The sequence below is a fragment of the Pseudohongiella nitratireducens genome (assembly GCF_001642735.1).
GTDB classification, from domain to species: Bacteria; Pseudomonadota; Gammaproteobacteria; order Pseudomonadales; family Pseudohongiellaceae; genus Pseudohongiella; species Pseudohongiella nitratireducens.
This window is the reverse complement of sequence record NZ_LWHM01000034.1, coordinates 128,823-185,819: the sequence shown is the minus strand read 5'-3', so window position 1 is coordinate 185,819 and position 56,997 is coordinate 128,823. Positions and strand designations below refer to the sequence as shown.

The window sequence follows — 56,997 nt, the reverse complement described above, 5'->3', positions numbered from 1 at the left end:
GGTTGCAGACATGTCAACGATACGCGCATCAAACTTTTCAACCGTCGTTTGCTCGCTATCTTTATTCTGGTGCTGGCGCTGTATTTTTGCCACCACATTCAAGGTGGCAGGCACAACTGCCCGGTAGGCATCACGTCTTTGCAGGTACATGAGCCGTTCGGGAAATGCGACCCGATAAGCGTCCTGTGCATGAGGGGTAGCCATCGTTTCCAGTACCACAAGGTCTCTGGCATGTACGCGGATACCGTTGATGGATGCTCTCAGGCTAAAGGGGCGGCCACTTGCAGCCCATTTGCGTGCTTGCTCATTAGCGAATTCATCCAGGTAAAATTCCCGGGCATGCAAGTCAATGTTAAGTACCATTGAACTGAATGGTGCACTGGACTGGTCGAACTGGATGTTGATGCTGGAGCGGTCGCTTTGCAGGATTCGCAGGACACTGAAGATATCGCCGGCAGAAGTGTAATAGCGGTCGTTACCAAATGTACTCATAGGTCTTGCGCTATGCCTGCCCCAGGTTGCGACGCTGGTTGGCAGTTAAGCGGCTGCCGTGGCGGTTATAGAGCTTTTCTGCGTTTTTATTGCCGCGCAGGATGTCGAGAGCACGTTGTGTGTTCACCTGGCTGCGATGGACGATTATGCGGTTGGTTTCGCTCAGTTCCCGGCAGGTGCTGAGGCGCTGCTTGATGCTGTCAAGCAGGTCATGCAGGCGGGCATCGCTTTCCCGGCCAATCAGAGCGCTTAACTGGGCGATACTGGTCTGGTCTTCAGGGACGCCAGCTTTCAGCAACAGCTGGCGACGCTTCTGATCGTTACCTTCAATATTGGTCAGTACAGACTGTTTTTGTTGCAGGATGCCGTCAAGATCGGAGAGGTTGCGCCCTTCCAGGCTGACTCGCTCTTGTTCAAGCAGGCCAGTGAGCTGATCCAGCAGCTCACGGTCACGCTCAAGTAGATTTTGCAGTTCCGATTGACTCATGGCTCGCTTATCAGGCTGATATTAATCGCCGAGTTGCTGCTCAAAGTTCAGCATTTTGTCGGCAAGTCGTGCCGAGTCAATCTGATAGTCGCCATTATCAATGCGGTTGCGAATGGCTTCAACTTTGCTCATGTCAACTTCGGGCAACGATTTTACCTGAGACTCCAGTGCTTGCAAGTCGGAGGCGCGATCACTAATGGATACCGCATCCTGGGTATTTGCTGAGGCTGCATCGGCGGACACATTAGCATTGTTGCCTTGCTGCTGTGTGTTGCGCGCCTGGCTGTCTGTCTGACTGACTGGCGAGCGGCTTTCTGGCAATGTACCAGAACCACCAATATTTGAGATGCTCATGTCTGGGCTTCCTGTCTCGTAGCAATCTGTATGCGATACAGATCTAAAATGAACTTACCCTGTGTAACGGCAGGGCTGGCAGAAACTTTAGCCGTTGTGCCTGAATTTTGACGCCAAAAAATAAATTCAGGGTCAGAATACCACATCTGCTTCCCCTGTGCCGGTCACAATGGCCCGAATGGTGCGATCTGTGCTGGTGTTTCTCACCGAAATCTGCTGTCCTTTGCGCCCATCCTGCATGGCAGTGGCGGTTTGTCGGATTGACACACCACCACGGGTTGCTGTCAGGACAACGGTCTCTCCTCGCTTCACCAGTACCGGTTTCTGGATCAGCGCATCTGTCACCGGTGTCCCGGGCGAGAGGCTGCGCTGCAGCTCCATGCCGATCAGGTCTTCAGGACTACTGTATACACGCCCGCGTAACTGACTGACGTTCTGTTCCTCCAGGGAAAGATCAGCTAATGTCAGCCGGGTACCCCGAGATAACGCTGCACTGGCAACAATTACTGGCTGGAAAATATCGACAGTCGCAGCAATGTGCCGGGTCCATGGTGCAGCTCCCTGACACGCTACGCGCACAGTGACGCGCCCGCCATTTGGGTTTTGGCTGCGTACTTGTGCTTCTAGTGGCGCCGGGCAGGCTGGAATCTGTAAGCGGGGGTCCAGGTTGGCAAGCTGGATTTCAACTCTGCCTTCGCTATTTTGCCACTGTTGTTGCAAGGCCGACATGGCAGCAAATTCCAGTGCCTGGCGGGCAGTGTCCGTCTGGGCGAATGTGCTGGTGTGCAACAGGATTGCCAGCAACGCCAACATTCTTCCCAGGCATACTAATAACCTGGAACTGCCAGTGCTGCGATTACTGCCATTGCTGTGGTTAGTGATAGTCGTACAGTGCATGTTGTCGTCAATATTCAGTCGTTGAAACTTCATGCCTGTGTAGTATGCAAGGAGTGCGCCAGTATGGTTCTGTCTGAAAAGTACAGAGCCATCCTGGCAAATCTTCTTAAGCCATTGTTGAGCGTAAAAAAGGCTCATGTAATAAAGGAACAGGCCGATAGTAATAAAGATATGAAAATGCGAGCGGCAAGCTGCAAAACCGGGCATCAGACAGAACTCAGCGAGAAATACAGGAGGCGCACATGGGCGGCGTGTTAGACAGTGTCAACCAAAGAACCCAGCTGGTAGGGCAAAACCGACTGGAGTTGCTGATGTTTCGACTGAATTCAGGCCAGCTTTATGGCATCAATGTCTTTAAAGTCAAAGAAGTATTGCCATGCCCGGCGCTGACCCTGCTTCCGCATAGCAGCAAAGTTGTGCGCGGAATTGCCCATGTTCGTGGTCGTACCATCTCTATCCTGGACCTGAGTGTGGCAACCGGTGGTCGACCGCTGCAGGACATCAGCAAAGGTTTCATTATTATTACCGAGTATAATAACTCAGTTCAGGGTTTTCTGGTTGGTGCAGTAGAGCGGATCGTTAACCTGAACTGGGAAGCGATCAGTTCGCCCCCCAAAGGTTCTGGTCGTGCGCATTATCTGACTGCAGTCACAGAAGTGGACAAGAAGCTGGTCGAAATCCTGGATGTGGAGCGGATTCTGGCTGAAGTTTCACCGCCTTCGGAAAACTTGAGTGAAGACCTTTATAACAAAGGGCAGGGCGCTGATCATCGGTTGAATACGGTTTTGATCGTTGATGACTCCAGTGTGGCCCGCGCACAAATCAGACGATGCTGCGAATCGATGGGCCTGGACACTGTCGTGTTAAACGATGGTCGTCAGGCGTATGAACACCTCAAGACACTGTTGGCTGAGGGGCATAACCCGGCTGACAGATATATTCTGCTGATCTCGGATATTGAGATGCCGGAAATGGATGGCTATACCCTGACGGCTTCAATCAAGAACGACCCGGATCTGGCAGGTTTGTATGTGATGCTGCATACCTCGCTCAGCGGTGTATTTAACCAGGCAATGGTGGATAAAGTCGGTGCGGATGACTTCCTGGCAAAATTCCATCCCGATGAACTGGCCAGACGCGTGCTGGCACAGCAGGAGCGGCAAGAAGTTGCTGCGTGAAGCTTTGCCGATGACGCCCGAACCTTTACAGTTCAGCAACGAAGATTTTCGTTTCTTCCAGCGCTTTCTGGATACCGCCTGTGGAATTGTCCTGGGTGACAACAAACAGTACCTGGTTGCCAATCGCCTGCGTCGGATTATGGAAGAACTCAATCTGTCGACCTTGCACGAACTGATCGTCAGAATCGAAGGGCATCAACCTGCCGGGTTGAAAGAGCGTGTTATTGATGCAATGACCACCAATGAAACCTTCTGGTTTCGGGATGCCTTGCCTTTTGATGCGCTAAAAGACGTGATCCTGCCGCAATTGCTGCTGGAAAGGCAGTCGCGTAGCCTGCGTATCTGGTCAGCTGCCTGTTCGTCCGGGCAGGAACCTTATTCCATCAGCATGATTATCGAAGAATTCCGGGCACGTCACCCGGGTGCCCTGGTGATGAACCCGGAAATCGTTGCCACGGATATCTCGACTGCCGTACTGGATAACGCCCGCATCGCAGAGTATGACGGGCTTAGCGTTAGCCGCGGGCTAAGCGACGGACGTCGGATGATGTTCTTTGACCCTTTGGATGGCGGGCGGTTTCGCTTAAAACGTGAGATCTCACAGCGAGTCAGGTTTCAGCGCTTGAACCTCAAGGACAATTACGGTGCCATGGGACAGTTCGACATCATCTTTTGTCGCAATGTTTTAATCTATTTTGCCGCTGAGCTGAAATGCGACATTCTCAAACGCATGCATGCCACACTTAAAGAAGGCGGGTACCTGATTCTTGGTGCCTCCGAGTCACTTCCGGCAGCCCTTGCCACGCATTACAAACTGGAGCGCATTAACACGCACACCAGTGTCTACCGACGACAGAGTTTGCCGCCCAACGGCAACTAATTCCCCTGCAAAACGTTGCCGCTGAGCGGCAAACATTCCTTAAGTTATTGAAAAATAATTGTTTTCAGTTCTGGCACGCTGATTGCTTTGTCTATGTCGAATTCAACGGCAACCTAGACAGGCAACATCATGAGCATTGGACTGAGTCAGGCAATCGGCATCCACGAGGACGCACTTTTACTGCGCACCCAACGTACCGCCATTCTTGCCAACAACATTGCTAACGCCAGCACACCCGGCTACAAGGCACGGGATATCGACTTTGCTGCAGCCCTGCAGAAAGCCAGCCAGCACAACAACCAGCCCAACGGCCTGCGTAAAACCCACGCCAGACATTTTGGCGGAATGGAAAGTGATGGCCTGGCTGAAGTGATGTACCGCCAGGCGATGCAAGCCTCTCTGGATGGCAATACTGTTGATGAACAGACAGAAAATGCGGCCTTCGCCCGCCACATGGTGGAGTACCAGGCCAGCTTCCAGTTTTTGAATGGCAAATTTACCGGGCTGAGAAAAGCCCTGAAAGGCGAGTAATCCTTATGAACTTGATGCAGGTATTTGATATTGCCGGCTCCGGCATGAGCGCACAATCGCTGCGTCTCAATACCACCGCCAGCAATATGGCCAACGCAAATAGTGCCTCCAGCAGTGTTGAGCAAACTTATCGTGCGCGTCACCCGGTGTTTGCGCAGCAACTCAGTGAGGCCATGGCGTTTGAGCCCTCAGTTGGCAAACAGGCCAGCGCTGGTGTTCGCGTTGCCGCCATCGTTGAGGACAGCCGTCCTCTGGAGGCGAGATACGAGCCAGGTAACCCCATGGCGAACGATGAGGGCTATGTTTACTACCCCAACGTAAACGTGGTTGAAGAGATGAGCAACATGATTGAGGCATCACGTGCCTTCGAAATGAACGTCAATATTATGCAATCTGCCCGAACCATGATGCAGCAGGTCATGACCCTGGGCCAGGGCTAACGTCACCATTAGCAGGAGAATCTGATGGAAACCGGCGCTACAAGCGGTTCTAACGCACTAAACAAAGTACTTGGTGAGTATGCGCAACCTGAGAAGTCAGCAGGCAGCGGACAAAAAGACCTGGGACGTAACGAGTTCCTGAGTCTGCTGATCGCGCAACTGGAAAACCAGGATCCCACCAATCCCCAGGATAACGGCGAGTTCGTCTCGCAACTGGCACAGTTTTCGGCACTGGAACAGTCGCAGAAAATGTCTGACAGTTTTCAACAGTTTTCCTCAGCCTTTCAGTCCACCCAGAATCTGCAGGCAACTTCCCTGGTGGGGCGTCCGGTACACGTGGAATCAGACACAACCTTTCTGGGCGATAGTGGTTCGATCAGTGTGTTGGCTGATTTTGATCAGGCGGTTCAGTCATCCACGTTGCGCGTCTATACCCCAGATGGTTCTCTGCTGGAAAGTTTTGAGCTGGGTGCGCAAGAGGCCGGGCGACAAGAGTTTTACTGGACGGGAACGGATGCCAATGATGAACGCTTTCCTTCCGGCGATTATACCTTTGAGGTAACTGCCAATACGCCTGAGGGTTCAACGCAAATGGCGACTTATCTCAGTGCCAATGTTAACAGTGTGACGATTGAGAACGGTGGTTCGCTGACATTGAATCTGGCCGGTGTGGGTTCTGTTCCAATGTCTGAAGTGATTCAAATTAACTGATCAGTTTGAAATAACCAGGTGAAAACCAGGAGAGTAAACAATGAGTTTTATTATTGGTTTGAGTGCATTGAATGCCGCACAACAGGAAATCAATGTCACAGGTAACAACATCGCTAACGCCGGCACCAATGGCTTTAAAGCGGCCAAGACAGTATTTGGTGACGTCTATGCCGCCTCGGTTCTTGGTGGCGGTGGTACACAGCAAGGTAGTGGTGTGTCGTTGCAGGAAATCAAACAAAGCTTTGTCCAGGGCAACATCAGTTTCACGGATAACACGCTGGACCTGGCGGTTAACGGCGAAGGTTTCTTTATTCTGTCTGGTGAAGATGGCATCAGCTACTCGCGTGCCGGCGCTTTTGGTACTGACCGGGATGGTTATGTGGTCAATAGTGATGGCGAGCGTCTGCAGGGTTTTGCTCCCTCAGAGTCAGGCCAGGCGACCGGTGGTGGTCCGCTGACGGACCTGCGTGTCACCACGGGTGAAATTCAACCTCGTCCGACCACTTCTGTTGAAACCATTGTTAACCTGGATGCGGCTACACAGCCATCATCCATTATTGGTACCACGTACATCACTAATGGCGGCCGTAGTGGAACGCCACAAACGATTGATGTGGGTGCCGGTCAAGAGCGGCTCAATGGTTATGAAGCTACTGCACTGCGCGTTGTCGGTGCTGATCGCCAGGTGCAGTTGCTGGACGTGCCGGCAAATGCCTCTGCCAATGCGGTGTCTCAGGTTTTTGCTGGCGCCAGTGGTGTGGCGGCGACAGGCAAGACTGTGGGCTACATTTCGAATTTAACAGTTGGTGACCCTGCTGCAGCACCTGGAGACCCAGCTAGATTCGCTATCAATGGTCGCGAATTTGAAATTGATCTCGGCCAGGCAGACTGGCGTGATACCTTGGTCTCGGACATTAACTCGACCTTGAGTAACCTCAGTGCCCGTGTCGAAGGCACGTCGATAGAGGTGACTCATACCACAGGTGCAGATCTTAATATAACCGGTGGTAGTAATGGTAATGCTTCAATTACATTGCAGGGTTCTGAGCGAGACCCTTCCACTGGTGAGTTTGTTGCTACAGCAGCTTCAAGTTCGGCTAATGTTTGGGATAATGAAGAGCTGGTACTGGGCGGTATGATTGAGTTCACCCTGGATGAGTTCGTGGAGCTGCGCAGCTCGGATGTCGATAGTGAAGGGGTAGCGGTAGAGCCGACTAATGCCAACACCATCTTTGGTGACATCAGTCAGCCTGATTCATTGGACGGTGTGCCGTTCGAGACCAACCAGTTTGATCCTACCAACCCGGAAACCTATTACCGCTCTACGGCAATTACCATCTATGACACGGTAGGTACGCAGCACTCGCTGGCGATGTACTACGTCAAAGAGCGTCCGGATGAAACCGGTGATACCAACATGTGGAGCGTTTACTTCCAGATTGATGGCCGGGATGTGGGTTATGACCCCAACTCAGAGGATGGTCTGCCTGTGCCGGCTCGTTATGATTTGCGTTTTGATGACACGGGTCGATATGACCCTAATCAACCCAAAATAGAAATTACTAACTGGTATCCCGTCGACGAAGGTGGACGCCGCATTGGTGCCGGTCCTGTGCCGGGCGATCCCAACCAGGCAGAGATCCTGACCAACTCTAACTTCAGCATCGATCTGTCGCAAATGACGGCTTTCGGTGGTGACTTCTCGGTACAGTCCAACAACCAGGATGGTTTCTCCAAAGGTCAATTGACCGGTCTGGAAGTGAATACGCGTGGTCTGGTATCCGCTCGCTTCTCTAACGGACAGTCTCGTGTTCTGGGTGAGGTGGCACTGGCCAACTTTGCCAACCCCAGCGGCCTGGCCAACCTGGGTGGTTCCAAGTTTGCTGAAACCAGTGAATCAGGTGCTGCTTCTGTATCGGGTGCGGGTACTGCAGGTCTGGGCGCCATTCAGTCTGGTGCACTGGAAGACTCTAACGTCGACCTGCCAACCGAACTGGTACAGCTGATTATTTCTCAGCGCAACTATCAGGCGGCGGCACAGATCATCTCGGCAACGGATGATGCGACACAAACCATTATCAACCTTTAATCACTGATATTGATTTGCCATTGACAGGGTATACGGGAGCGACACATGGATAAGGCATTGTACATCGGCATGACCGGAGCGACGCAGGCGATGAAAGCGCAGGCAATCGTTTCCAATAACCTTGCCAATGCCAGTACCACTGGTTTTCAGGCCGACCTGGCCCAGGCCAGAGCCATGTCTGTGTTTGGTCCCGGCATGCCCAGCCGTGCCTACAGCATGACTGAGAATCCGGGTACTGACTTCAGTCGGGGCAACCTGGAACAGACCGGTAACATGCTGGATATCGCGGTTCGCGGTGAAGGCATGATTGCGGTTCAGGCGGCGGATGGCAGTGAAGCCTACACTCGTGCCGGCAACCTGAAATTGTCTGTGTTTGGTGAACTGCAAACCGGCAATGGTTTGCCCGTGCTCGGCAATAATGGGCCCGTTGTGCTGCCGCCGCATGAGACGGTACACATCGGTGAGGATGGCACCTTGTCTGTTCAGGAGCTGGGCCAGGGGGCGGAAGTACTGGCCATGGTCGATCGCATCAAGCTGGTCGATGCTCAACCCGCTGAGCTGGTGAAAGGTACGGATGGTCTGTTGCGCCGCCGTGATGGGGGTGAAACCCCCGCCAATGCTGAAATTCAGGTGGTCAACGGTTACCTGGAAACCAGTAACGTCAATGTGGTCGATGCCATGGTCGACATGATCGCGCTGACTCGTGGCTATGAGATGAATGTACGCATGATGCAAACCGTTGATGAGAATTCAGCAGCATCGGCACGACTATTGCAATCACAGTAATGAATCGAGGCAGTTGACCCATCACGGGTGACTGACAGGAGCAAAGAACATGCACGCAGCACTGTATATTTCCAAGACCGGTCTGAGCGCCCAGGACACTCGCCTGGCAGCGATTTCCAACAACCTGGCCAACGTCGCAACTGCCGGTTTCAAGAAAGACCGTGTGGTCTTTGAAGACCTGCTGTATCAGATTCAGCGTCAGCCCGGTGCCAGCTCATCACAGTCAACCGAGCTGCCTTCAGGCATGCAAATTGGTACCGGTGTTCGAGTTAGCTCCAGCCAGAAGCTGTTCACTCAAGGCGCTCTGCAAACCACAGGTGAGGCACTGGATATCGGTGTTAATGGTCGCGGTTTTTTCGAGATCATGATGCCAGATGGCAGTTCAGCCTATACCCGTGACGGCCAGTTTCAGGTGAATGCCAACGGTGAAATCGTGACCGGTCAGGGCCACATACTGAATCCAGGGCTGACAGTGCCTGCTGATGCACAGACGATTACTGTGGGCCAGGACGGTGTCGTGACCGTGAAACTGCCAGGTCAGCCTGAGCCGGTGAACATTGGCAATATCAATCTGGTCGACTTTGTTAACCCCTCAGGCCTGCAGGCGATGGGTGGCAACCTCTACTCCGAAACGATTGCCAGTGGTAATCCGCAACAGTCCACACCTGGGCAAAATGGTATGGGTAGATTGGCCCAGGGCTCTGTGGAAAGTTCGAATGTCGAAGTGGTGGAAGAACTGGTTGACATGATTACGACTCAGCGTGCCTACGAGATGAACTCAAAGGCAATCTCGACAGCTGATCAGATGCTGCAGTTCGTGACGCAGAACCTCTAATCAACCTTGCAGAGAATAGTGAACACCCGGAGAAGCAAGATGCATAAAAGTTTACGAATACTTAGCCTGCTACTTATCAGCCTGATGGCATCCTGCGCTTATCAAATGCCGATGCCACCTGAGCCGGGTGATCCCCAGTACGCTCCGGTCTGGTCACAGCCCAGGGCACAGCAACAGGCAATCCCGGGTGCCATTTATCAGCCGGCGACTGCCAGTAATTTGTATCAGCGTCGCGCCCATCGTCTGGGTGATGTGCTGACCATTAACTTGAATGAGGCAACCACAGCAAGAAAATCATCCGGTACTTCCTACAGTAAAGAGAGCAATACCACAGTACCGAACATGAGCTTGTTTGAAACCGGACTTGATACGGCCAGCAGCCTGGGCAGTGGCTCTGAGTTCGGTGGCTCTGCCAACAGTGATCAGAGCAATCAGTTAATTGGCAATATCACTGTCACAGTTACCGATGTGCTGCCAAACAGTTTGCTGGAGGTGCGTGGTGAAAAGTGGTTGCAGTTGAACCGGGGTAACGAGTTTATTCGCATCAGTGGACTGGTTCGTCGGCAGGACATTTCACCGGACAATACCATCGCTTCTACGCGTATTGCGGATGTCCGTATTGCATACAGCGGCACAGGATCATTGGCTGATGTCAACGAACCCGGCTTGTTAAGCCGCTTCTTTGTTGGTCCTTGGTGGCCACTGTAAATAACAGGTGAGAATGATGAGAAATGTCAGATTCAAAAAAAGACAAAATCTGCTGTTAAGCCTGTTGATCGTCGTTGGCCAGTTTCTAGCGATGCCGCTCTCCCAGGCGGATCGCATCAAAGATATCGCAACGTTGCAGGGTGTGCAGGCTAACCAGTTGGTAGGTGTGGGTCTGGTTACAGGGCTTGATGGTACAGGTGACCAGACAACCCAGGCACCTTTTACTGCCGAGTCATTCCGCGCTTACCTGGATCAGTTTGGGATTCCCATTCCTCCAGGTTCGAATTTTCAGACGCGTAACATTGCTGTGGTTAGTGTACAGGCGGAATTGCCTGCGTTTGCCAAGCCCGGTCAGTCCATTGATGTCACTGTTTCCTCTTTGGCCAATGCGGCCAGCCTTAGAGGCGGTACATTGGAGCGTACTTTCCTGATGGGTGTGGATGGAGAGGTTTATGCCATTGCCCAGGGAAATCTGATCGTCGGTGGGCTGGGCGTTCAGGGTGCGGATGGTTCCAGTGTATCCATCAACGTGCCCAGTGTCGGACGTATTCCCGGTGGCGCCTCTACGGTCAAAGAAGTGGAAACCGCATTTAACCAGGGTGATTCCATCACGTTTAATCTCAAACGTGCTGACTTCACCACTGCGCGTCGTGTGTCCCGAGCCATCAATGACTTTATGGGGCAGGGTACAGCGACAGCACTGGATGCGGTTTCCGTTAAAGTCCGGGCTCCGCTGGATTCGCAGGCACGGGTTGCTTACGTGGCTGAGCTCGAAAATATCCAGGTGGATCAGGGCGAAGAAGCTGCCAGGGTAATCGTCAATTCGCGCACGGGTACGATTGTCATTGGTCAGCATGTGCGTGTGTCGCCGGCCGCTATTACGCACGGCAGCCTGAGTGTGACCATTTCAGAAGGGTTTGGCGTCAGTCAGCCCGGCCCGTTCTCTGACGGTGAAACCGCCGTCGTGCCACAGACTGATATCGATATAGAACAGGAAAGCAACCGCATGTTCCTGTTTGATACCGGTTCAACCTTGTCAGATATTGTGCAGGCGATAAATGCCGTTGGTGCTGCGCCGGGCGACCTGGCGGCAATCCTGGAGGCCCTGAAACAGTCCGGCGCACTGCGTGCCGATCTGATCGTTATTTAAGCCGCTTAGCGGGTGAGTTGAGATTTCATCATGACCATGTCTGTAAATGATGCCAGCGTTTTTACCGACCTGTCCGGATTGAACAATATCCGGCAGTTAGGTCGTGAAAATGAGGCGGCAGGCCTGAAACAGGTTGCTCAGCAGTTTGAGGCAATGTTTTTGAACATGATGCTTAAAAGCATGCGTGCCAGTGAAGATGTCCTGTTTGGTGATAACTATACAAACAGTAATGAGATGAAATTTCACCGGCAGAACTTCGATCAGCAACTGGGCCTGCACCTATCCGAAACGGGTGGTGTTGGTCTGGCCGACCAGTTATACCGGCAGTTAAGTCAGCGCTATGACATCAACGCATCAAGTGAAGGCGAAGTCGGTCGTCTTGATGCCGGAGACAATAATCAGGGTCAGGAATTTCCTCTGCCATCCTACCGGGTGCCAGTGCAAAGCCAAATGCCCAATCAGTCTCAGGCCCCGAACGCTGTTCAGCAACAGGCTCCTGTCATTAATAACGCAGCAGCCTTTGAGCAACCAGAAGATTTTGTCAGGGCACTTGAGCCTGCTGCCAGAAAAGTGGCTGGCGAACTGGGTGTGGACAGTAAAGTGCTGCTGGCGCAAGCGGCACTGGAGACTGGTTGGGGACAAAAAATGATTCGTAGTCGTGACGGCCATGAGTCTCATAACCTCTTCGGTATCAAGTCCAGCCCGAACTGGTCCGGCTCTCAGGTAGAAGTGTCCACGCTGGAGTATCGGGATGGCATGGTGCAGCGCGAGCGTGCGCAGTTCCGCGCCTATGGTTCCTTTGAAGACAGCTTCCGCGACTATGCCAACGTGCTTCGCAGCAATGGCCGTTACTCCGATGCGCTCAATGCCGGTGTCGACAGTGAGCTGTTTGCTGAGCGCCTGCAGGAAGCTGGCTATGCCACAGATCCTGCGTATGCCGAGAAGATTAAAGCAGTTATGCGTCACCCCGCCATTGAGGCGACGAATTCAGGGAGTGTCATTCGGTGAGTGACTTATTGAATACAGCAATTACCGGCATTCGTCTAAACCAGGCAGCAATGTCGGTAATCGGTAACAACATTGTTAACGCCAATACAGAAGGCTACAGTCGTCAGTCGATTCAGCAAAGTACCAACTCTGCGCTGAAGACATCGGCAGGATACCTCGGTACCGGTGTCAATATTGACCAGATTATCCGGCATACCGAAAAGTATCTGCAGGATCAGGTGATACGCGATATTGGCACACTGAGTGAGGCCGACACCTATTTGTCCCAGGTCTCTCAGATTAATAACCTGCTGGCGTCGGAACAAACCAATATTGCCAGTTATCTCAATAATTTCTTTGACGCCGTCAATGAATCAATCAATGACCCGGGCTCCATGCTGGGGCGCGAATTACTGTTAACGCAGGCCAAGCAGTTGACGTCCGGTTTTAAAGCCGTCGAGTCGCGACTGCAGGATCAGAATACAGCGGTCAATAAACAACTGGTTGGCGTTGCTGAAAACATCACCTCATTGGGCAAACAGATATCCGAACTTAATCAGTTGATTGGCGATGCCATGGGTAATGACGGCCGGGTTCAGCCCAATGACATGATGGACCAGCGCGACATGCTGGTGCGTCAGTTGGGTGAATACGTGCAGGTGAATACAGTTGATCGAGAAGATGGCGGGCTGGATGTATTTATTGGTCAGGGTCAGGCGCTGGTGGTCGGCAGTTCTTTGCAGTCTGTCAAAGCTGTGCCGGGTAGCACTGATGCAAGCCGTTACGACCTTGTGTTTGAATCCCGAGCCGGAACCCAGGTTGTCAACAAGCTGATGACTGGCGGGCAGGCGGGAGCACTGTTACGGTTCCGGGAAGAGGCACTGGAGCCTGCAGCATCATCGCTGGGGTTGCTGGCGACCGGTGTGGCGGCCAGTATTAATGAGCAGAATCGCCTGGGCATGGATCTTGAAGGAAGTTTGGGGGGTAATGTCTTTACTGACGTGAACAATGCCCAGGTGGCCCGTAACCGGGTTAAGGCGTCAATGGATAACCTGCCGCCGGCTGACAGAAACCTGAATGTCACCCTGGATGATCTGAGCCAGTTAAAAGCCAGCGACTATGAGTTGCGTTTTACTGGGCCGGGGCGGGAATATACCGTGACACGTCTCAGTGATAATGAGGTTGTGAGCCAGGGCATATTACCCACGAGCTATCCTCAGACAGCATCAATGGACGGCTTCTCGATAAACTTTGAAGGTGGTTCATTCCGTAGTGGTGATCGCTTTCTGTTACAGCCCACCCGCAATGGTGCCACTGACCTCAATGTGCAGATTAGCCGTGCGGAAGAATTTGCCTTTGCTTCCCCGGTCCGGGTCAGCGCCAGTCCAGCCAACCAGGGCGGGGCGCAGGTACTCAGCTCTTCCGTTCAGGATATCAGTACCGACCTGTTTGACAAGAAGGGCCAGCTCGATCCACCACTGATGGTTCGTTTTACATCAGCAACGACCTATGAAGTGCTGGATTACTCTGATCCGGCGAACCCTAAAGCGCTGACACCACCGATGTCGAACCTGCCTTTTGTCCCGGGTTCCAATAATGCCTTGTTTCCCAGTGATCCGGGTGGACAAACCATCGTAAGTCAGGGAACTGCGGTAGGGCAGATTGTAATGGGCAGCGCCAATAATGGTTATCCCGGCGAGCAGGTGAGTGTTCAGACCACCGACCCGGAAACCGGATTTATTCGTGAGCAGCGTCTGACTCTCGGTGCGGATGAATCTGCTGAAAGTATGGCCCGCCGCCTCAATAGTCTGAGCGGTGTCAATGCCACTGCCTACAACAGCATTATCATGAATGACTTTAGCGGAGCTGGGCTGGAGCTGTCTTTAAATGGTGTCAACCTGACGGACCCTGGTTTTGTCATGCCGGGAGAGGCGACAGCTGACCCTGTGCCTTCGCCGCTGACTGCGGATTTCCTGCGTGACCGGATCAACAACAGCCCTGACCTGAAGGTTCAGGGTATCTATGCGAAAAGCGACGGTACGAACCTGACCATCAATGCGACCAGCGGGGCTGATTTCAAGTTCCAGGTGGATGGTGATGGCAGTTTCCGGGCCGGTGACGCAGCCCAACTGGTAAATGCACCGGCACCGGGAGATCCAGCACTGGATATGACGGTAGGCGGGCGCGTAGATGTACAGCTGGCTGCTAACTCACAGATGCAAACCAACCAGGCCAATGGTGTGTTCGGGTCAACACCTTCGGGTGTCTCGAACTATCTGGGCATCCAGGTAACCATGTCCAGTGGCAGTGGCCCCGAAGGCCAGCCCAAGGCAGGCGACAGCTTTGTGATCGGCTATAACAATGACGCTACGGCGGATAACCGTAATGGCAGTGCCATGCTGGCGCTGGGTGATGCCAAGCTGTTCTCGGACGGTAATCAGAGCTTCCAGGACAGTTATGGTCAGCTAGCCGAAAGCGTTGGCATCCTGACCAGTCAGGCACGAATCAATCAGAATGCCGGTGAATCGATGCTGCGCCAGTCAATGGATGCCATGCAGTCGGTCAGTGGCGTAAACCTGGAAGAAGAGGCCGCCCGCCTGATTCAACTGGAACAACATTACAATGCCTCTGCGCGACTGATCACGCTGGCGCGTGATCTCTTCGATGTACTGATGCGGTTATAGATTAATTCAGGAGTATTCCCATGGCAGTACGCATGTCGACCAGTCAGCTCTTTAACCGCGGTCTGAATCCGATCCTGGATGCACAGACAGCGGTCAGTAAGACACAGCAGCAGATCGCCTCCAATAAACGGGTGCTGACACCGGCAGATGATCCGATAGCCGCTACCCGTATTTTGCAGCTGAATCAGGAGATGGCCAGTATTGAGAAATACAATAACAGTATTTCCGGCCTCTCCAGCCGTCTGCAACGCGAAGAAGTAGCGCTGGGTGGTATTAATGACCTGATTCAGAAAGCCCAGGAACTGGTCACGCAGTCAGGTAACGGGGCGCTTGCCGGTGATCAGCGAGGCTATATCGCCGTCGAACTGGAATCAGTGGTTGATGCCATGGCTCAGTACATGAATTCGAAAGATGCTGGCGGTGAGTATTTGTTCTCCGGGAATAAAGGCAGTACTCAACCTTTCGTTAAAGACAATGAAGGCAAGTATGTATACCAGGGTGACCAGGGACAACGTTTTGTACAAATCGGCCCGGTGACATCTGTGGCCGCCAACGACTCTGGTTATGACCTTTTCGTCAATATCAAAAGTGCAAGGCCCGGGGTGAATACCAGTGCAAATGATGCCAATACAGCACAGCCTCCGGCTAACATCAGCAAGGCCAGTATTCGCAATCAGGAACAGTTTGACAAATTCCACCCCGGGTCGGCGATTGTTGAATTTCGTCCTGCTAATGAAATCAACCCACCTGGATTAAATTACACCATTAAACAGGTAGAAGATGGTCGGGTGTTGGCACAGAACATTCCCTATGTTTCAGGCCGAGAGATCGAGGTCGCGGGTATGGCATTCCGCATAGACGGCCGACCGGCAGAAGGCGACAGCTTCACGCTGGGTTCCACCAACCAGAAGGGGTTGCTGGAAGGGTTGCAGGACTACGTGGAGACGCTAAAAGCCTCGCAGAACGGTTTGTCGGATGATGCGCTCAAAGCCGAAATGAACGTTGCCATGGAAAACCTCAATCGTGGTCAGGATCAGGTGTTGAAAACCACTGCGGCCATTGGTGCGCGATTAAACCAGACAGAAGCGGCGCAGGCCAGTAACGCGGATTTCGAACTATTGGTCAGTCAGTCGCTCTCAGAGCTGGCAGACCTTGATTATGCTGCGGCGATCAGCCAGCTGTCCGAAGAAAGCTTTGTGCTGGAAGCGGCACAAACCACTTTCACAAAGATTACTCGGTTGTCACTCTTTAATATGCTTTAAGGCATTCGTATCAGGCCCTGCTGGTTTGTTAGCACAAACCGGCAGTTTTCCTTTCTTTGCAGCGTAGCAGCGTGTGTTTATCATATATAAGTATGCTGTTGCAGAAACTCGGGTTAGTCACGCTTAAGTTGGCTCATTGCCAGATAGGAGCGGCCGCGCTGCTGTAGTTTTTTCAGATGCACAGATTCTTTCATCAAGGATGATTGATGTACCTGTACTTCATCCCTGATGGCTTGTTCCTGTTCCAACATCACTCTCACATCTTCGGCAATCCCTGCAGCCAACTCGGCTGGAATGTCGTTTTTAAAAAAACTTTCCAATGCGAGCTCTCTTTTTTTCTGCAGGGCGGCAACCTGATCCCAGGCTTTTTGTCGGGTCAGGTTGTGCAGTTGTTGTGACATCTGCTGTATTAATTGCCATTGCTGCTGTATTGAAGCGGCTGGCTCAGGCGCGGGTTTTTCAGGGTTTTTAGCGGATTCGCTCATAAGTTCAGGCTTTGGCCAGACCGGCCGATAACGTTTTTTCCGGAAATGTTGACGAATATCATACGGGATAGGCAAAAAAAACGCTAAAGAAAAAAAATTTCTGTCGAGCCCGGTAAATTATTGACTTTAGTGCCTAAAGCTTTGTTTTCACGTGTCGTTAATAGGGGTAACGCATAGCAGTGAGCGGTTTTAAACACAGCAATGCGGTCCGGTTTTTAAGAGTAAACCTTAGGAGTTAACAGCATGGCACAAGTCATCAATACCAACATTGCTTCACTTAACGCGCAGCGAAACCTCAACAGTTCGCAGGCTGGTACTAACCAGGCTCTGGAAAGGCTGTCCTCTGGTTTGCGCATCAACAGTGCTAAAGACGATGCTGCCGGTCTGGCAATTTCGACTCGTTTTACGTCACAGATCAAAGGTCTGAACGTTGCGGTTCGAAACGCTAACGACGGTATCTCTCTGGCAGAAACAGCCGAATCCAGCATGGGTTCCATGACTGACTCACTGCAACGTGTACGTGAGCTGGCAGTGCAGTCTGCTAACGGTTCATACGGTCCTGAGGACCGTGAACTAATCAACGCAGAAGCACAGGCCCTGATCGCAGAAGTCGGTCGTATTGCGGATTCAGCAAACTTCAACGGCGTAAAACTGCTGGACGGCTCTTACGAGTCTTCTTTCCAGATCGGCGCCAACGCGGGTGAAACCATCGACGTATCTATCGGTAACCTGCAGGCTGACTCATTGGGTGTGTCTACCAAGAACGGTGTCACTTCTACTGCCACTGACAGCGCCCTGCAAAACGGTGAGCTGACCATCAACGGTGTATCTGTTGGTGCAACACGTGCCTCTGATGATGCGTCTTCAACAGACGCAGCCAACACCAGTGCAATTGCAAAAGCAGAAGCCATTAACCGTGTATCTGATCAATCAGGTGTTACAGCCGTGGTTGACACCAATGTCGCTGCTGGCTCGTCAATGACAGCGTCTGCAACTTCAGGCTCAGTTACCATCAATGGTACCCAGATTGCTATCGACACCAGTGACGATGCCGCATCCAGCCGTGCGTCGGTAGTTGCTGCGATTAACGCTGAATCTGATTTGACGGGTGTTACTGCAGTTGATACAGGTGATGATGCTCTCGGTGTCACACTTGAAGCAGCTGACGGTCGTAATATCGAATTGAGTTTCACAACGCTTGATGAGGCGACAACTGGTCTGGCATCAGCAGGTACTTATACAGGTGGCGTGACACTGGTGGCTCAGTCTGGTGTGGACAGCATTGAAATTGGTGGCAGTGATGTTGCCAATGCCGGTTTCACCGCAGGTACTTATAAAGCTGGTGAGTCTGCCACTGCGTCTGAAACAGTGACTGCGACGGATACAGCCGGCGCTACTGCAGCCACACTGGCTTCAGGTGACATGGTTATCAACGGCATCAGCATTGGCGCTGCCAGTGCAGGTGATGACACCGCTTCTTACGCCGGAGCAGATTCCAGTGCCAAAGAAGGCTCTGCAATCGCAATCGCAGAGGCAATTAACAAAGCCTCTGATGCAACTGGCGTAACTGCAACTGCAAACGAAAATGTAGTTGAAGGTACGACAACTGCCGCTCCGGCTGGCTCTATTGGTGATACTGGTACGCTGACAATTAATGGTGTCGATATCGACATGACAGTACAGGGTACTGCTGAAGAGAACCGCGCCTACGCTGTATCTCAGATTAACTCAGTATCTGGACAGACTGGTGTTGTTGCAGAAGACAATGGTCAGGGTCTCACGCTGACAGCTGCTGATGGCCGAAACATTGCCATGGCTCTGGATACAGATGCTGCTGCTAACACAGGTGCTGGTCCAACTGCAGCGATGTTTGGCCTTGATGCAGCCTCTGTTGGTGCAGATGATTACGCTACTTCCGGTGATGATGCAGATGTCAATGCTGTGACAACTTACTCTACCGTGTCATTGGAATCAGGCGGTAAATTCACCGTCTCTGGCGGCGAGAACGGCAACGCTGCACTGGAAAGCCTGGGTTTTGAAGCGGGTACATACGGCGGTGCCGAAACTGGCCAGCGTCTGACTGAAGTTGACCTGGGTACGCAGAAAGGTGCAACAGATGCACTGGAAACTATCGATAACGCGCTGAGTTCAATCACATCAGCACGTTCCGAGCTGGGTGCGGTTCAGAACCGCTTTAACGCGACAATCGAGAACCTGTCTGCAACGGCTGAGAAATTCTCCGCTGCAAACTCTCGAATCCAGGATGCTGACTTCGCAGCTGAAGCTGCCAACCTGGCGCGTAACCAGGCACTGCAGCAAGCAGGTGTTTCCATGTTGGCCCAGGCGAATGCCTCCAGCCAGCAAGTACTGCAGCTGCTGGGTTAATCTGGCCGGTTAATCAGGCTGGTTTGATCTGAGTTAATCGACGTTAACCAGGGTCAGTCAGATTAATCTGACCCAGCCAGCAAATTAACCTAAAGTCCGCCCGGAGATTACCGATATCAAGGTAAGAGCCGGGCGGATTTTTCATTTTCGGATAAGGAATATCCGAAGTTTCTGTCTGACTAGTCTTGGGTATGCCATCGGTAATTCCTGCCAGATGTGCACTTTGGGAGTTCTGCTGTGAGCGAGATCAGTATCACCCGATTTGAACCCGCCCGAACGGCGAGGGAGCGCGTACAGTCCGTTGATTCGGTGGATACGGAGGTGGATGCTGAAAGCGGCAAGCACTCCGGACAGTCGGTCAACTCAGACAAACAAACTGGAAAAGAATCACGCCAGGGAAAGCAAGGTAGTAAAGAAGAGTCTCATGCGGAAGAGCAGCCCAGGTATATCGTCAGCACGCCAGAAGAACTGGAGCGCGATACCGAAGAGGCGGTGTCACGTCTGAATGACTACGTGCAAAATGTTAAGCGTGATCTTGTCTTCGATTTTGATCCTGAAAGCGGTGAGCCTACTGTGACAGTGCTTGATCGTGAGTCGCAGCGAGTGCTGCGTCAGATAAACAGCAAAGAAGTGCTGGAGCTGGCCCGAAAACTGGACGAAGAAGAATCCCTGTCTTTATTTCGCACCCAGGTTTGAGATCACTTAGCATTCATGTCTTTAGCTTTTAACCCTTTCCTCTTTTTAGCAAAGCAGTGACAAAAAAGGCGATGCACACTGAGTATACATCGCCTTTTCATGTCTCAGTCAGTTAATAACTGAGTGGTTTTAACGTCAATTGCTGTCTTGCTGCTCCGCTTCTTCCCGTTCAGCACGTCGTGCACCAGCCAGTGTGCCTGCCAATGCATAATTGCCTTCATGACAGGCATATTCATACAACGGCTCATCATAGGAAGACAGTGGTAATTCACCGGTGAAGCTTGATTCGAATGTGGTCGGATCATTCACCGTGAAGGTATAAATAATCTTGTCATCTTCCGAGCGCCGGAATTTTTCAATGACAGTCAGGTTTTCGGAAGCCCCGCGAAAGCTTTGTTGCGGGTGAAAGTGACGCGTTTCCACGACCAGCGTGTTGCCTTCCCAGCGACCAATGGAATCGCCCATCCATTTGTTCATGACACCAGCATGCGGGTCATGTTCATCCTGGATGCGGATGATGCGAGTGTCATGCACCATCTCGACGTTTATCGCGACGTAACCGGGGGATTGCACAATCTGATAATGACTGTTGTACATCACCGGCAGCATGGGGGGGCCGGAGTTGGAGCCGAATGACAGCAGGCAACGTTCACCCAGGCCACGGCCTTCCGGTCCATCAAAAGGGCCCGGGCCATTGGCTCTTTCTTCGGCACGCCGCGCCAGGAACTCATCAGTGTAGTCGGGCATCTGGCCATTGGGAGGATCTATGATGATAGAGGTACGGTATTCGCCATCAATAGTTGGCATGAACATGCCACGGTCAGTCCAGAACAGGTCATAGTTGCCCACTGGGGGCAAATCTTCGGCAGGCGGTGGCGGGCGGTCAGGATCCAGGGGCTCGTTGTCGTCCTCTACGGCCTGCTGGGCTGCGCGCTCAAGCATCGCGGCTTCTTCGCGAGTGTAGGCTCGCTGGGTACCCAGTTCTTCCGGGCGGGTTAATGGTGTCACAGTGGCATTTCGCCATACGCCTTGCAGATCAGGTACCCCGTAGTCTGTCATTGGGGGAACGTAATCGTCCTGGGCCGTGATGGTAGCGCTGACTGCCAGAACCCCTAGTGATGCCAGGGTAGCAATCGCGGCTTTCTTCATGGCTTTATTCGTGGCTTTGTTGGCCACTTTGTTTTTGAACATAGCATCTTCTCCTGTGCCTTGCTCTGATTCTAGCGGTTTCAGCAGGTCGACTCAATGCATGAAGGACGGCAAAAACCGACCGTTTGTCGCAAGTGGCGGGCAGTTTTTTGCCGCCTTGTCAGAGTCAAGATTCTGCGACTCGGGTCGATAACCTTGGTGACCTGCCCGGTTAACTCATTGTTCCTACTGAGTCTGCAGGGCGTTGGCAAGTTGTTAACAAAGATGGGCTGGCTCCTGGCGATAGCTGGCCTGGAAATTGCTGAGCATGATTGTCAGTCGATTCATTCGGCTACCTATTTGATGAGAGGCAACGACAAGATATGGCGAGTATTCAGTCACTGGGTATTGGTTCCGGCCTGCTGACCAGCGAGCTGCTTGAACAATTGGTGGAAGCCGAGCGTGCTCCAGCAGTGGCTCGCCTGGATTCCGATCAGGCTATCGCCGAAGCTCGTCTGGAAGCCCTGGGTGAAGTCAAGAGTGCGCTATCCACGCTGAATTCATCCATACGCGGACTCACCAGTCTGTCGGCCTTTAATGCCAGCCAGGTCACGTCCAGCAACAGTGAAGCCTTGTCAGCAACCGCCAGCAGTGTTGCCGAGTCCGGCAGCTATAGCGTCCAGGTAGGGCAATTGGCGCAGCAGCACTCCATCGTTTCCCAATCCTATGAGTCCACGAGCGAAGCGATTGGTGTGGGCACGTTGACCTTTCGTTTTGGTACCACGGATATTGATGGCAGCGATGTCTATCAGGGCTTCACCGTCAATGAGGACGCGCAATCCCGGGCGATCACGATCGACAGCAGTAATAACACGCTGGCCGGGATTCGTGATGCGATCAATGACGCTGATTTTGGCGTACAGGCCACTATTGTCGATGATGGCAGTGGTTATCGTTTGTTGATGACAAGCGAGCAGGGAGGGGCTGAAAACAGTCTGGAAATTACAGCGTCTGGCGCTGCGGCGCTCTCTGTATTCGATTTTAACCAGTCAAGTCAGTCCATGGAGCAGACCCAGGCTGCCCAGGATGCTGAGTTTACCGTTAACGGACTCAACATATCACGCGATAACAATCTCGTTGCTGGTGTGATCCCGGGTGTCACCCTGAACCTGAAGGCAGCCACTGCCGGACCGGTGACGCTAAGTATCAGTAAGGATCCCGGTGAACTGGTAGAGAAAGTACAGGGCGTGGTGGACAACTACAATGCCCTGAAGACCATGGCCGATGTATTGACGGCATTTGACCCGGATGCGGGGGACAATGGCCAGGGCAGTGTGCTGAGCGGAGATCGGGCGCTGCGCACGGCAATGAACTCGGTGAATAACGCCTTGCGATCCTTTTCGCTGGGCAACACGTATGGCTCATTAGCCGAGGTCGGCGTCACCACAAACCAGTTTAATGATTACCTCATGGAGTTTGATGCGGCAGAGTTCCGTGCGGCCTTCGCAGATGACCCGCAAGCGGTAACAGCGCTGTTTGCCACCACTGGCCAGCCTTCTGACGATGATATCAGCTTTATCACTAGTTCAACGGCAACACAGCCGGGCAGTTACGATGTTGAAGTGACCCGGATGGCGACCGCAGGCCGTTATGAAGGCATTTCGGTAGACAGCCTGGCCAGTGGCAATATCACCATCGATGACAGTAATAATCAGTTCAATATTCTGGTCAACGGCGTGGAAGTCGATATCTCCCTGACCGAAGGAGACTATGCAACGGCTGATCTGCTGGCCGAAGAAGTTCAGCGTCAGATCAACAGCCATTCAGATTTACGCAGCTCAGCCAACTCCGTCACGGTGAGTTATAACGCCAGTGAATCACGCATGGAAATGACCTCTAACCGGTATGGTAAAGAGTCTGTCATTCGCATGATCAGCATTGACAGCGCGGCTGCGGCAACGCTGGGGCTGGTGGAAGAGGGGCAGGGGCCGTATCAGGGACTGTTCAATTCAGCGCTGGCTACCACCACTGGCAATAGCAGCGATCCTTTGAATGCCGCCATGACGGTGGATAGCGATACTCAGTTCAGTGTCAGCATTAATGGCGTGGATTCCGGATTGCTGACATTACCAGGTGATGCCGGTACGCCGGTTACCTATAACACAGCAGATGAATTGATAACTGCCGTGGAGTCTTTGCTGGATGGCGCTTTCGCCGGTGAAGGCATTGATCTCACGGTCGGGTATGAATACGACGCCGACAGTGGTACCGCCGGGCTGACCATCAGTACCGGCTCGGCTGGCGATGAGATTGTGTTTGGTGATGTTAACCTGGCTGCCGCTACGCGGCTTGGCTTTGTTGACGGCAATGCAGAGCCTGTGACATCAATTCGAGGCCTGAATGTGGCCGGTACCATCAATGGTTTGCAGGCTGAAGGCAATGGTCAGGTGCTGACAGCTTCTGATGGCATAACGCCAGCGACCTCCGGTTATTATCTGAATGCCCCTTTTGGTGACTTATCGACCAGCACATCCGGTGATGAGTTCAGGCTGCGTGTCGATGGTACGCTCTCCGGTACGATCTCACTGGGTGTCATTGCTGACACGGATCCTGACAACGTGGCAGATTTGCTGACCAATGCGATCAATAATGATCCGGCCTTGCTGGCAGCCGGGGCCGCCGTAGCAGTAACTTATGATGCTGACAGTGGTGGCTTCCGATTTACCTCTCAAAGTCGTGGGGAAGCATCCCAGGTCAGTGTTGCCAGCCTGTCAGGCAATGCTGGTACGGTCTTTGGCCTGGTCACTGGCAGTGGTGCACAAAGCGCCTCAGGCACAAAAGCCAGCGGCGATGCAGACCCGGCAAGTGGCATCCGGCTGCGTATTACAGATGGTGCTGTCGGCAGCAGAGGTACCATTGATTTCTTCCGTGGTCTGGCCAGCCAGACGACTGAACTTATCGACAGCATGTTTGCCAGTGATGGCCTGATGACAGGCCGGACGGACTCTCTGAATCTTGAGCTGGAGCGGATTGCGGAAAAGCGTGTTGAGTTGGCAGAGAGGCTGGCAGCCACGGAAAGTCGCCTGCAGGCATCGTTTTTTGCCAATGAAATTATTATTTCCAATTTTAACAGCACCATGGACTTCCTGGAGGCGCAGCTACCCATGCTGGAGGCGCTGGCGTCAGGTCGTGAGCAGTCGTAACGAGTTATTAAATCACTGTCTATTAACTATCCAGATAATGAGGATGTTTTATGTATTCACCCAGCGGCGCAATCGCGCAATATCAACAGGTTAACAATGTCGGCCAGGTGGAAGATGCTTCACCTCACCGGTTGATACTGATGTTAATGGCGGGCGCGCTGGATCGTCTGGCTCAGGCCCGGTCTGCGATTGAAAGGAAAGACATCAGCCTTAAGGGTCGCATGATCAGCAAGGCGACTAACATTATTGAAGGCTTGCAGGGCAGTCTTGACCGCCAGCAGTCCCCAGAGTACGCGGAAAACCTCGATCGTCTGTACGACTACATGCAGCGGCGTCTGCTGGAGGCTAACCTGAATAATGACATTGGCCTCCTTGATGAGGTGTCAGAGCTTATGCGTACCGTAAAGTCCGGCTGGGAAGAAATTGAGCCAGGTCGCAGTTCCACAATGTAAGTGAAATTCTCCGCATATCCGGTTTGACTCATGGTAAGCTGGCAGTGTCTAATTGTTAAAAAGCAATGAGATCAGCTACAAGAGTGACGAATATAGCGGGGGCTATCGGTACGCGTGCCGAGTTGTGGGATGACTGACATACTACTGATAGAAGATAACGATTCACTGGCGCAAGAGCTCCAGACAATATTAAGGTTCCTGGGAGAGCCGACAATCCGGTTATGCCGGGACAAGTGGCGAAAATCACTGGCAGACAAGGCGCTGGATGGTGATCAGGTCAAAATGGTGCTGGTTGGTGACTACTGTGCCCAGGATTCCACCGAGCTTCTGAATGAACTGGTGCAGTGGCATGATGGTGTGCCACTGGTTTATCTGTACCACCAGCAGCCGCTGGTATTATCAGAACCGGTTGCCGCGCGTGTGGTAGCAGGTCTGTCACTTCCCCTGCAGTATCAACCTGTTCTCGACAGCCTGCACAAGGCTCAGGTTTACGGTGAACACTATGCCCGCCTGCGGGAACTTGCATCGGTCCGCGATTATAATGTTTTCCACAGTCTGGTGGGAGATTCACACCATGTGCATCAGATTCGCCAGATTATGTCCCAGGTGGCAGATACCGAAGTGACGGTATTGATTACCGGTGAATCAGGTACCGGTAAAGAGGTGGTGGCCAGGAACCTGCACGCCAACTCCGCACGGGCTGATAAGCCTTTTGTACCGATAAACTGTGGTGCCATTCCCCCAGATCTGCTGGAAAGCGAGCTGTTCGGCCATGAAAAAGGCGCATTCACCGGTGCAATTTCTACTCGCGTGGGGCGCTTTGAACTGGCGGAAGGTGGCACCCTGTTCCTGGATGAAATCGGTGATATGCCGTTACCGATGCAGGTCAAACTGCTACGAGTGATTCAGGAGCAGAGTTATGAACGTGTGGGTGGTACACGTACGTTAAAAACCAATGTGCGTATTCTGGCAGCGACTCATCGTAACCTGGAAGATATGATCGCCACTGGCGCTTTTCGTCAGGACCTTTTCTATCGTCTGAATGTTTTCCCAATTGAAATGCCGTCATTGCGGGAGCGTGCTTCAGATATTCCGTTTTTGTTAAATGAATTGATTGGCAGGCTTGAGGCCAGCAAGCGTGGCTCCGTTCGCTTTAATTCTGCCGCCATTCATGCCTTGATGCAGTATCAGTGGCCGGGGAATGTCCGTGAGTTGGCCAACCTGGTTGAACGCATGACGATTTTGCACCCTCATGGTGTGGTTGGTGTTAAAGACCTGCCCAGGCAGTATCAACCGGCTGAACTGCCAGGTGAACATGGGGCTATCGGCGCTTCGTTAATGGCTGCTGTTCAGGGGCAGGTGGAAGCCCGGTCAGCCTTGAACGGGGCAAATGCAGCAGAGCCAGGTAATGCATTGGACAGTGAAGAGTGTGAAAGCGCGGCCAGTGACAGTCATATTGCTTCTTTGATGCTGAATGCTGGAATGCAGGGAGGGATTGCAGGGCAGGATATCGGTGCCGATATCAGCGATGCAGAACCTTTGCTGCCACTCAACGGGCTGGATCTGAAAGAGTATTTGTCAAATCTCGAAAAGAGCTTGATCGAGCAGGCATTGCATGACTGTGATGGTGTGGTTGCCAGAGCGGCAGACCGGTTGAGTATCCGGCGCACCACTCTGGTGGAAAAAATGCGCAAATACGACATGCAAAGAGCCTGAACCAGCACTACTCGTCGAGAAATTCTATCTCTACCAACGACAGCGTTGTTGTCGTGCCATTACTTTCTGTCTGTTCGAGTCGGGCCAGGGTGTATTGATATTCTACTGCCAGCCAGAGAATGGTGCTGCGTTCACTGTCCGGCTCCCGCCAGCGCTCCACACGAAGTGCCGGCATCGTCCCTTGCGTTGTTTCAACCTCTTCAAAGGCCATGATGTCGTATTCATGAACTTCGCTTTCGCGACCGTCGACGATAGTAAAACTGAGCCGGATCGGAGACTCAGATAATGAGGCGAGCTTGCCCTGCTGGTCGAGTTGCTGAACCATGGCACTGAGCTGTGCAGAAAAACTTAATCCGTCCAGCATGCCGGGTTCAGCATCAATTTCCTGCTCATGGTCATCCCGTCGTAAATTGACGGTGCCTGACTGCCAGTCGAAATCAACTGACTCCTGGCGCTTGCGAATACCGCCTTGTTCAAACGCATACTCCGTGGGCCGGGCGCCGCTGTTTTGCCACTGAAAGTAGCTGCGTTCTTCGACCTCAATCAACGTGGCACCCAGGATGGATAAGTCGAGTCCATGACGCAGGTAATAACTGCCATCTGCTTCCATTGACAATGTCCGGTAAGCCTCGGTACTCATGCCCATGGCTCGTGCTTCATATTCGGCGCGGTAAGGTTGAGGCGCGGGCAGATCATCGGTCTGTGCAAATACAGGGGGGGCAAAGGTGCTGGCGGTACAAAACAGGATGCCGAATAAGGTGGCAGCCCACCCCCGCAGTTTCTGCTGTCGAGTCAGTGTCAATCGGCAATAGCTAAGGTTGTTATCCACTCAGACCTCCGGTTAGACCCTTGCCTGCTGCTTAGCGTTAAAGGGGTCAGGCTTTGCTTCGTACTCCCTCGGCACTCAAAGGGGTGCCATCCAGTAATACCCCCGAGTCGGAAAGCTTCAGACGTTTCAGTGCAAACCAGCTTACCACTTCCGGGTATATTTTGTGCTCTTCGCCGGCTACGCGTGCTGCCAACGTGTCGGCATCATCACCGGGCAATATGTCCACCACGGCCTGCCTGACTACCGGGCCACCATCGAGCTCTTCGGTGACAAAATGGACACTGACACCATGTTCTTTATCACCGGCTTCCAGTGCACGCTGGTGCGTCTTGGTCCCTTTATACTTGGGTAACAAAGACGGGTGTATGTTGATCAGTCTGCCCTGGTAATGCTGAACAAAGGCTGAACTTAGTATGCGCATGAAGCCGGCCAGGACAATCAGGTCAGGCTGATACTGATCAATCACCTGGATCATTGCCTGATCGAACGTTTCCCGATCCGGGTATTGTGTATGGGGTATCACATGAGTGCTAACACCCGCGTCGGCGGCACGTTGCAGGCCGTATACGCCATCTTTGTTGCTCAGTACGGCGACAATGTCATAGGGTTTGTCAGCCAGGTCCAACATGGCTTGCAGGTTACTGCCATTCCCGGAAATCAGGACCACAACACGGCAAAGCGCCGGATTTGGGTGGTTGTCGTTCAGACCGCCCACGCTGTTTTTACTTCCTGCTGTCATGCGTATTGACCGGTGACCTTTACAGTAGGTTTCTCATCATCCTGTCGGGTGATGCTGCCGATGATAGCGGCACCGCGAGTCATGGCGCTAAGCAATTCTACTGCTTTCCCAGCCTGGTCGGCAGGCACGCAAATGACCATGCCAATACCGCAGTTAAAGGTACGCAGCATTTCCCGGTTAGCGATGTTGCCATTGTCTTGCAACCAGTCGAAGATGGCAGGCCGCTGCCAGGTATCACTGTCGACGTCAGCGCAAGTGTGATCAGGCAGAACCCGGGGAATGTTTTCCAGCAAGCCGCCACCAGTAATGTGGGCAATGGCATTGACCGTCACCTGTTTGCGCAGTTCTGTAACCGCTTTGACGTAAATTTCTGTTGGTGCCAGCAGTACCTCGCCGAGCGTGCTGTCTGCAAAAGGGTCGTCCAGGCGGGCATCGGATACTTCAAGCACCTTGCGGATCAATGAATAGCCGTTGGAGTGAGGGCCGGAGGAAGCCAGTCCGATCAATGCGTCTCCCTCTTTGACCTGCCCCTGCTGGATGATTTCACTTTTTTCCACAACACCGACAGAAAAGCCGGCCAAATCATAGTCGCCTTTCTGGTACATGCCCGGCATTTCGGCAGTCTCACCGCCAATCAGTGAACAGTTAGCCTGGCGACAGCCTTCGCCAATGCCTTCAACAACCTTGCTGGCAACCTCCACATCCAGGCCGCCGGTAGCATAGTAGTCAAGGAAAAACAGCGGCTCAGCGCCACAGACAATCAGGTCATTGACACACATGGCAACCAGATCAATACCGATGGTATTGTGATGGTTGCTCTCGATAGCAAGCTTCAGTTTGGTACCAACACCATCGGTGGCTGACACCAGCACGGGCTCGCGATAGCTGCTGGGCAACTCACACAAAGCACCAAAGCCGCCAAGGCCTGAGAGGACTTCCGGACGGCGGGTTGCCTGGGTGACTCCCTTGATACGCTCAACCAGCGCATCGCCAGCGTCAATATCGACGCCAGCATCTTTGTAACTCAACCCTTTCTGTGGTGAACCGGTTGATTGGTCATCAGCAGACTGTGTGTCTCGGGAAGATTCATCGATAGGCTTTTTGGAGTCGGTCATATTGGCTGCGCTTTGTGAAAAAAATGGAAAGGTTATTTTAACAGTTAGCAACTCGAACGTCAGTCGATTATGTTAATGCGACGGGTGATCGGGTATGATTTCGCTGATAAATTCGTCGAGTCAGAGGCAGAATGTTCCCAAATTCCAACATAGCGATGTTGCGGCTACGTAAAAGCAGGGCTCAATGGCTGTTCGCTGCCATGGTATTTATGGCATTGCTGCCTGGTGCCCCTGTTGTTCAGGCGTTGCCTGTGACCGGGTTGTATGAAGAAACCATTGCCGTCAATAATCAGAGTGAACAGGAACGCCAGCGTGCCTACCGGCAGGCGTTTCAGCAAGTTCTGGTGAAAGTCACTGGGGAAACGCGGTGGCTTGAGCATCCGGCGATAATCGACGCCCTGCGCATGTCCGCGTCCTATGTTTCAGAAGTAAGCTATCGCTCAGGCCCTGAGGGCGGAGCCCTGAGTGTTCAGTTTGACCAGGCATTACTTGATGACTTGCTGAACAGGGAGAATATACCTGTCTGGGATAATAACCGCGCCAGTATTCTGCTTTGGCTGACCCTCCAGAGTGCTGACGGGCGTCGAGTGGCGCTTGGCTCTGGCAGTGAACATGAATTGATCGTACAAAGCCAGGCCTTTGCCGATCGCCGGGCAGTCCCTGTGTTACTGCCTTTGCTGGATCTGACAGACCGTCGCCTGGTGACCCGGGAAGAGGGTTGGTCACTCGATTCCGAATCATTACAATCGGCGGCACAGCGCTACGGTGCTGACAGTATTCTGGCCGGACGGATTCTGGAAACACCGGACGGGCAGTGGGTGGGGTTGTGGCGCATCATGTTCAGGGATCGCAATGAAACATTTGACCACCTGGATTCAGTGGATAGTGATTACATGACAGTGCCGCTGGATCGATTGACCTCGATGCTGGCCAATTATTTTGGCCTGGTGTTGAGCGAGTTTGAACAGCGTGATTCAGTTCGGGTAGAGATCAGCGGCATCAATAACATGCAAAGCCACCGTCAGGTCGTGGATTACCTTTCCTCTCTGTCAGTAGTCGAGCAGGTCTCGCTGACCGCACTGCGGCCGGGCACGATTGAGTTACGGCTTGACCTGGCTGGTACACGACAAATGCTGAGTGAGTTCATCAGCCTGGGACGTGATCTGCAGCCTGGTAACTTTGAGCCGGGTGAACCATTACCACAGGTGTTGAATTTTCGCTGGACCCGATGATTAATGACTGACATGAATCCCGCTTCCCCCAGGCAGTTGCCACTGCGTTTAAGTCTCAATGATGAGGCAACATTTGATAACTTCTATGCGCCTGTGCAAGACGCCGGGCATGAACTGCCGGCTGTTATGCATCTGAAACAGCGCCTGTTTCAGTGGGCAACCGCCGGGGAGGTGGTGCCGCAACAAGGCACGGTGCTTTCGGACTTTACCTGGTTGTGGGGGAGTCAGGGAGCGGGGTGCTCGCATTTGTTGCAGGCCGTTTCCCATCAGGCAGATGCAGCCGGGCTGGCGGTATTCTATCTGGATATGGCCATGCTGGATGAGTTGTCACCCGACATTCTGATCGGGCTTGAGGCCATGGATGTACTTTGCCTGGATCACATAGAAAGTGTATTCGGTCAGGCCGAATGGGAGCAGGCGCTATTCCATTTATATAACCGCCTGGTCAGTGAAAATACTGCGCTGCTCATTGCTGGTCAGCGCAGCCCTGCACAGTGCCAGCTGTCCCTGGCTGACCTGCAGTCCCGTCTTCAGTCGGCCGTGGTGTTCCATGTGCCGCATCTGACTGATGAACAAAAAGTGCTGGCGCTGCAAATGCGGGCAAATCGCCGCGGGTTTGAGCTGGGTAGTGATGTCGCCGAGTATCTGGTCAGGCGCTGTGAGCGAAGTACCACAACACTGTTTGGTATTTTACAGGACCTGGATCAGCACTCGTTGGCGACACGACGAAAAGTGACAATACCATTATTGCGCACCTTGCTGGATGAACAGGAAGCTGCGCAATAGCGATTAAGACATCAGGTTTTGCCCCAGGTATTTGCGGGCTGTCCGAATATAGATGACAGCAGTGGTAAATACCGCCACACATAAGCCGCAGTAGAGCAGGTCATAGACCAGGTTGCCGGGGACGTTGATAACAACCACGGCGTGAATAAAATACAGCAAAATGGCAAAGCTGAGCCAGGCATAAGCCCTGGGATTGTTATTCTTGATGCCTGGATAGAAAATGCTCAGCGGCAAGACCTTGAATAGCCACAACGCTATCGCCACGGCAATTGTCGCTCCCTGAAAGGTGATCAGTACGGCATCTCCAGTGAACAGGCCAATTAGCCCGAAATAGCTGCTGCGCGCCGCCAGCCTGGCCCGTTTTACTTTCAGTTGGCCTGCCTTGTTTGGTTCCCACGTTTCTGTCATATCAGACAGACTCCTGTAATTGTTGCGCCAGTTTACCAAGTCGCTTGCCGGTAGCCAGGCAGATTTCCTGTTCGTCATCACTCAGTGGCAAGTTGCTGTCATTACCGGCCACATGACTGGGACCATATGGCGTGCCGCCACTTTGTGTGCGCATCAGGGCGGGAGTGCTGTACGGGACACCGCCTATTACCATGCCATGATGGAGCAGTGGCAGCATCATGCTAAGCAGTGTGCTCTCCTGTCCGCCATGCATGCTGGAACTGGATGTGAAGGTCACTGCGGGTTTATCGATTAAGGCACCAGTGGCCCACAAGGATCCGGTGGAGTCCCAGAAGTGTTTCATCGCAGCTGCCATGTTGCCAAACCGGGTCGGACTGCCGAGAGCGAGGCCGGCACAATGACGCAGGTCATCTTCCGTGCAGTAGACCGCACCTGCCTCTGGTACCGGGGGTTGACTGGCTGTGGTATCTGGTGAGACCGCGGGAACGGTTCTCAGTCGCGCCTCCATATTGCTGGCCGATTCAATGCCACTGGCTATCAGCTCGGCCATTTTGGCGGTGGCACCATGACGACTGTAATAAAGCACCAGTACGTAAGGAGAGGCAACAGCCATCAGGAAGGCTCCTCAATCAAGGTGAGGACATTTTCCGGGGGACGGCCCAGCACAGCGCGATCGCCGAAAACCACCACAGGTCGCTCTATCAGGATTGGATTGCTGGCCATGGCGTCGATCAGCTCTGCTTCGCTCAGGTTGTCATCGGCCAAGTCCAGTTCTGTGTAAACCGGCTCACCCGTGCGCATTAATTCGCGAGCTGATATTCCCAGGGCTGACAACACCGTTTGCAGTGTTTCTGCATCAGGCGGGTCCTGAAGATAAAGGCGCTGGGTTGGGTCGATGCCATTTTTTTGCAAAAGCGTTAACGTTTGTCGCGACTTTGAGCAGCGCGGATTATGAAAAATGACAAATTCAGTCATGGTGTGTCCTTGTGCAGGTCTATGTCCAGATTTTCTTTGATGGCTTTGCCTTCAGCGGTGCTTGGCGTTTCTTTAAGTAGCTCGGCAAAAGTCATTTGTCCGAATTCGGTATCGGATTCCTTATGAAACTCGTCCAGAAACATATGCATTGCCCGTTGTTCCTGGCAGCGGTGGCGGATATCCCGGCCGTCAGGAGCGTATTCGCGTAAGCGGTGCCGGATGTCATTGATACGGACAGATTCTACGGAATTCACCGGCAGGTAACTGCGAGGCTGATCGTCAGTCGTCCTGATGAAATTAATGCTTATCAATAAAGATAGTGCAGCTTCGATCATGGGTGGGGGTAACCGGGTATAGGCGTGCAGTTCTTCCAGTGTCCACGGTGGCTGGTTTTTGCGGAAGCGCTTTACCACCAACATGGCGATGGTTAGTGTCAGCTCTTCTTTGGTTTGCTGGCTAAGCCCCAGTGGTTTTCGGCCGCTTCGGGCTTTGGAAGGGTATTGATGATAAAAAGCCACTGATGAACCTATCATCAGCATTAGCCAGCCCAGATAAATAAACAGCATGACCAGAATAACCGCGAAGAATGCAGCATAGATCACCGCATTGGCAGAGTTTACCGTAATGAAATTCTGGAATACCCAGCCCATGGTTTTCCAGGCAATGGTTGTGACAACGCCGCCGAGCAAAGCTGAGCTGAATTTGACCCGCGTGTTAGGGATGAAGCTGAAAGCCAGAGCAAATGCCAGGGACATAAAAAGTAATGGCATTATCTCAGCCATGACACGTAGAAAGTGTTCGCCAAAGGTTACAGTTTCCAGGTAGCGAACAAAGAAGTTGGTGTTGACATAAGAGGCAATACCAACCGAAATCAGGATCAGTAGCGGGCTGACAATGACGGCAAAAAGATATTCGCTGACCCGGTTGGCCAGTGAGCGAGGCTGTGAGACTGACCAGATGTAGTTGAACGTGAATTCTATTTTTTGCATCATGGTCAGTACTGTGTACAGCAGTACACCCAGGCTGACGACGCTGAGAACATCGACCCGGACATTGTCGACAAAGCTGACGACATTATTGGTAATCTGTGCGCCGTACTCGCCCAGGAAAGGCTCCAGGGTTCCGAGCAGAAATGGCTCCAGCGAGTTGTGTACACCGAGCCCTTTTAATACCGAGAAAGTCAGTGCCAACATCGGCACAATAGCAATCACGGTGTAATACACCAGGCTCATGGCGCGCAGGGAAAGCTGACCTTCGGTCATGTCACGAATGATGGCGTAGATGATGCGCAATGTTTTCATGCCGGCGCGTTGCCACTGGTTAAAGCCAGCAGCATCATCATCCTGCCAGATGAAACTGTCGATGATGGTTCGAATATCCTGGATTGATCGAACTCGCATAGTTCACCCTGGTTGGCTGAGGCCAGCCATAAATGACCAGCCTCAGCTGTCGTGGTTTGAAGCCGTTACTGTGCCAGTCTGGCTTTCAGTATCTCGACCACTTCATTGCGTGGCAGTAACTCGGGGTCGCTGGCGCCGCGTGCCTTGTATTCAATCTGGTCATTCTCCAGGCCCCGTTCAGAAACAACCAGGCGGTGTGGAATTCCCATCAGCTCCATGTCCGCAAATTTGACTCCGGGACTGGTTTTTCGGTCACGGTCATCGAGAATAACATCGATGCCCGCTGCTTCCAGGGCAGACTTCAGTTCCTCACTGACCGGCATGACGCTTTCTGACTTGTGCGCGTTCAGTGGCACAATGGCGACCTGAAACGGGGCAATGGCATCGGGCCAGATAATGCCATTTTCATCGTGGTTCTGTTCAATGGCTGCTGCCACGATTCGGCTTACACCAATGCCGTAACAACCCATGTTCATCATCACTGATTTGCCGTTTTCATCCAGCACCGAGGCGTTCATGGCCTGGCTGTATTTGGTACCCAGCTGGAAAATATGTCCCACTTCGATACCGCGTTTGATGGACAGGGTGCCCTTGCCGTCGGGGCTACCATCGCCTTCGCGAACCTTGCGAAGGTCAAATACCTGTTCGTAACTGGCGTCACGGTCCCAGTTGGCATTGCGTAAATGGTAGCCGTCACGGTTTGCGCCACAGATGAAATTTCGCAGTGATGCTGCGCTTTTGTCAGCAACAACAGGCACGCCTTGCAAGTCGCATGGGCCCAGGCTGCCAGGTTTGGCGCCCAGCGCTGCGAAAATTTCTTCGTCTGTTGCCATGGTCATTGGTGATAGCACGCCAGGTAATTTTTCGGCCTTGACGGGATTCAGTTCCTGGTCGCCGCGCAGTACCAATACCATCAACCCTTTCGGATTGGCTTCGCTGGTTTCGGCTTTGATGACCAGTGTTTTGACCAGAGACCGCTTGTCAGCTGCCAACAGGTTTGCGACATCTTCAATGCTGCGTGCATCGCCTGTAGCGACTTCTTCCAGTGCTTCTGCTGTGTCGTCACAGCTGAAATCGGCATCGCTCAGAATGCCATCAGCCAGTTCGATGTTGGCGGCATAATCACTGTCAGAGCTGAACACGATTTCATCCTCGCCAGAGTCTGCCAGCACATGGAACTCATGTGAGGTGCTGCCACCGATATTGCCGGTATCGGCCAGCACTGCCCGAAAATCGAGGCCGAGGCGCTGAAAAATATTGCTGTATGTCTGGTACATCAGCTCGTAGGTCTGAGCCAGCGAACTTTCATTGATGTGGAAAGAGTAGGCGTCTTTCATCAGGAATTCGCGCGCTCGCATCACTCCGAACCGGGGTCGGCGTTCATCGCGGAATTTCATTTGAATCTGGTAGAAGTTGACCGGCAGTTGCTTGTAGCTATTGAACTCGTTGCGAACCAGGTCGGTAATCACTTCTTCGTGAGTCGGGCCCAGGCAGAAATCACGCTCATGTCGATCCTTGAAGCGAAGCAGCTCAGGTCCCATCTGATCCCAGCGGCCTGACTCTTGCCAAAGCTCTGCCGACTGAACGACTGGCATCGAGACTTCCATGGCGGCGGCACGGTTCATCTCTTCTCTGACGATCTGGCTGACCTTTTGCAGTACGCGCAGACCGGCGGGGAGCCAGGTGTACATCCCACTGGCGAGTTTGCGGATAAGACCCGCTCTCAACATTAATTGGTGGCTGGCTATCTCTGCATCAGCAGGCGTTTCCCGAAGGGTGGCGATTAAATATTGACTGGTGCGCATGAGTCTACAATAGGTTCCGGTGACAATGAGTGGGGTAAAGACAAAATACCCGCGCCCTGACAGATCAGGGCCCGGGTATCACAGTGGTCCGTGCGGTTTGATTGGTTTACTGAGCGAACTCTTTGAGTTTTTTCAGCGGTAAAATCTTGACACGTGTACTGGCTGGTTTGCGGGCGATATCCATGAACTCGCCGGGTTTGAATGGGTTGGGTACATTCTTGCGTGCAGGCTGAGCCGGTTTTTTGACTGCCTTGATCTTGAGCAGACCTGGCAGGGTGAATTCACCGACACCGCGTTTTTTGATGTGTCGCTCAATCAGTACACCCAATTCTTCCAGTACAGCATCAACCTGTTTTTTGGTCAGGTCCGTGTTCTGGGCGATTTCGGTGAGGATTGCGGCTTTAGTGTACTTGTCTGAAATTGCTGTTTTCTTTTTTACTGGAGTTTTGCTTGCTGGTTTTGAAGCTGCCATGCTAGTTCCCGTTAGTCTGGTTGTTGTCTGTTTGATTCAGGTCGTTTACTTCGATTGCCGGTTACGGGGCTGATCCATACCCATGTTCGCAACCTTAGTTTATGGTCAATAGTCTGTGGTCAATTGCTCAAGACCTGTTGTGAGTCAGGTTCTTTGCTGTTGTTATAATCATTATACCCAGCTATTTATAAAGGATTGAATGCCCTCTAGCAAGTGTCCGGAACGGTGTATGTGTAAGGGTTTGAGCTCAATCTCACAGCAATTATACATAATGCGGGAATGTACCGGTTTTCAGATGATCAATTTTAAGAAAAGAGGTATAATCGGCGGCTTTTCGGCGGATCTGCTTTTCCGTTTCGGCATTTGACGATCGCAACAGCAGGGTATGGGTTGATTTTTCGGAGGATGAATTACAACTATGCCAATTTATGATTATCAATGTAAGGCATGCGGGCACCAACTGGAAGCCATTCAGCGTATGAGCGATGCACCGCTCAGCGACTGCCCGGCTTGTGGCAAACCAGAACTTGCCAAGCAGATATCGGCACCCAGTTTCCGGTTGAAAGGGACTGGCTGGTATGAAACCGATTTCAAGACGGGTAACCGGAAACACGGTACCCAGGATGCCAAAACGGCAGGCTCGAATACGAGCGGCAGTAACAGCAGTGCCAAGCCAGGCGGTAGCAACGCAGCCGCCAGCTAGTTAATGATACAGCTGGGCAGAAAACAGAAAAAACAGAAAAAACAGAAAAAACAGAAATAAGTCACACTTTAAAGCAATCGATTAAGAAACAGACAGGACGGATTATGCGCAGTCATTATTGCGGACAGCTAAATGCAGAAAGGATCGATGAAACCGTAACGTTATGTGGTTGGGTTCATCGACGACGCGATCACGGGGGCGTGATCTTCGTGGATCTGCGGGACCGCGACGGACTGGCTCAGATCGTATTTGATCCGGACCGGGAGTCTACGTTTGCCGATGCTGAAACCCTGCGCAATGAGTTTGTTGTGCGTGTTACCGGTCGGGTTCGTGCGCGCCCTGACGGGACGGTCAATAAAGACCTGCCCAGTGGCGAAATTGAAGTGCTGGCGCATGAGCTGGAAATCCTGAGCCAGGCAAAAACACCTCCATTCCAACTGGATGAGCATTCCTCCGTCAGTGAGGATGTCCGCCTGCGTCACCGTTATATCGATTTGCGTCGCCCGGAGATGATCGACCGTCTGCGGTTTCGCTCCAAAGTGACAACCGCTATTCGTAACTTCCTGGACGAGCACGGTTTTCTGGATATCGAAACGCCGATCCTGACGCGCGCGACGCCGGAAGGTGCTCGTGACTACCTGGTGCCGAGCCGCACCCATCCCGGTGAATTCTTTGCATTGCCACAGTCGCCCCAGCTGTTTAAACAGATCCTGATGGTGGCGGGCATGGATCGGTATTACCAGATTGCCAAGTGTTTCCGCGATGAAGACCTGCGTGCTGACCGTCAGCCTGAATTTACCCAGATCGATATTGAGACTTCCTTTCTTGAGGAAGACGATATCATGTCGATTGCGGAAAGCATGATTCGAGACATCTTCCAGAAATACCTGAGTGTTGATCTTGGCGACTTCCCCCGTATGACCTGGGAAGAAGCCATGCGTCGCTTTGGTTCCGACAAGCCTGATCTGCGTATCGACATGGAATTCACGGATGTCGCTGATCTGATGGCCGGCGTTGATTTCAAAGTGTTTGCCGGTCCGGCGAAAGACCCGGAAAGCCGGGTAGTGGCTTTGCGGGTACCAGGCGGTGCTGCACTGACGCGTAAGGTGATTGACGATTACACCAAATTTGTCGGTATTTACGGTGCCAAAGGTCTGGCCTGGATCAAGGTCAATGATCTGGCAGCCGGTATGGAAGGTCTGCAGTCACCGATCATCAAGTTCATGCCGGAAGATGTAGTGCAGCAGGTGCTTGAGCGTGCCGGTGCCCAGACGGGTGACATCGTATTCTTTGGCGCTGATAAGATCACAGTGGTCAATGAAGCCATCGGTGCATTGCGTCTCAAGGCTGGTGCCGATATGGGTATGGTCAAAGAAGGTTGGGCGCCGCTGTGGGTCGTCGACTTCCCGATGTTCGAGAAGAACAGCGATGGCTCGCTGGCAGCGCTGCATCACCCGTTCACTGCCCCACAATGTTCGCCTGCTGAATTGCGTGAGAATCCGGCAACGGCATTATCCCGCGCCTATGACATGGTGCTGAACGGCACTGAGCTGGGCGGTGGTTCGATCCGTATTAATCAGCCTGATATGCAGCAGGCGGTTTTCGACCTGCTTGGTATTGGCGAAGAAGAGGCGGAAGAGAAGTTTGGCTTCCTGCTCAATGCTTTGTCGTCCGGTTGTCCGCCCCATGGTGGCCTGGCCTTCGGTCTGGATCGACTGATCATGTTGATGACAGGCGCGAGCTCTATTCGGGAGGTGATCGCTTTCCCGAAAACACAATCTGCATCCTGCCCGTTGACCGATGCCCCTGGGCCGGTCTCAAACCGACAATTGCGTGAGTTGAATATTCGTTTGCGCGAAAAACCGGGCGCTGCAGAAAGTTAAGTTGCCCGGCGTAAGGCTGGACAACCCTTTCAGGAGTCAGCAATGACCCTCATACTGGGTATTGACCCCGGTTCCCGGGCAACCGGGTTCGGGGTTATCGAGGTAGATGGCAACCGCTTGCGTTATGTCGCCAGCGGTTGTATTCGTCCTGAGCCTGGTGCCCATCCACAGCGGCTACGCACCATCTTTCGTGGCATCACCGAGGTGATCGAGCGTTATTCCCCTCAGGAAAGCGCCATTGAAGAAGTCTTTTTGGGTAAAAGTGTGTCTTCAGCATTAAAGCTGGGTCAGGCCCGGGGCAGTGCCATGGTGGCCTGCGTTGAGCACGATCTGCCGCTGGCTGAATACCCCGCCCGCACGGTTAAACAATCCGTCACCGGATCTGGTTCTGCTGATAAGTTGCAGGTGCAGCATATGGTCAGAGCTTTGCTGGGTCTGCAGGGAAAGCTTCAGTCTGATGCTGCCGATGCCCTGGCTATTGCGATTTGCCATGCCAATACGCGTAGCAGTATGGTAAAGATTGCCTCGGCGCGAGGGTTCAGCCGGCGTCGCTTTCGTAGCTGATTTTATTGGCAGCCAGGGATTAATTGTTGGGTTCGCACGTAATCGAACAGGAAAGGAATAATAAGGTGTACATGTGATTGGACGACTGACAGGTAAATTGCTGGTGAAGCAGGCCCCGGAGCTGCTGGTTGATATCCAGGGCCTTGGTTATGAGGTGCTGGCGCCGATGAGTACTTTCTACCAGTTACCGGCGGTCGGTGAGGGCGTTATGCTGCATACGCACCTGGTGGTGCGAGAGGATGCCCAGCTCCTGTACGGTTTTGCCAGTACCAGTGAGCGTGAATTATTCCGTGCCCTGATCAAAGTCAATGGTGTCGGCCCCAAGGTCGCTCTGGCTATTCTTTCTGGCGTTAGTGCAGACGAGTTTGTTCTGTTGGTCAATCGAGGTGACGCAGCGGCGTTGACCCGCATACCGGGGATTGGTAAAAAAACGGCAGAGCGTTTATTGCTGGATATGCGGGACCGGCTAAAGGAATGGCAGACAGAGCCAGTGGCCGGGGATGGCACGGCAGGTCCGGCCAGCAATGCCTCAGGAGGCAGCTCACAACCTGATGCCCGGCAACTGGCTGAAGAGGCTGAAACGGCGCTTATTGCGCTGGGATACCGACCCGCAGAGGCAACTAAAATGATTGTGCGGGTTCAGAAAGATAATCCGGGTGTGGTGCGCAGTGAGGAGCTGATCAGGCTGGCACTGCAGCGAGCTATATAGCAATAACTCGTATTGAAATCGTGCATTGAAAATATTGTGCACCAAAATCGTGTCAGGGAATCACATGAGTTATATCGAGGAAGATAATCAGCGTCTGATCTCCCCGGAAACGGAAGGGGGGCAGGAACAGAGTGTCGACCGTGCTATCCGGCCGTTGTCATTGACTGATTATATCGGCCAGGATGATGTGAAGCAGCAGATGGATATTTTCATCAGTGCTGCCAGGAATCGCAACGAACCGCTGGATCATACGCTGATTTTTGGTCCGCCCGGGCTTGGTAAGACGACACTGGCTAATATTATTGCTAATGAGCTGGACGTTTCTATAAAAACGACATCTGGCCCGGTATTGGAAAAAGCAGGCGACCTTGCGGCCATGCTGACCAATCTGGAGCACGGGGATGTGTTGTTCATTGATGAAATTCACCGCCTGAGTCCCGCCATTGAAGAAATTCTCTATCCGGCCATGGAAGACTACCAGCTCGATATCATGATCGGAGAAGGGCCGGCTGCCCGTTCCATAAAACTGGAGTTGCCACCGTTTACGCTGGTCGGGGCAACGACTCGCGCGGGGTTGCTGACATCTCCCCTGAGAGACCGCTTTGGTATCATCCAGCGGCTGGAGTTCTATGACACCAGTCAGTTAAGCGAAATTGTCACCCGCTCAGCCAGGATTCTTTCCTGTGCCATGGATGAAGGCGGTGCTCATGAAATCGCCCGTCGTTCCCGTGGCACGCCAAGAATTGCCAATCGCCTGCTGCGCCGGGTCCGTGACTTCAGCGATGTCCGTCATGATGGCGCCATCAGTCGTGATGTGGCCAGTCAGGCGCTGGATATGCTGAGTATTGATGATAACGGTTTTGACCACATGGATCGCCGTTTACTGATGACACTGATTGAGAAGTTTGGTGGCGGACCGGTGGGGGTTGATAGTCTGGCTGCCGCGATTAGTGAGGAACGTGACACCATTGAAGATGTCCTGGAACCTTACCTGATTCAGCAGGGTTTTCTGATCCGTACGCCAAGAGGCCGTATGGTGACTCCACACGCCTATCTGCAGTTTGGATTGCCGGTGCCGGGCCATGAATGATAGTCAGAATTTGGACATATTTGATCAGCCTTGTGTCATTGACGGCAGTAGGATAAGTTGTATCACTGCTTTATAATCTACCGAATTTGCCCCGTAACCAGACTGGAGATTGCCTGGTGCAGAATGAGTTAAGTGTTTGGACCCTGATTTTCGAAGCGACGATTGTCGTGCAACTGGTCATGCTGATTTTGTTGCTTGCCTCAATCGTGTCCTGGGTCATGATTATTCAACGCCTGCTTGTGCTTAACAGTGCCGATCAGGGGATGTGGAATTTTGAAAAGCGTTTCTGGTCTGGCATGGATCTTAGCCAGCTGTACCGGGAAGGTAGTAATCAGCAAAAAGATAACAAACCGACTGGCGGCATGGAAAATATCTTCCGGGCCGGCTTCAAGGAATTTATGCGACTTCGCCAGCAGGGTGGTGTCAGTGCCGAAGGCATTATGGCGGGAGCTCAACGGGCCATGCGCGTAGCCTACTCTCGCGAGGAAGAGAAGCTGGAGAAGCATTTGCCATTCCTGGCGACGGTTGGATCTGTGTCCCCGTATATCGGCCTGTTTGGTACTGTGATTGGCATCATGAACTCTTTTATTGCACTGGCAGGTCAGGGGCAGGCGTCTTTGCAGGTAGTGGCGCCGGCCATTGCAGAAGCCTTGATCGCAACAGCCATGGGGCTGTTTGCAGCGATTCCTGCTTACGTCGCTTATAACCGTTATTCAACACGGGTGGATGCCATTACGGGTAACTATATTACGTTTACCGAGGAATTTGCCGGCATCCTGCATCGTCAGGTGTTTGGCAATCAAAAATAAACCCGACCAGACACAAAACTGGAATAAGTCGTGGATATCATCCGTAAGAAACGTAAACCGATAGGGGAAATCAATGTTGTCCCCTTTATTGATGTCATGCTGGTATTGCTGGTCGTGTTTATGGTGACAGCACCGCTATTGACGCAGGGTTTGCGGGTTGATTTGCCGGAAGCGTCTTCAGAGCCACTGGAGGTGGATGAAGATGCGGAAACCCTGGTGATTGAATTGACGGCCGCGAATGAGTATTACATCAGTCTGGGTGTGACATCGGCCGAGGAGCAGCAACCGGTTGAGCTGGCCATGATCGGTGATCAGGTGTCGCGTATTGTGGAAGTGAACCCCGGCATACAGATATTTGTGGAAGGGGATGCCCAGGCGAGTTACGGGCCCTTTATTAGTTTGATGGAGGCTTTGCGCACGGCTGGCATTACCAGCCCCAACCTGGTTACCAAACCACTGGAATGATCGTGTGACGGCATTTAACGGTTATCCTTTTTCAGTTTTTTTAGCCGTGTTGCTGCATGGGCTGATTATTGGCACCTTATTGATGATGCAGCGGGTCAGTTCGGAGCCAGCAGAGTTGGTACGGCCGCCGTCGGTTCAGGCCCAGTTGGTGGCGGAGAATCCGCAGGCGCGTAATGAGCAGGTGCAGGCGCAGCAGGCTGAGCAGCGTCGTCAGGAAGAAGCCCGACAACAGGAAGCACAACGGCAAGCGGAACAGCGCCGCCAGGAAGAAGCTGCCAGGCAGGAAGCGCAGCAACAGGCCGAAGCGGAAGCACAGCGCGAAGCAGAAGCAGAGCGGCAGGCGCAGTTGCAGCGTGAGCGTGAGGTGCAACAAGAGCGCGAACGGCAAGAACGATTAGAGCAGGAACGCCTGGCCCAGCAACGCCAGGAAGAACAACGTCGCCAGGAAGAGGCTGCCCGCCAGGAAGCACTTCGTCAGCAGCAGGCTGAAGAAGCCGCCAGGCAGGCAGAAGCTCAGGCTGCAGCACAAGCCGCAGCGCAGGACCAGGTAGCAGGTTATACAGCGATTATCCATGACCTGGTACAACGCAACTGGTCCAGACCGCCCAGTGCCAGAAATGGCATGACGGCAGTGCTACGCATTCGCCTGGTGCCGACTGGCGATGTGATTGATGTGGAAATAGTACGCTCCAGTGGCGACGCGGCGTTTGACAGAGCCGCTGAAGATGCGGTGCGTGCCGTAGGACGATTCAGGGAGCTGAGCAGCATGCCCCCAAGGCTTTTTGAGGCGAATTTTCGCTCATTGCTGCTGACATTCAGACCGGAGGATTTGTTGAACTGATGTTACGCCTAATATGTACAGCCTGGTTAGCGCTTTGGTTAAGCACCAATGTCGCTGCTGCCGAATTGAACATTGAAATCACCCGCGGTGTCGATAACCCGATTCCAGTGGCGGTTGTGCCCTTCAGTTGGGACGGCGCAGGTACGCCAGGTGAAGACGTGGCTCAGGTCATTGCGAACAACCTCAGGCAAGTGGGTGAGTTTCAGCCGCTCTCAAGAGCCAACATGCTGAGCATGCCGAACGAGGAAAGTGAGGTTTATTATCGTGACTGGCGTATCCTGGCGCAGCAATACCTGGTGGTGGGCAAGGTCAGTCAGATAGCAGGCGGACAATCCGTGCAGGTGCAGTGGGAGTTCTTCGATATCAATCGGGAGCGCAAAATCCTCGGCGAAGTGTTGACCGGTGATATGAGTCAACTGCGTGATATTGCTCACGAAATCAGCGACGTGATCTATCAGGAAATAACCGGCCGTCGCGGTGCGTTTTCCACCAAAATTCTATATGTGTCCGCTGAAGGTGCTATTGGCAGCACTGTCTACAGCCTGCATGTCGCCGATTATGATGGCCGTCGTGCCCAGGTTCTGCTGGAATCGTCAGAACCGATCATGTCGCCTACCTGGTCACCAGATGGTTCCCAGATTGCCTATGTTTCATTTGAGACCGACCTGCCAAGAATCTACATACAGAACCTGACTACCGGCCAGCGCCGCCAGGTCACTAATTTCCCGGGTATCAACAGTTCTCCTGTCTGGTCACCCGACGGCAGTAAACTGGCCATGGTACTGTCCAAAGATGGCAGTCCTGATATCTATGTGCTTGATTTACAAACGGATGAGATGATTCAATTGACCGATCATCCGCGTGCCGAGACAGAGCCTTCATGGACGCTGGACGGCCAGAATGTGATTTTCACCTCTGACCGAACCGGTCAGCCTCAGGTGTATCAGGCGAATGTTAACGGGGGAGGTTTCCCGGAGCGTCTGACATTTGATTGTTTTTATTGTGCCAAAGGGCAGTACCTGCCGGATGGCGTGAACCTGGTTCACGTTCGTCGCGAGACACGGCAGGACAACAGCTACAGTATTGCGGTAATGAACCTGGAAACAGGTCGCGTTATTACGCTGACTGACACGGCACTGGACGAATCTCCCAGCGTAGCACCGAACGGAAGCATGATCATGTTTGGCACTACCTACAACGGACAAGGGGTGTTGGACGCGGTCTCCATTGACGGGCGCGTCAAGTTCCGTTTACCATCTTCGCAGGGCGATGTGCGGGAACCAGCCTGGTCCCCGTATCTAAACTAGGGCAATCAACGAATCTTTTTTGCTAGTTTGTCTATTGGAGGACACTACATTGGGTACGCAACTGACTAACGTAATTAAAACAACAACATTTGCTTTGGCGCTGATTGGATTAGCTGCTTGTAGCTCGACAAGTGAGACCGAACCGACTGCCCCGGTCGCCCAGGAGTCTTCAGGTGAGTCGGCGGCCGCTCGTGCAGCACGTATGGAGCAGGAGCGACTGGAGCGCGAGCGCATGGAAGAAGAGCGTCGTGAAGAAGCGGCGTTGAATACAACTGTATTCTACTTTGACTTTGACGTAGCAGAGTTTAAAGCTGCTGATCGTGAAACACTGGTTTATCATGCACGCAATCTGGCTTCAAACCCCAGTAGCAGCATCCGCCTGGAAGGTCATGCAGATGAGCGTGGTACACGAGAGTACAACCTGGCCCTGGGCGAGCGTCGTGCCAACAGCATTCGTGATTTTCTGATTGTGAATGGTGCATCCCGTAACCAGATCGAAACCGTCAGCTATGGTGAAGAGCGTCCTGCCGTTCGTGGACAGACTGAAAATGCTTATCGCCAGAATCGTCGTGTAGAGATTCAGCCAGCAGGCTAATTGAAGTATGAAAAAACACCTGACAGTGTTATCGCTATGTGTGTCGGCTGCAGCATTTATGCCTGCAGCTGGTGCCCAGCCGAATAACGACGCCCTGAATTTGCTGCTTGAGCAGGTCAGATCACTGCGCGAAGAAGTGCAGACACTGCGTGGCATGGTAGAAGAGCAGGGCTACGAGTTGCGTCGCTTACAGCAGGATTCGCTCGATCGTTATACTGATCTGGATGGTCGGATCAGCACACTGTACCAGGATGTGGAGTCTGGCAATGCAGCTTCGGCTGCGTTGCCACCTTCTTCCGGTAATTTGCCAGCCAGTGCGAATACTGCCGCCATGACGGGTAACCCGTCAGCTTCACCGACAACTAACACTGCCAGCAATACCAGTGCCGCCAGTGGTTTTAATACCAGTGGTCTGAACAATGGTAATGCGGCAGCATCTGCCTCGTCTTCTGCGAGCGCGGGCAGTAGCAGCACCCAGTTGGCCACAAATGGTGTTGTCTCAGGCAATAACACACCGGTGGTGCCAGCCCCGGGTATCATGACCGAACAGCAGCTGTATGAAAGAGCCCTGGACTCCCTCCTGCAGGAGGAAGCCTATCAGCGCTCTATCGCCGAATTTGATCAGTATCTTGCACAATACCCGGATGGCCGGTTTGTGACCAATGCTTATTACTGGCAAGGTCAGGCATATGTCAATTTGTCTCAGTTTGAACAGGCACGCAGTGCTTTTGAGGCAATTGTTAATAACTATCCGGATGGCCGCAAAATAGAGGATGCCATGTACTCACTGGGTACGGTTTATCACCGTTTGGGTGACAGTTCACGAGCCCGGCAGATGCTGCAGGATGTCCGCACCCGCTTCCCCAATACGTCGGCTGCCAATCTTGCCGACATCTACTTGCGCACTCTCTGATACCGTCCGTGAATCTCCGAATCAACGAAATTTTTCACTCGTTGCAGGGTGAAAGCCGCACAGTGGGTTTACCTACCACTTTCGTCCGCCTTACCGGTTGTCCGCTGCGCTGTGGGTATTGTGATACTGAATATGCCTTTCATGAAGGCAGTCAGATGGCGATTACTGATATCCTGGCGACAGTAAAGAACAACGGCGCAAGACATGTCTGTGTAACAGGAGGCGAGCCTTTAGCCCAGCCTAACTGCCTGGTATTGCTGCGGGAGCTTTGCGATGCCGGTTTTGAAGTTTCTATCGAAACCAGTGGGGCAATGGATATTGCCAGTGTTGATCCGCGAGTCAGCGTGGTCATGGATCTGAAGACGCCTGGGTCGAATGAATGTGATCGCAACCTGATGTCCAACATCACGCACCTGAAGCTGAAGGATCAGGTAAAGTTTGTTATCTGTGACCGGCGCGATTATGACTGGGCCAAGGCGAAGATGGACCAGTATGACCTGCGCAGTCGTGTAGACGAAATCCTGTTTTCACCGTCTTTTGCCCAGGTAACAGCAAAAGATCTGGCTGAGTGGATCCTCACTGATCGCCTGGCGGTAAGAATGCAGTTACAATTGCATAAATTTATTTGGGGTGATGAGCCCGGCCACTGATTGACCGGATATCCATTTAATCCACCAATCCATCAATGCACAAGCAAGTCTTCCACGCATGAAAAAAGCAGTCATTCTCGTCTCCGGCGGACTGGATTCCGCAACCTGCCTGGCAATTGCCAGAGAGCAGGGGTATACCTGTTATGCAATCAGTTTTGATTACGGTCAGCGCGCTAACAGTGAACTGGATGCAGCCAGGCGTCTGGTTGCCGCCATGGAAGTGGAACAGCACCTGGTGATTCCGTTGGGCATGGGCCAATTGGGTGGCTCTGCTTTAACGGATACCAGTCTGGATGTCCCTGAAGAGGAAGGCAGTCCAGACGAGATTCCTGTGACCTATGTACCGGCCCGTAATACAGTATTTCTCTCTTATGCGCTGGGCTGGGCGGAAGTACTAGATGCCTCTGCTATCTTCATCGGCGTTAATGCGCTGGATTACTCAGGCTATCCCGATTGCCGTCCTGACTTTATCGGCGCCTTTGAGCGCATGGCCAACCTGGCGACACGAGCCGGTGTTGAAGGACATGCAATCAGTATCGAGGCGCCGTTGATAAACATGAGTAAGGCCGACATCATCCGCTGCGGGGTTGATAGCGGAGTGGACTATGGCTTAACAGTATCCTGTTATCAGGCGGACGGAGAAGGGCGAGCCTGTGGGCGTTGTGACAGTTGTCGTTTGCGCCGCAAAGGGTTTGTCGATGCAGGTGTTGAAGATCCGACACGGTACTTTCAGGCACCGCACTAGAAAAATACCCTTTTTTGGTAGTTTTTTTGCAAAAATACTTGAGTTTTTTTTCTCGCGTAGTATGATGCGCACTCTCTTTTGGGGCGTTAGCTCAGTGGTAGAGCAGTTGGCTTTTAACCAATTGGTCGATGGTTCGAATCCATCACGCCCCACCACTAATCCTTTCTATACCAGTTAGCACCCGCTAACAAAAATAACTACCGGAAAATTAACCGGAAGAATAAATTATTCCTTCCTTTACCCGTTAGTATCCGAACATCTATCACCGGCCTCTCGGGGCATCATGTTTGTACGCAGGACACGCCGTGAAAGCATCCCTGCTGGCTCTCTGCGGACATCCTTGTCCGCATAAGGTCCTGCTTAACAAACATGATGCCCCGAGAGGCCTCTTAAGTGGATGGCATTCCCATTTATCGGAAAAACAGAGCTACTGCTGACAACAAGTTGTCAAGTTGATGAGATAAATCGCCTGCCAGCCCGGTCTACTGTCCTGAGAATTAATCAAACTTTCATTGGCATGGTATCATTTGCTGTCCAATGACGAGGCAGTGACACATGATGAATGACAAATCGGCAAATGAAGAACGATTAATGGCGGACACGCAACTGGTCAGAGACTATCTGGCAACAGTGCCACACCAGACGTCGCTGGATGCCGATCAGCGAGAGGGTCTGCGCAGCAAAATCAAAACCCTGCTTCAGGAGAAGCGGGCCGTTCTGGTAGCACATTACTATACTGATCCGGAGATTCAGGCGCTGGCTGAAGAAACCGGCGGTATCGTAGCAGACTCCCTGGAAATGGCACGTTTTGGTCGTGATTGTGACGCCGATCTGCTGGTGGTTGCCGGCGTGCGTTTTATGGGGGAGACGGCCAGTATCCTCAGTCCGGAAAAGAAAGTCCTGATGCCGACGTTGGAAGCAACCTGTTCACTGGATATAGCATGCCCCATAGAAACGTTTGCACCGTTCTGCGATGAGCATTCAGATCGCACTGTCGTGGTTTATGCTAATACATCAGCCGCCGTGAAAGCGCGAGCTGACTGGGTAGTGACTTCCAGCATAGCGCTGGAAGTCATTGAGCACCTGAAAGCCAGAGGCGAAAAAATTCTTTGGGCGCCTGATCGTCACCTCGGTCGCTATATCGAAGAAAAAACCGGTGCCGATATGTTGCTTTGGGATGCTGCCTGCATTGTGCATGAAGAGTTTAAGGCGAAAGGCCTGTTTGATATGAAGGCGCTATACCCGGACGCAAAAATACTGGCTCACCCCGAGTCACCGTCCAGTGTGCTGAGCATGGCTGACGTCGTTGGTTCGACCAGTCAGTTGATCAAGGCTGCCTGTGATTTACCGGACAAGACCTTTATTGTCGCTACCGATCAAGGCATTTTTTATAAAATGCAGCAACTGGCCCCTGACAAGCAGTTTATTATTGCGCCGACAGCGGGCAATGATGCGACCTGCCGAAGCTGTGCGAGCTGCCCCTGGATGGGCATGAATTCGCTGGAAGCGATGTACGATACGTTGCTCAATGAGAACAATGAAGTGCATGTCAATGAAGAGCTGGCAGAGCAGGCCATGAAGCCGCTGCGTCGCATGCTGGACTTCTCTCAGCAGAAGCAGATTGCAGTTAAAGGCAAGGCTTGAACGAAATGATTAACCGGGGCAGGTGATACAGTCCTGCCAAGCCAGGCAGTTTTAGCTTTGCCTGGCTTCGCGTTCCAGTTCCTCGACTTCTTTGAGTTTCTGGCGCAGCCGGCTGATCAGCGGGAAATTACTGTCTTTATCTTCTTCAATGCGCAGTGCGTAGCGAATCTGTTCGCGTGCGCTACGATAGTCGCCTACCAGCATAAAGTATTCCGCACGAGCCTGGTGTACTTTGCTGATATCGCCTGCCTGCCCTTGTGTCTCTGCAATGAGATACCATAGGTTGTGATCTTCAGGGCGAAGTTGAGCCATTTTATCAAGCACGGTGACAGCCTCAGTATAATTTCGCTGAGCGATAAGAGAGTCTGCTCGTGCCATCAATAACGGATAATTGTCCGGGTTGACCAGCAACGGGCGCTGCAGAAAATGATAGGCCTCATCAGCGCGTCGAGCATCTATCAATATTTCAGCCCGCGAGACCAGATAGGTAATACGGTTAGACTCCCTGGCCAGCAGGGTATCTATTTCCTCCAGTGCTTTCTCATGCTGATCATCGGATGAGTAAGCCAGTGCCAGTGCATACCTGGCGACATCCTTCTCAGCCTGTGCTTCTGCCTGGCTTAGCCGCCGGGAAAACTCGGTGATCGCGTCTGCTTTGTTGGACTGGTAATGCTCTTCAATCCGGGCGCGCATCAAGTTGTATTCTTTGGTGGTGTAATCGGTGGTGGCATCCCGGAAGGGAATACGGTTGGCGCGGCTTCTGGCATCCGAAATACGGGATTCAGTGAGCGGGTGACTTAGCAGGAATTCGGGAGGCCTGCTGCTGAAGCGGCTCAAATCCATTAACCGGTCAAACAGGCTGGCCATGCCTTCCGGGTCGTAACCGGCATTGACCATGGTGCGCAGACCAATGCGATCAGCCTCCGCTTCATTTTGACGTGAAAAACGCAGCTGATTCTCGATGGAGCGGCCCTGGGCCGCCATGATAGCGGCCGGTCCAGCATCCGAGCCTGTGCCCATCAGAATGATGCTGGCCAGCAGGGTCGCAAGTTCGGGAATACGGCGTCGTTGGGCGTCCTCGACACTGCGGGCAAAATGCCGTTGACTGACGTGGGCAATTTCGTGCGCGATCACTGAGGCAAATTCGTCCTCAGTCTGCGCATTGAGAAACAGGCCACCGTTGACACCTATGACACCGCCAGGAGTCGCAAACGCGTTGAGAGCCTGGCTGTCGATGACAATGAAAGCCAGACGGTAGTCCTGCAGGTCACTATGGACCGCCAGATCATGGGTGAAGTTGACCACGAAATCGTTGATCAGCGGGTCGCTGATGGTGCTGGTCGTACGGCGCACGGATTTCAGGAATTCGCGGCCCATCTTGTATTCTTCATCCAGGGAGATAATGCCGGATATGCGATCACCCAGTGTAGGTAGCTCACTTTGTGCAAAAGCTGCCGGGGTCAATGGGGAAAGCGAAGACAATGCCAGTGATGTGCATAACCCTATGGAGAAGGTTATTTTGCCCAGGCGCGAGATTTTACGGGGGGTCCCGCAGCCGTTCATTCGTTGATTGTCTGCCATGACGGGTTTGTTTGTCACTGTCTCAACTGCCAAGATCTACTGCCTGATTTACTTAAGACGCACGCCACGTAATGATGGAGTGTCCATGTTATTCCATACTATTAGACCCATCTTAGCATAAATAATTCCATAGCCTTGTCAGTGTCATATAGTCGCCCAGCGCAATGCTTGCTAGAATGCGGGCATGGAAATAAATACTGATCAAGAACTGGATGTGAGCGGCCTGCAGTGCCCCATGCCTCTGCTCAAGGCCAAACTGGCGCTGAATGCACTGGACGTGGAGCAGGTGCTTAAAGTGATTGCCACTGACCCAGGCTCGGAACGCGATTTTCATGCCTTTGTTGAGCACAGCAGACACCAGATACTCGCTTTTGAGAAAGAAGGCGGCACATACAGTTATTGGATTCGCAAAGGCAGTTAACGCGCATGCGCAATTTCTTTCGTGGTTTTCTCGATCGTTACTTCCATGATGAAGAGTCCGTCATATTCACCCTGATCCTGCTGGGTGCCTTACTGGTGTTGCTGACGCTGGGGTCGACGTTGGCACCACTGATTGTAGCGCTGATTATTGCTTACCTGCTCCAAGGCATGGTCAATTCGCTGGTCAGGTTCAATGTCCCTTATCTGGGGGCGGTGGTCATCGTTTACACCTTTTTTATCAGCACATTTATGGCGCTGTTACTATTGATCCTGCCGCAGGCCTGGAATCAGTCAGTCAGGTTGATCAATGAGTTGCCCAGGCTGATCAGCGAAGGGCAGGCCTTGTTGATGGTGTTGCCGGAAAATTACCCGAACATGGTGTCCGAACAGCAAATTCAGGAATTCATTGCCGGTATCCGGAGCGAACTGGCAATTCTCGGGCAATATGTGGTGTCCACATCCATTTCCAGCATTCCCAATATTTTTTCCTGGATTATTTTTATTGTGCTGGTGCCGGTGCTGGTGTTCTTTATGATGAAAGACAAGCGGGTGCTGGTCGACTGGGTGGCCGGCCTGTTACCAAGACATCGGCCCCTGATGCGCAAGATCTGGGATGAGATGGATTTACAGGTCGCCAACTACGTGCGTGGCAAGTTCCTGGAAATACTGATTGTCGGTGGCAGCAGCTATATCGCCTTCAGTGTGCTGGGCATGAATTATACCTTGCTGCTGGCCATTCTGATGGGGCTGAGTGTGGTGGTCCCGTTCATTGGCGTTGGCGTGGTTGTGGTACCTGTTATGGCGGTCGCTTACGTGCAGTGGGGCATGGGCAGTGAATTTTTTACCGTATTAGCGGTCTATACCGTCATCCAGCTGCTGGATGCCAATGTGCTGGTGCCTATTATTTTCTCGGAAACGGTCAATCTGCATCCGGTGGCAATTATTGCAGCGGTATTGGTATTTGGCGGATTATGGGGGCTGGCCGGGGTGTTTTTCGCCATTCCGCTGGCAACGTTGATCAAGGCGATCATCAGTGCCTGGCCAACACATTACGAAGATACATCCTACAATGAGTGACGCGTTTTTTTGCGCAGTTCAGGTTTTTGTTGTCAGATTTTTGTGTCAATAGGCCCATGTGGTAAAGTCCACAGCCTGGCGACACCAAATATGTTTGAGGTTATTGAATGATTCAGGGCAGTATTGTAGCCATTGTCACGCCGATGCACCCCAATGGGGATCTGGATTTTGAGGCGTTGGATCGGTTACTGGAGTGGCATGTAGACAGCGGCACTGACGCTGTTGTCGTGGTAGGTACCACAGGTGAGTCTCCGACACTCACGATGGAAGAGCATTGTGCTGTGATTGCCCGGAGTATTAAGGCAGTACGTGGCAGGATTCCGGTGATCGCCGGGACAGGCTCGAATTCGACGGAAGAAGCGATTTATTACACCAAAGCCGCTAAAGAAGAGGGTGCTGACGCTGCGCTGCTGGTGACCCCTTACTATAACAAGCCGAGCCAGGAAGGGCTGTATCAGCACTTCATGCGTATCGCCAATGAAGTCGATATCCCGCAGATTCTTTACAATGTCCCATCGCGGACAGGTTGTGACCTTCTGCCGGAGACGGTGGCACGTCTGGCTGATCATGAACGGATTATCGGCCTGAAAGAAGCCACCGGTGACCTCGATCGTGGCAAGCAGGTTATCAGTCTGTGTGCTGACCGGATTGCTATTTACAGTGGTGATGATGCCACTGCTCTGGATCTGATCCTGGCCGGAGGTAAAGGCGATATTTCGGTGACAGCCAATGTGGCGCCTGCACAAATGCATGAGATGTGTCGTCTGGCACTGGCGGGTGAACAGGAAAAAGCCAGTCTGCTCAATGCCAGGTTGGCCGGTCTGCATAATTCCTTATTCCTGGAAGCGAACCCGGTACCTGTGAAATGGGCGCTGGCTGAACTGGGGCATATTCAAAACGGTATTCGTTTGCCACTGGTTCCGCTGAACGAGGCCTATCACATACCGGTGCGTGAAGCGATTCGACACGCCGGACTGGACTAAGCAAGGGGTCAATATGAAAGTAGTTACGCCGAGCCTTTGCCGCTTTGTTTCTGTATCGGCCATGTTGCTGATCATGCCGGGATGTTCCTGGCTGGGATTGACCGGTGAAGATGGCATGTTCCGTGATCGTCAGGGCGAATACCTGCAGGCGGAAATGACAGAGCCAATGAATATACCGTCGGATCTGGACAGTTTCACGATTGATGATCTGTACTACATTCCGCCGGAGGCTCCTGGCGAAAGGGCATTGTACGAAACGCCGCCACCGCCTAAGCCAATTGATACCCGCGTCAGAACCGAGGTGGTTATTCAACGTTTTGGTGATCGTGCCTGGATTGTGCTTGGTGCAACCCCTGGCCAGGTATGGCCCCGATTGCGTGACTACTTTGTGTCGGAAGGCATTCAGTTAGCTATTGATGACCCGGAAAGTGGCATCATGGAAACCACCTGGGTACCGGAAGCAGACAGCGATCTGCGCAACCGCTATCGGGTCTGGGTTGAGCCCGGCCTGCATGCCGGTAACTCCGAAGTTTATGTGCTGCAAACCAGTGATGATGGCAGCAGCATTGAAGGCATGCCGATCACCTGGCCGGAAGATTCCACCAATATTGAACGCGAAGCGACCTTCCTGGTATCCATTTCACAGTATCTGGCCGATCGGACCGACATTTATCGTGGGTCGTCAGTTTCCATGCTGGCCGGCAGCATAGAAGTGCAGGGCAAAGCCAGTATTGATGCCACCCGCAGCGGCGATACCCGACTGGATTTGCGTATTGATCCGGAGCGGGCCTGGAGTCAGGTTACCCAATCGCTGAATAATGCCGGCATTGAAGTGGTCGGGTCTGATCGCGATGCGGCGACCATGCAGGTTGTCTTCACGGGTACAGAAGATGGTGATGAACCTGGTTTCTTCTCCCGCCTCTTTGGTGGTGATGATGAGATTGAGGAACGCACCTTCGAGATTGACCTGGTTGAAACCAGTACGGGTGTCACGGTTCGTGCCCGAGTTGTGGATGGCGAACCAGCACCTTATCAGCAGGATCTGTTGATCCGCACGCTGAACGATAATCTGGTCTGATACCGCTGCCGAACATGAGTAAATGGGATCGCAGTGCCATAGAAGAGCTGCTGGCGTTTTTGCCTTGCGAAACGCCAGCAGCCTGGCTGGACGAAGCCGTCCGGCAATTACCTCTCCTGTTAATGGATCACGCCAATTGCGAGAAAAAAGCGGCCTCCAATGCGATGACGCTTATGTATCGCTATGTCGATCGCAGTGACCTGCTAATCAAAATGTCTCAGTTAGCGCGTGAGGAGCTGCTGCATTTCGAGCAGGTTGTTAACCTGATGCGTGAGCGAGATATTGATTACGAACGAATTGGTCCATCCCGCTATGCGGGGGCCTTGCGAGAAGGAATGCGTACGGATCGCCATGGTGCGCTGATAGACAGCCTGATTATCGGGGCCATTGTTGAGGCACGATCCTGTGAGCGTTTTTATGCCCTGGCACCGCGCCTGGATGAGACGCTGGCAAAATACTACCGTAGCCTGCTGCGTTCAGAGGCCAGACATTTTCAGGATTACCTGTCTTTAGCGCATCAATACGCCATGCCAGGTGAGGATGTTGACGCCAGGGTGGCTTTCTACCTGGCACGTGAGAAAAGTCTGATTGAATCCCCGGATGAGTGTTTCCGCTTCCATAGTGGTGTGCCGGTCGCTATTAGTTCAGGAGCGCCGACAGCTTTCGGGTCTTAGCAGGCTGCTGTTCAACCGCTCCTGTAAATCATCAAGCTGGTCACAGGGAATATTGTTATTCCCTGTCAATACTGCCGATGTCAGGCTGGGGATATCAAGCACGCCACCAATGTCTTTGAGGTTGTTCTCCGGCGCATTGATCGAACTTAGCCGGGATAACCGCATCAATGGGTCGAAATTTTCAACCTGGTTACCTGACAAGTCGAGATACTGCAGGTTTTCCAGAACAAAAATGCCGGACAGGCTGACAATTTCCAGATAGGGGCAGGTCAGGATGCGGATGCTGGCCGGGTCGCCGCCGCCTTGTTGTTCCAGAGCCAGATTGATGCAGCTCTGCAGGCCTGGGTCTTCCACCATGACCACGCTGTTGGGGCGTGGATCATAAAGCACATTGTTGTTAACACTGACCGCAAACTGTCTTGTGCAGCTTACTGAAAGGAAGATGATAGCCAGCGTGAGGCCTAATTTGCTCATAAAACTCCATCCTGAGCGACAGGTTGAAACAGCGAGCATAGCGGAAGCCCGGGTAGCAGGCAATGCGCCACTTGGGTGGCACTGGAAATTACCTGCCAGTTCAGTTTAGACTGCGTGCGAACATTTTATTCGCCTTATTAATGCAATACTTGATGCAAAACAGGAAAATTATATGAGTTACTTACGCGCTGCTGGCCTGTCTCTGGCTGTTTCTTCAATGATGCTGGGTACTGCCGTGCAGGCACAGGACCTGACTGACCAGGATTCTCAAATTTCATATTCTATCGGCGTTAACATCGGTCAGGGTTTAATGCAGCAAGGTTTGGCGCAGGATGTTGATGTAGAAATCTTCATGCAGGGCCTGCAAGACAGCCTGGAAGACAATGTCCAGCTTTCGCAGGAGCAAATCATGGCCGCCTTACAGGCGTTTCAGCAGCAAATGGTTGCCGAGCAACAGGCTCAGGTGGAAGCTGCTCGCGCCGAATCCATGGCTTTTCTGGAGCAAAATGCTCAGCGCGACGGTGTCATGGTGACAGACTCAGGGTTGCAATACGAAGTGCTGGAAGAAGGTGATGGTGGCGTATCACCTGCAGAGACAGACACTGTGTTGGCTCATTACGAAGGCCGTCTCAGCAATGGTGACGTGTTTGACAGCTCAATTGAGCGCGGCGAGCCAACTGAGTTTGCCCTGAACCAGGTCATTCCTGGCTGGACAGAAGGCCTGCAGCTGATGGAGACCGGTGACAAATACCGTTTCTACATTCCTTCTGAGCTGGCCTACGGCCAAAATGGTCAGGGTCCTATCCCGCCATTTGCCGCCCTGGTGTTTGATGTCGAACTGCTGGAAGTGGTTAGCCAGTAATTGTTTCGATAACCGATATCAGTTAAGGAATCCATGTCAGTGAACGCATCTGCCATCAATAAGGAGCTGTTGCCGTTTTTGCAACAGTCTCCTTCGCCGTTTCATGCCACAGCGACTATGCTCACAATGCTGAAAGCTGCAGGTTTTGAATTACTTCAAGAAGAAGATGTCTGGCAGCTGCAACCGGATAAAGCCTATGTCGTGACGCGCAATGAATCATCCATCATTGCCTTCACCACCGGTCGCGCAGATCCGGCTGAAACCGGTATAGCCATGGCAGGTGCGCACACTGACAGTCCTTGCCTGAAGTTAAAGCCGAATGCCATAAAACCGCATAAGGCAGCCACGCAATTTGCGGTGGAGGTCTATGGTGGTGCCTTACTGGCACCATGGTTTGACCGTGATCTGTCGCTTGCCGGTCGTGTTGCCTTTAAACGCAAAAATGGCGAACTGGCTTCAGCCTTACTGGATTGGCAACGTGCCATTGCCATGGTGCCCAGTCTGGCGATACATCTTGATCGCGATGCCAATACGAATCGTACGATTAACCCGCAGACACAGTTGCCGCCGGTTTTTGCCCTGAATCAGGGGGAGGCGACAACGCCGACGCTGGACTCACTGGTAGCGGATGCG

The 56,997-nt window shown here is 52.7% G+C and carries 58 protein-coding genes and 1 tRNA gene (2 of these 59 running past the window's edge); 42 read left to right on the top strand and 17 right to left on the bottom strand.

Going from position 1 to position 56,997, the window contains the following annotated elements:
* The 4 genes from PSCS_RS14905 to flgA form a co-directional block, all read right to left on the bottom strand.
* Window positions 1–492 carry the 5' portion of a flagellar brake protein gene (locus tag PSCS_RS14905; protein ID WP_068813079.1) on the bottom strand. 258 nt of this gene lie to the left of the window's left edge, so only the first 492 of its 750 coding nucleotides appear in the window; its start codon is at window positions 490–492; its stop codon lies off the left edge, out of view.
* Between the two features lie 10 nt (window positions 493–502).
* Window positions 503–979, bottom strand: a complete 477-nt coding sequence (locus tag PSCS_RS14900) for a flagella synthesis protein FlgN (RefSeq protein WP_068813077.1) — start codon at window positions 977–979, stop codon at window positions 503–505.
* A 21-nt stretch (window positions 980–1,000) separates the two neighbouring features.
* Window positions 1,001–1,333 (bottom strand): flagellar biosynthesis anti-sigma factor FlgM, encoded by a 333-nt coding sequence (gene flgM / locus PSCS_RS14895; protein ID WP_068813075.1) that lies wholly within the window; start codon window positions 1,331–1,333, stop codon window positions 1,001–1,003.
* 132 nt (window positions 1,334–1,465) lie between these two features.
* Complete coding sequence (gene flgA, locus PSCS_RS14890; protein WP_068813073.1) at window positions 1,466–2,263, bottom strand: flagellar basal body P-ring formation chaperone FlgA; 798 nt, start codon at window positions 2,261–2,263, stop codon at window positions 1,466–1,468.
* Between the two features lie 209 nt (window positions 2,264–2,472).
* Between flgA and PSCS_RS14880 the strand changes: the two genes are divergently transcribed.
* From PSCS_RS14880 to flgL, 13 genes are all read left to right on the top strand, one after another.
* Window positions 2,473–3,408 carry a chemotaxis protein CheV gene (locus PSCS_RS14880; RefSeq protein ID WP_068813069.1) on the top strand — a complete coding sequence of 312 codons (936 nt, stop codon included), beginning with the start codon at window positions 2,473–2,475 and terminating at the stop codon, window positions 3,406–3,408.
* A 10-nt stretch (window positions 3,409–3,418) separates the two neighbouring features.
* Window positions 3,419–4,288, top strand: a complete 870-nt coding sequence (locus PSCS_RS14875) for a CheR family methyltransferase (RefSeq protein ID WP_068813289.1) — start codon at window positions 3,419–3,421, stop codon at window positions 4,286–4,288.
* 129 nt (window positions 4,289–4,417) lie between these two features.
* Window positions 4,418–4,819, top strand: coding sequence for a flagellar basal body rod protein FlgB (gene flgB, locus PSCS_RS14870; RefSeq protein WP_068813067.1), 402 nt, complete (start codon window positions 4,418–4,420; stop codon window positions 4,817–4,819).
* Between the two features lie 5 nt (window positions 4,820–4,824).
* A complete protein-coding gene (gene flgC, locus PSCS_RS14865; RefSeq protein WP_068813065.1) occupies window positions 4,825–5,259 on the top strand; it encodes a flagellar basal body rod protein FlgC in 435 nt (144 codons plus the stop codon).
* 24 nt (window positions 5,260–5,283) lie between these two features.
* The gene (locus PSCS_RS14860) at window positions 5,284–5,970 is read left to right on the top strand and encodes a flagellar hook assembly protein FlgD (RefSeq protein ID WP_068813063.1); all 687 of its coding nucleotides are present in this window, start codon (window positions 5,284–5,286) and stop codon (window positions 5,968–5,970) included.
* Between the two features lie 40 nt (window positions 5,971–6,010).
* Complete coding sequence (locus PSCS_RS14855) at window positions 6,011–8,059, top strand: flagellar hook-basal body complex protein (RefSeq protein WP_068813061.1); 2,049 nt, start codon at window positions 6,011–6,013, stop codon at window positions 8,057–8,059.
* A 45-nt stretch (window positions 8,060–8,104) separates the two neighbouring features.
* Complete coding sequence (flgF, locus tag PSCS_RS14850) at window positions 8,105–8,845, top strand: flagellar basal-body rod protein FlgF (protein WP_068813059.1); 741 nt, start codon at window positions 8,105–8,107, stop codon at window positions 8,843–8,845.
* Between the two features lie 49 nt (window positions 8,846–8,894).
* Window positions 8,895–9,680, top strand: a complete 786-nt coding sequence (flgG, locus tag PSCS_RS14845) for a flagellar basal-body rod protein FlgG (RefSeq protein WP_068813058.1) — start codon at window positions 8,895–8,897, stop codon at window positions 9,678–9,680.
* Between the two features lie 39 nt (window positions 9,681–9,719).
* Window positions 9,720–10,388, top strand: coding sequence for a flagellar basal body L-ring protein FlgH (flgH, locus tag PSCS_RS14840; RefSeq protein ID WP_068813056.1), 669 nt, complete (start codon window positions 9,720–9,722; stop codon window positions 10,386–10,388).
* A gap of 91 nt (window positions 10,389–10,479) precedes the next feature.
* Complete coding sequence (locus PSCS_RS14835; protein WP_397387578.1) at window positions 10,480–11,538, top strand: flagellar basal body P-ring protein FlgI; 1,059 nt, start codon at window positions 10,480–10,482, stop codon at window positions 11,536–11,538.
* 30 nt (window positions 11,539–11,568) lie between these two features.
* Window positions 11,569–12,546 carry a flagellar assembly peptidoglycan hydrolase FlgJ gene (flgJ, locus tag PSCS_RS14830; RefSeq protein ID WP_068813052.1) on the top strand — a complete coding sequence of 326 codons (978 nt, stop codon included), beginning with the start codon at window positions 11,569–11,571 and terminating at the stop codon, window positions 12,544–12,546.
* Window positions 12,543–15,209, top strand: a complete 2,667-nt coding sequence (gene flgK, locus PSCS_RS14825) for a flagellar hook-associated protein FlgK (RefSeq protein ID WP_068813050.1) — start codon at window positions 12,543–12,545, stop codon at window positions 15,207–15,209. The genes flgJ and flgK overlap by 4 nt, the downstream gene beginning before the upstream one ends.
* 20 nt (window positions 15,210–15,229) lie before the next feature.
* Entirely contained in the window at window positions 15,230–16,471 is a 1,242-nt protein-coding gene (gene flgL, locus PSCS_RS14820; RefSeq protein ID WP_068813048.1) for a flagellar hook-associated protein FlgL, read from the top strand.
* Window positions 16,472–16,584: 113 nt separating this feature from the next.
* On the opposite strand, the gene fliT is transcribed toward flgL, so the two are convergent.
* Window positions 16,585–16,956, bottom strand: a complete 372-nt coding sequence (gene fliT / locus PSCS_RS14815; protein ID WP_068813046.1) for a flagellar protein FliT — start codon at window positions 16,954–16,956, stop codon at window positions 16,585–16,587.
* Window positions 16,957–17,199: 243 nt separating this feature from the next.
* On the opposite strand from fliT, the gene PSCS_RS14810 reads away from it, so the two are divergent.
* Both PSCS_RS14810 and PSCS_RS14805 read left to right on the top strand, forming a co-directional pair.
* Window positions 17,200–19,341, top strand: coding sequence for a flagellin N-terminal helical domain-containing protein (locus PSCS_RS14810; protein ID WP_068813044.1), 2,142 nt, complete (start codon window positions 17,200–17,202; stop codon window positions 19,339–19,341).
* A 237-nt stretch (window positions 19,342–19,578) separates the two neighbouring features.
* Window positions 19,579–20,037: a flagellar protein FlaG gene (locus PSCS_RS14805; RefSeq protein WP_068813043.1), complete on the top strand. Its 459-nt coding sequence runs from the start codon at window positions 19,579–19,581 to the stop codon at window positions 20,035–20,037.
* A gap of 135 nt (window positions 20,038–20,172) precedes the next feature.
* Here the strand turns inward: PSCS_RS14805 and PSCS_RS14800 are convergent, their stop codons facing one another.
* The gene (locus PSCS_RS14800; protein ID WP_068813040.1) at window positions 20,173–21,228 is read right to left on the bottom strand and encodes a hypothetical protein; all 1,056 of its coding nucleotides are present in this window, start codon (window positions 21,226–21,228) and stop codon (window positions 20,173–20,175) included.
* A 320-nt stretch (window positions 21,229–21,548) separates the two neighbouring features.
* Between PSCS_RS14800 and fliD the strand changes: the two genes are divergently transcribed.
* From fliD to PSCS_RS16300, 3 genes are all read left to right on the top strand, one after another.
* A complete protein-coding gene (fliD, locus tag PSCS_RS14795; protein ID WP_068813038.1) occupies window positions 21,549–24,368 on the top strand; it encodes a flagellar filament capping protein FliD in 2,820 nt (939 codons plus the stop codon).
* Window positions 24,369–24,418: 50 nt separating this feature from the next.
* Entirely contained in the window at window positions 24,419–24,820 is a 402-nt protein-coding gene (gene fliS / locus PSCS_RS14790) for a flagellar export chaperone FliS (RefSeq protein ID WP_068813036.1), read from the top strand.
* 129 nt (window positions 24,821–24,949) lie between these two features.
* Window positions 24,950–26,536, top strand: coding sequence for a sigma-54 dependent transcriptional regulator (locus PSCS_RS16300; RefSeq protein WP_068813034.1), 1,587 nt, complete (start codon window positions 24,950–24,952; stop codon window positions 26,534–26,536).
* Between the two features lie 7 nt (window positions 26,537–26,543).
* On the opposite strand, the gene PSCS_RS14780 is transcribed toward PSCS_RS16300, so the two are convergent.
* The 3 genes from PSCS_RS14780 to purM are packed head-to-tail and all read right to left on the bottom strand — an operon-like array spanning window position 26,544 to window position 29,219.
* Window positions 26,544–27,365, bottom strand: a complete 822-nt coding sequence (locus PSCS_RS14780) for a DUF3108 domain-containing protein (protein WP_068813033.1) — start codon at window positions 27,363–27,365, stop codon at window positions 26,544–26,546.
* A 46-nt stretch (window positions 27,366–27,411) separates the two neighbouring features.
* Window positions 27,412–28,104 (bottom strand): phosphoribosylglycinamide formyltransferase, encoded by a 693-nt coding sequence (gene purN, locus PSCS_RS14775; protein ID WP_082866768.1) that lies wholly within the window; start codon window positions 28,102–28,104, stop codon window positions 27,412–27,414.
* A complete protein-coding gene (gene purM / locus PSCS_RS14770; protein ID WP_082866767.1) occupies window positions 28,101–29,219 on the bottom strand; it encodes a phosphoribosylformylglycinamidine cyclo-ligase in 1,119 nt (372 codons plus the stop codon). Before purM ends, purN begins: the two co-directional genes overlap by 4 nt.
* Before the next feature lie 131 nt (window positions 29,220–29,350).
* Here purM and PSCS_RS14765 point away from each other — a divergent pair, with 131 nt between their 5' ends.
* Window positions 29,351–30,451: a DUF2066 domain-containing protein gene (locus PSCS_RS14765; protein ID WP_082866766.1), complete on the top strand. Its 1,101-nt coding sequence runs from the start codon at window positions 29,351–29,353 to the stop codon at window positions 30,449–30,451.
* A gap of 3 nt (window positions 30,452–30,454) precedes the next feature.
* A complete protein-coding gene (hda, locus tag PSCS_RS14760) occupies window positions 30,455–31,237 on the top strand; it encodes a DnaA regulatory inactivator Hda (RefSeq protein ID WP_082866765.1) in 783 nt (260 codons plus the stop codon).
* Between the two features lie 3 nt (window positions 31,238–31,240).
* Here hda and PSCS_RS14755 read toward each other — a convergent pair whose 3' ends face one another.
* From PSCS_RS14755 to PSCS_RS14730, 6 genes are all read right to left on the bottom strand, one after another.
* On the bottom strand, window positions 31,241–31,645 hold the full coding sequence (locus tag PSCS_RS14755) for a DUF2069 domain-containing protein (RefSeq protein WP_068813029.1): 405 nt from the start codon (window positions 31,643–31,645) through the stop codon (window positions 31,241–31,243).
* Between the two features lies 1 nt (window position 31,646).
* Entirely contained in the window at window positions 31,647–32,258 is a 612-nt protein-coding gene (wrbA, locus tag PSCS_RS14750) for an NAD(P)H:quinone oxidoreductase (protein WP_068813028.1), read from the bottom strand.
* Window positions 32,258–32,620, bottom strand: a complete 363-nt coding sequence (gene arsC, locus PSCS_RS14745; protein ID WP_068813026.1) for an arsenate reductase (glutaredoxin) — start codon at window positions 32,618–32,620, stop codon at window positions 32,258–32,260. The genes wrbA and arsC overlap by 1 nt, the downstream gene beginning before the upstream one ends.
* Window positions 32,617–34,020: a YihY/virulence factor BrkB family protein gene (locus tag PSCS_RS14740; RefSeq protein WP_068813025.1), complete on the bottom strand. Its 1,404-nt coding sequence runs from the start codon at window positions 34,018–34,020 to the stop codon at window positions 32,617–32,619. Before PSCS_RS14740 ends, arsC begins: the two co-directional genes overlap by 4 nt.
* 65 nt (window positions 34,021–34,085) lie before the next feature.
* The gene (locus PSCS_RS14735) at window positions 34,086–35,825 is read right to left on the bottom strand and encodes a proline--tRNA ligase (protein ID WP_068813023.1); all 1,740 of its coding nucleotides are present in this window, start codon (window positions 35,823–35,825) and stop codon (window positions 34,086–34,088) included.
* A gap of 106 nt (window positions 35,826–35,931) precedes the next feature.
* Entirely contained in the window at window positions 35,932–36,297 is a 366-nt protein-coding gene (locus PSCS_RS14730; protein WP_068813021.1) for an HU family DNA-binding protein, read from the bottom strand.
* A 418-nt stretch (window positions 36,298–36,715) separates the two neighbouring features.
* On the opposite strand from PSCS_RS14730, the gene PSCS_RS14725 reads away from it, so the two are divergent.
* The 15 genes from PSCS_RS14725 to nadA all read left to right on the top strand — a co-directional run bounded on the left by PSCS_RS14725 (window position 36,716) and on the right by nadA (window position 49,215).
* Window positions 36,716–37,000 (top strand): FmdB family zinc ribbon protein, encoded by a 285-nt coding sequence (locus PSCS_RS14725; protein WP_068813019.1) that lies wholly within the window; start codon window positions 36,716–36,718, stop codon window positions 36,998–37,000.
* Between the two features lie 101 nt (window positions 37,001–37,101).
* A complete protein-coding gene (aspS, locus tag PSCS_RS14720) occupies window positions 37,102–38,883 on the top strand; it encodes an aspartate--tRNA ligase (protein ID WP_317621819.1) in 1,782 nt (593 codons plus the stop codon).
* 42 nt (window positions 38,884–38,925) lie between these two features.
* The gene (gene ruvC, locus PSCS_RS14715) at window positions 38,926–39,447 is read left to right on the top strand and encodes a crossover junction endodeoxyribonuclease RuvC (protein WP_068813015.1); all 522 of its coding nucleotides are present in this window, start codon (window positions 38,926–38,928) and stop codon (window positions 39,445–39,447) included.
* Window positions 39,448–39,520: 73 nt separating this feature from the next.
* Window positions 39,521–40,156 (top strand): Holliday junction branch migration protein RuvA, encoded by a 636-nt coding sequence (gene ruvA, locus PSCS_RS14710; protein ID WP_068813013.1) that lies wholly within the window; start codon window positions 39,521–39,523, stop codon window positions 40,154–40,156.
* Window positions 40,157–40,220: 64 nt separating this feature from the next.
* The gene (gene ruvB / locus PSCS_RS14705; RefSeq protein ID WP_068813011.1) at window positions 40,221–41,246 is read left to right on the top strand and encodes a Holliday junction branch migration DNA helicase RuvB; all 1,026 of its coding nucleotides are present in this window, start codon (window positions 40,221–40,223) and stop codon (window positions 41,244–41,246) included.
* A 116-nt stretch (window positions 41,247–41,362) separates the two neighbouring features.
* Complete coding sequence (tolQ, locus tag PSCS_RS14700) at window positions 41,363–42,055, top strand: protein TolQ (RefSeq protein WP_082866763.1); 693 nt, start codon at window positions 41,363–41,365, stop codon at window positions 42,053–42,055.
* Between the two features lie 30 nt (window positions 42,056–42,085).
* Window positions 42,086–42,520 (top strand): biopolymer transporter ExbD, encoded by a 435-nt coding sequence (locus PSCS_RS14695; RefSeq protein ID WP_068813009.1) that lies wholly within the window; start codon window positions 42,086–42,088, stop codon window positions 42,518–42,520.
* A gap of 4 nt (window positions 42,521–42,524) precedes the next feature.
* Window positions 42,525–43,361: a cell envelope integrity protein TolA gene (gene tolA / locus PSCS_RS14690; protein WP_068813008.1), complete on the top strand. Its 837-nt coding sequence runs from the start codon at window positions 42,525–42,527 to the stop codon at window positions 43,359–43,361.
* Window positions 43,361–44,668, top strand: coding sequence for a Tol-Pal system beta propeller repeat protein TolB (gene tolB / locus PSCS_RS14685; RefSeq protein WP_068813006.1), 1,308 nt, complete (start codon window positions 43,361–43,363; stop codon window positions 44,666–44,668). Before tolA ends, tolB begins: the two co-directional genes overlap by 1 nt.
* Before the next feature lie 49 nt (window positions 44,669–44,717).
* Window positions 44,718–45,263 carry a peptidoglycan-associated lipoprotein Pal gene (gene pal / locus PSCS_RS14680; protein WP_229694619.1) on the top strand — a complete coding sequence of 182 codons (546 nt, stop codon included), beginning with the start codon at window positions 44,718–44,720 and terminating at the stop codon, window positions 45,261–45,263.
* 7 nt (window positions 45,264–45,270) lie between these two features.
* Entirely contained in the window at window positions 45,271–46,176 is a 906-nt protein-coding gene (gene ybgF / locus PSCS_RS14675; RefSeq protein ID WP_068813004.1) for a tol-pal system protein YbgF, read from the top strand.
* A gap of 8 nt (window positions 46,177–46,184) precedes the next feature.
* The gene (queE, locus tag PSCS_RS14670) at window positions 46,185–46,826 is read left to right on the top strand and encodes a 7-carboxy-7-deazaguanine synthase QueE (protein ID WP_068813002.1); all 642 of its coding nucleotides are present in this window, start codon (window positions 46,185–46,187) and stop codon (window positions 46,824–46,826) included.
* Between the two features lie 58 nt (window positions 46,827–46,884).
* Window positions 46,885–47,571 (top strand): 7-cyano-7-deazaguanine synthase QueC, encoded by a 687-nt coding sequence (gene queC, locus PSCS_RS14665; RefSeq protein WP_068813000.1) that lies wholly within the window; start codon window positions 46,885–46,887, stop codon window positions 47,569–47,571.
* Window positions 47,572–47,651: 80 nt separating this feature from the next.
* Window positions 47,652–47,726, top strand: a tRNA-Lys gene (locus PSCS_RS14660).
* 436 nt (window positions 47,727–48,162) lie between these two features.
* Window positions 48,163–49,215 (top strand): quinolinate synthase NadA, encoded by a 1,053-nt coding sequence (nadA, locus tag PSCS_RS14655; protein ID WP_068813277.1) that lies wholly within the window; start codon window positions 48,163–48,165, stop codon window positions 49,213–49,215.
* 51 nt (window positions 49,216–49,266) lie between these two features.
* Here nadA and PSCS_RS14650 read toward each other — a convergent pair whose 3' ends face one another.
* Window positions 49,267–50,829: a M48 family metalloprotease gene (locus PSCS_RS14650; protein ID WP_082866761.1), complete on the bottom strand. Its 1,563-nt coding sequence runs from the start codon at window positions 50,827–50,829 to the stop codon at window positions 49,267–49,269.
* Window positions 50,830–50,980: 151 nt separating this feature from the next.
* On the opposite strand from PSCS_RS14650, the gene PSCS_RS14645 reads away from it, so the two are divergent.
* From PSCS_RS14645 to miaE, 5 genes are all read left to right on the top strand, one after another.
* Window positions 50,981–51,217 (top strand): sulfurtransferase TusA family protein, encoded by a 237-nt coding sequence (locus PSCS_RS14645; protein ID WP_068812998.1) that lies wholly within the window; start codon window positions 50,981–50,983, stop codon window positions 51,215–51,217.
* A 5-nt stretch (window positions 51,218–51,222) separates the two neighbouring features.
* A complete protein-coding gene (locus PSCS_RS14640; RefSeq protein WP_068812996.1) occupies window positions 51,223–52,293 on the top strand; it encodes an AI-2E family transporter in 1,071 nt (356 codons plus the stop codon).
* A 107-nt stretch (window positions 52,294–52,400) separates the two neighbouring features.
* A complete protein-coding gene (dapA, locus tag PSCS_RS14635) occupies window positions 52,401–53,276 on the top strand; it encodes a 4-hydroxy-tetrahydrodipicolinate synthase (protein WP_068812994.1) in 876 nt (291 codons plus the stop codon).
* 13 nt (window positions 53,277–53,289) lie between these two features.
* Entirely contained in the window at window positions 53,290–54,354 is a 1,065-nt protein-coding gene (gene bamC / locus PSCS_RS14630) for an outer membrane protein assembly factor BamC (RefSeq protein WP_068812992.1), read from the top strand.
* Window positions 54,355–54,368: 14 nt separating this feature from the next.
* Entirely contained in the window at window positions 54,369–55,028 is a 660-nt protein-coding gene (miaE, locus tag PSCS_RS14625) for a tRNA-(ms[2]io[6]A)-hydroxylase (protein WP_068812990.1), read from the top strand.
* On the opposite strand, the gene PSCS_RS14620 is transcribed toward miaE, so the two are convergent.
* Window positions 54,999–55,502: a leucine-rich repeat domain-containing protein gene (locus PSCS_RS14620; protein WP_068812988.1), complete on the bottom strand. Its 504-nt coding sequence runs from the start codon at window positions 55,500–55,502 to the stop codon at window positions 54,999–55,001. The two genes, miaE and PSCS_RS14620, sit on opposite strands and share 30 nt — an antisense overlap.
* 172 nt (window positions 55,503–55,674) lie before the next feature.
* Between PSCS_RS14620 and PSCS_RS14615 the strand changes: the two genes are divergently transcribed.
* Both PSCS_RS14615 and PSCS_RS14610 read left to right on the top strand, forming a co-directional pair.
* A complete protein-coding gene (locus tag PSCS_RS14615; protein WP_068812986.1) occupies window positions 55,675–56,364 on the top strand; it encodes an FKBP-type peptidyl-prolyl cis-trans isomerase in 690 nt (229 codons plus the stop codon).
* 33 nt (window positions 56,365–56,397) lie between these two features.
* On the top strand, window positions 56,398–56,997 hold the beginning of the coding sequence (locus PSCS_RS14610) for a M18 family aminopeptidase (protein ID WP_068812985.1). 741 nt of this gene lie beyond the right edge of the window; only the first 600 of its 1,341 coding nucleotides appear in the window; the start codon lies at window positions 56,398–56,400; its stop codon lies off the right edge, out of view.

Excerpts from the sequence above, each read along its gene's own strand:
- flgC (WP_068813065.1), top strand. The coding sequence starts at position 4,825 with ATGAACTTGATGCAGGTATTTGATATTGCCGGCTCCGGCATGAGCGCA.
- PSCS_RS14835 (WP_397387578.1), top strand. The coding sequence starts at position 10,480 with ATGCCGCTCTCCCAGGCGGATCGCATCAAAGATATCGCAACGTTGCAG.
- fliT (WP_068813046.1), bottom strand. The coding sequence starts at position 16,956 with ATGAGCGAATCCGCTAAAAACCCTGAAAAACCCGCGCCTGAGCCAGCC.
- PSCS_RS14620 (WP_068812988.1), bottom strand. The coding sequence starts at position 55,502 with ATGAGCAAATTAGGCCTCACGCTGGCTATCATCTTCCTTTCAGTAAGC.
- PSCS_RS16300 (WP_068813034.1), top strand. The coding sequence starts at position 24,950 with ATGACTGACATACTACTGATAGAAGATAACGATTCACTGGCGCAAGAG.
- ruvB (WP_068813011.1), top strand. The coding sequence starts at position 40,221 with ATGAGTTATATCGAGGAAGATAATCAGCGTCTGATCTCCCCGGAAACG.
- bamC (WP_068812992.1), top strand. The coding sequence starts at position 53,290 with ATGAAAGTAGTTACGCCGAGCCTTTGCCGCTTTGTTTCTGTATCGGCC.
- flgM (WP_068813075.1), bottom strand. The coding sequence starts at position 1,333 with ATGAGCATCTCAAATATTGGTGGTTCTGGTACATTGCCAGAAAGCCGC.
- dapA (WP_068812994.1), top strand. The coding sequence starts at position 52,401 with ATGATTCAGGGCAGTATTGTAGCCATTGTCACGCCGATGCACCCCAAT.
- nadA (WP_068813277.1), top strand. The coding sequence starts at position 48,163 with ATGGCGGACACGCAACTGGTCAGAGACTATCTGGCAACAGTGCCACAC.
- PSCS_RS14880 (WP_068813069.1), top strand. The coding sequence starts at position 2,473 with ATGGGCGGCGTGTTAGACAGTGTCAACCAAAGAACCCAGCTGGTAGGG.
- ruvC (WP_068813015.1), top strand. The coding sequence starts at position 38,926 with ATGACCCTCATACTGGGTATTGACCCCGGTTCCCGGGCAACCGGGTTC.
- flgA (WP_068813073.1), bottom strand. The coding sequence starts at position 2,263 with ATGAAGTTTCAACGACTGAATATTGACGACAACATGCACTGTACGACT.
- flgL (WP_068813048.1), top strand. The coding sequence starts at position 15,230 with ATGGCAGTACGCATGTCGACCAGTCAGCTCTTTAACCGCGGTCTGAAT.
- PSCS_RS14855 (WP_068813061.1), top strand. The coding sequence starts at position 6,011 with ATGAGTTTTATTATTGGTTTGAGTGCATTGAATGCCGCACAACAGGAA.
- PSCS_RS14615 (WP_068812986.1), top strand. The coding sequence starts at position 55,675 with ATGAGTTACTTACGCGCTGCTGGCCTGTCTCTGGCTGTTTCTTCAATG.
- flgH (WP_068813056.1), top strand. The coding sequence starts at position 9,720 with ATGCATAAAAGTTTACGAATACTTAGCCTGCTACTTATCAGCCTGATG.
- PSCS_RS14730 (WP_068813021.1), bottom strand. The coding sequence starts at position 36,297 with ATGGCAGCTTCAAAACCAGCAAGCAAAACTCCAGTAAAAAAGAAAACA.
- PSCS_RS14640 (WP_068812996.1), top strand. The coding sequence starts at position 51,223 with ATGCGCAATTTCTTTCGTGGTTTTCTCGATCGTTACTTCCATGATGAA.
- flgF (WP_068813059.1), top strand. The coding sequence starts at position 8,105 with ATGGATAAGGCATTGTACATCGGCATGACCGGAGCGACGCAGGCGATG.
- PSCS_RS14725 (WP_068813019.1), top strand. The coding sequence starts at position 36,716 with ATGCCAATTTATGATTATCAATGTAAGGCATGCGGGCACCAACTGGAA.
- PSCS_RS14765 (WP_082866766.1), top strand. The coding sequence starts at position 29,351 with ATGTTCCCAAATTCCAACATAGCGATGTTGCGGCTACGTAAAAGCAGG.
- flgB (WP_068813067.1), top strand. The coding sequence starts at position 4,418 with ATGAGCATTGGACTGAGTCAGGCAATCGGCATCCACGAGGACGCACTT.
- PSCS_RS14900 (WP_068813077.1), bottom strand. The coding sequence starts at position 979 with ATGAGTCAATCGGAACTGCAAAATCTACTTGAGCGTGACCGTGAGCTG.
- purM (WP_082866767.1), bottom strand. The coding sequence starts at position 29,219 with ATGACCGACTCCAAAAAGCCTATCGATGAATCTTCCCGAGACACACAG.
- PSCS_RS14755 (WP_068813029.1), bottom strand. The coding sequence starts at position 31,645 with ATGACAGAAACGTGGGAACCAAACAAGGCAGGCCAACTGAAAGTAAAA.
- PSCS_RS14645 (WP_068812998.1), top strand. The coding sequence starts at position 50,981 with ATGGAAATAAATACTGATCAAGAACTGGATGTGAGCGGCCTGCAGTGC.
- PSCS_RS14875 (WP_068813289.1), top strand. The coding sequence starts at position 3,419 with ATGACGCCCGAACCTTTACAGTTCAGCAACGAAGATTTTCGTTTCTTC.
- fliS (WP_068813036.1), top strand. The coding sequence starts at position 24,419 with ATGTATTCACCCAGCGGCGCAATCGCGCAATATCAACAGGTTAACAAT.
- wrbA (WP_068813028.1), bottom strand. The coding sequence starts at position 32,258 with ATGGCTGTTGCCTCTCCTTACGTACTGGTGCTTTATTACAGTCGTCAT.
- ybgF (WP_068813004.1), top strand. The coding sequence starts at position 45,271 with ATGAAAAAACACCTGACAGTGTTATCGCTATGTGTGTCGGCTGCAGCA.
- PSCS_RS14740 (WP_068813025.1), bottom strand. The coding sequence starts at position 34,020 with ATGCGAGTTCGATCAATCCAGGATATTCGAACCATCATCGACAGTTTC.
- PSCS_RS14860 (WP_068813063.1), top strand. The coding sequence starts at position 5,284 with ATGGAAACCGGCGCTACAAGCGGTTCTAACGCACTAAACAAAGTACTT.
- tolB (WP_068813006.1), top strand. The coding sequence starts at position 43,361 with ATGTTACGCCTAATATGTACAGCCTGGTTAGCGCTTTGGTTAAGCACC.
- PSCS_RS14810 (WP_068813044.1), top strand. The coding sequence starts at position 17,200 with ATGGCACAAGTCATCAATACCAACATTGCTTCACTTAACGCGCAGCGA.
- miaE (WP_068812990.1), top strand. The coding sequence starts at position 54,369 with ATGAGTAAATGGGATCGCAGTGCCATAGAAGAGCTGCTGGCGTTTTTG.
- fliD (WP_068813038.1), top strand. The coding sequence starts at position 21,549 with ATGGCGAGTATTCAGTCACTGGGTATTGGTTCCGGCCTGCTGACCAGC.
- hda (WP_082866765.1), top strand. The coding sequence starts at position 30,455 with ATGACTGACATGAATCCCGCTTCCCCCAGGCAGTTGCCACTGCGTTTA.
- arsC (WP_068813026.1), bottom strand. The coding sequence starts at position 32,620 with ATGACTGAATTTGTCATTTTTCATAATCCGCGCTGCTCAAAGTCGCGA.
- PSCS_RS14800 (WP_068813040.1), bottom strand. The coding sequence starts at position 21,228 with ATGTTCAAAAACAAAGTGGCCAACAAAGCCACGAATAAAGCCATGAAG.
- queC (WP_068813000.1), top strand. The coding sequence starts at position 46,885 with ATGAAAAAAGCAGTCATTCTCGTCTCCGGCGGACTGGATTCCGCAACC.
- PSCS_RS14735 (WP_068813023.1), bottom strand. The coding sequence starts at position 35,825 with ATGCGCACCAGTCAATATTTAATCGCCACCCTTCGGGAAACGCCTGCT.
- flgG (WP_068813058.1), top strand. The coding sequence starts at position 8,895 with ATGCACGCAGCACTGTATATTTCCAAGACCGGTCTGAGCGCCCAGGAC.
- flgJ (WP_068813052.1), top strand. The coding sequence starts at position 11,569 with ATGACCATGTCTGTAAATGATGCCAGCGTTTTTACCGACCTGTCCGGA.
- purN (WP_082866768.1), bottom strand. The coding sequence starts at position 28,104 with ATGACAGCAGGAAGTAAAAACAGCGTGGGCGGTCTGAACGACAACCAC.